Source organism: Nocardia sp. NPDC049190 (genome assembly GCF_040648115.1).
GTDB lineage: Bacteria > Actinomycetota > Actinomycetes > Mycobacteriales > Mycobacteriaceae > Nocardia.
In genome coordinates this window covers 1-57671 of sequence record NZ_JBEZDE010000030.1, presented here as the reverse complement: position 1 = coordinate 57671, position 57671 = coordinate 1, and the positions used below count along the sequence as shown (strand labels likewise).

The 57671-nt window shown below is 66.0% G+C and carries 49 protein-coding genes, 1 tRNA gene and 2 pseudogenes (1 of these 52 running past the window's edge); 25 read left to right on the top strand and 27 right to left on the bottom strand.

Annotated features, from left to right (window positions below; all coding sequences use genetic code 11):
• Together AB0B25_RS23785 and AB0B25_RS23780 are read left to right on the top strand one after the other, a co-directional pair.
• Positions 1 to 6409, top strand: the 3' portion of a protein-coding gene (locus AB0B25_RS23785; protein ID WP_357183335.1) for a beta-ketoacyl synthase N-terminal-like domain-containing protein. Its footprint begins 1325 nt before the window's first position; only the last 6409 of its 7734 coding nucleotides appear in the window; its start codon lies beyond the left edge, outside the window; it ends in the stop codon at positions 6407 to 6409.
• Between the two features lie 225 nt (positions 6410 to 6634).
• A complete protein-coding gene (locus tag AB0B25_RS23780) occupies positions 6635 to 7810 on the top strand; it encodes a cytochrome P450 (RefSeq protein ID WP_357183332.1) in 1176 nt (391 codons plus the stop codon).
• A gap of 214 nt (positions 7811 to 8024) precedes the next feature.
• On the opposite strand, the gene AB0B25_RS23775 is transcribed toward AB0B25_RS23780, so the two are convergent.
• On the bottom strand, positions 8025 to 8564 hold the full coding sequence (locus AB0B25_RS23775) for a YaeQ family protein (RefSeq protein WP_357183329.1): 540 nt from the start codon (positions 8562 to 8564) through the stop codon (positions 8025 to 8027).
• Positions 8565 to 8620: 56 nt separating this feature from the next.
• Positions 8621 to 9931: a helix-turn-helix domain-containing protein gene (locus AB0B25_RS23770; protein WP_357183326.1), complete on the bottom strand. Its 1311-nt coding sequence runs from the start codon at positions 9929 to 9931 to the stop codon at positions 8621 to 8623.
• Between the two features lie 76 nt (positions 9932 to 10007).
• Between AB0B25_RS23770 and pruA the strand changes: the two genes are divergently transcribed.
• The 5 genes from pruA (at position 10008) to AB0B25_RS23745 (ending at position 16442) form a co-directional block, all read left to right on the top strand.
• Positions 10008 to 11645, top strand: a complete 1638-nt coding sequence (gene pruA / locus AB0B25_RS23765) for an L-glutamate gamma-semialdehyde dehydrogenase (RefSeq protein WP_357183324.1) — start codon at positions 10008 to 10010, stop codon at positions 11643 to 11645.
• Positions 11645 to 12604, top strand: a complete 960-nt coding sequence (locus AB0B25_RS23760; protein WP_357183321.1) for a proline dehydrogenase family protein — start codon at positions 11645 to 11647, stop codon at positions 12602 to 12604. Before pruA ends, AB0B25_RS23760 begins: the two co-directional genes overlap by 1 nt.
• A gap of 149 nt (positions 12605 to 12753) precedes the next feature.
• Positions 12754 to 14208 carry an amino acid permease gene (locus tag AB0B25_RS23755; RefSeq protein ID WP_357183389.1) on the top strand — a complete coding sequence of 485 codons (1455 nt, stop codon included), beginning with the start codon at positions 12754 to 12756 and terminating at the stop codon, positions 14206 to 14208.
• A 220-nt stretch (positions 14209 to 14428) separates the two neighbouring features.
• Complete coding sequence (locus AB0B25_RS23750) at positions 14429 to 15841, top strand: amidase (protein WP_357183318.1); 1413 nt, start codon at positions 14429 to 14431, stop codon at positions 15839 to 15841.
• A gap of 88 nt (positions 15842 to 15929) precedes the next feature.
• On the top strand, positions 15930 to 16442 hold the full coding sequence (locus AB0B25_RS23745; RefSeq protein ID WP_357183316.1) for an Lrp/AsnC family transcriptional regulator: 513 nt from the start codon (positions 15930 to 15932) through the stop codon (positions 16440 to 16442).
• A 22-nt stretch (positions 16443 to 16464) separates the two neighbouring features.
• Here the strand turns inward: AB0B25_RS23745 and ald are convergent, their stop codons facing one another.
• Positions 16465 to 17571 (bottom strand): alanine dehydrogenase, encoded by a 1107-nt coding sequence (gene ald / locus AB0B25_RS23740; RefSeq protein ID WP_357183313.1) that lies wholly within the window; start codon positions 17569 to 17571, stop codon positions 16465 to 16467.
• Positions 17572 to 17856: 285 nt separating this feature from the next.
• On the opposite strand from ald, the pseudogene AB0B25_RS23735 reads away from it, so the two are divergent.
• Positions 17857 to 17984 (top strand): annotated as a pseudogene (locus AB0B25_RS23735) (GntR family transcriptional regulator); the annotation flags it as partial.
• 26 nt (positions 17985 to 18010) lie between these two features.
• Here AB0B25_RS23735 and AB0B25_RS23730 read toward each other — a convergent pair.
• Positions 18011 to 18442 carry a nitroreductase/quinone reductase family protein gene (locus AB0B25_RS23730; protein WP_357183311.1) on the bottom strand — a complete coding sequence of 144 codons (432 nt, stop codon included), beginning with the start codon at positions 18440 to 18442 and terminating at the stop codon, positions 18011 to 18013.
• 340 nt (positions 18443 to 18782) lie between these two features.
• Here AB0B25_RS23730 and AB0B25_RS23725 point away from each other — a divergent pair, with 340 nt between their 5' ends.
• The 3 genes from AB0B25_RS23725 (at position 18783) to AB0B25_RS23715 (ending at position 21714) form a co-directional block, all read left to right on the top strand.
• Entirely contained in the window at positions 18783 to 19508 is a 726-nt protein-coding gene (locus AB0B25_RS23725) for a hypothetical protein (RefSeq protein WP_357183308.1), read from the top strand.
• A gap of 112 nt (positions 19509 to 19620) precedes the next feature.
• On the top strand, positions 19621 to 20901 hold the full coding sequence (locus tag AB0B25_RS23720; RefSeq protein WP_357183386.1) for a GNAT family N-acetyltransferase: 1281 nt from the start codon (positions 19621 to 19623) through the stop codon (positions 20899 to 20901).
• Between the two features lie 312 nt (positions 20902 to 21213).
• Complete coding sequence (locus AB0B25_RS23715; RefSeq protein ID WP_357183383.1) at positions 21214 to 21714, top strand: CAP family protein; 501 nt, start codon at positions 21214 to 21216, stop codon at positions 21712 to 21714.
• A gap of 223 nt (positions 21715 to 21937) precedes the next feature.
• On the opposite strand, the gene AB0B25_RS23710 is transcribed toward AB0B25_RS23715, so the two are convergent.
• Positions 21938 to 22345 carry a TIGR03668 family PPOX class F420-dependent oxidoreductase gene (locus tag AB0B25_RS23710; protein ID WP_357183380.1) on the bottom strand — a complete coding sequence of 136 codons (408 nt, stop codon included), beginning with the start codon at positions 22343 to 22345 and terminating at the stop codon, positions 21938 to 21940.
• Positions 22346 to 22745: 400 nt separating this feature from the next.
• Here AB0B25_RS23710 and AB0B25_RS23705 point away from each other — a divergent pair, with 400 nt between their 5' ends.
• From AB0B25_RS23705 to AB0B25_RS23695, 3 genes are all read left to right on the top strand, one after another.
• Complete coding sequence (locus tag AB0B25_RS23705; protein WP_357183305.1) at positions 22746 to 23162, top strand: hypothetical protein; 417 nt, start codon at positions 22746 to 22748, stop codon at positions 23160 to 23162.
• A 311-nt stretch (positions 23163 to 23473) separates the two neighbouring features.
• Positions 23474 to 23872 carry an NUDIX domain-containing protein gene (locus tag AB0B25_RS23700; protein ID WP_357183302.1) on the top strand — a complete coding sequence of 133 codons (399 nt, stop codon included), beginning with the start codon at positions 23474 to 23476 and terminating at the stop codon, positions 23870 to 23872.
• A 658-nt stretch (positions 23873 to 24530) separates the two neighbouring features.
• Positions 24531 to 25085 (top strand): transglycosylase SLT domain-containing protein, encoded by a 555-nt coding sequence (locus tag AB0B25_RS23695; protein ID WP_357183299.1) that lies wholly within the window; start codon positions 24531 to 24533, stop codon positions 25083 to 25085.
• Positions 25086 to 25189: 104 nt separating this feature from the next.
• Here AB0B25_RS23695 and AB0B25_RS23690 read toward each other — a convergent pair whose 3' ends face one another.
• From AB0B25_RS23690 to AB0B25_RS23640, 11 genes are all read right to left on the bottom strand, one after another.
• Positions 25190 to 26506 (bottom strand): MFS transporter, encoded by a 1317-nt coding sequence (locus AB0B25_RS23690; protein WP_357183296.1) that lies wholly within the window; start codon positions 26504 to 26506, stop codon positions 25190 to 25192.
• Positions 26507 to 26751: 245 nt separating this feature from the next.
• The gene (locus AB0B25_RS23685) at positions 26752 to 26991 is read right to left on the bottom strand and encodes a DUF6374 family protein (RefSeq protein ID WP_357183293.1); all 240 of its coding nucleotides are present in this window, start codon (positions 26989 to 26991) and stop codon (positions 26752 to 26754) included.
• A 255-nt stretch (positions 26992 to 27246) separates the two neighbouring features.
• Positions 27247 to 28545, bottom strand: a complete 1299-nt coding sequence (locus AB0B25_RS23680) for a cytochrome P450 (protein WP_357183290.1) — start codon at positions 28543 to 28545, stop codon at positions 27247 to 27249.
• A 384-nt stretch (positions 28546 to 28929) separates the two neighbouring features.
• Positions 28930 to 30759 carry an acyl-CoA dehydrogenase family protein gene (locus AB0B25_RS23675; RefSeq protein ID WP_357183287.1) on the bottom strand — a complete coding sequence of 610 codons (1830 nt, stop codon included), beginning with the start codon at positions 30757 to 30759 and terminating at the stop codon, positions 28930 to 28932.
• A gap of 1323 nt (positions 30760 to 32082) precedes the next feature.
• On the bottom strand, positions 32083 to 33333 hold the full coding sequence (locus AB0B25_RS23670; RefSeq protein ID WP_357183284.1) for a cytochrome P450: 1251 nt from the start codon (positions 33331 to 33333) through the stop codon (positions 32083 to 32085).
• Positions 33334 to 33513: 180 nt separating this feature from the next.
• Positions 33514 to 34743: a cytochrome P450 gene (locus tag AB0B25_RS23665; RefSeq protein WP_357183281.1), complete on the bottom strand. Its 1230-nt coding sequence runs from the start codon at positions 34741 to 34743 to the stop codon at positions 33514 to 33516.
• A gap of 9 nt (positions 34744 to 34752) precedes the next feature.
• Complete coding sequence (locus AB0B25_RS23660; protein WP_357183279.1) at positions 34753 to 36027, bottom strand: cytochrome P450; 1275 nt, start codon at positions 36025 to 36027, stop codon at positions 34753 to 34755.
• Positions 36024 to 36629, bottom strand: a complete 606-nt coding sequence (locus AB0B25_RS23655) for an ATP/GTP-binding protein (protein ID WP_357183276.1) — start codon at positions 36627 to 36629, stop codon at positions 36024 to 36026. Before AB0B25_RS23655 ends, AB0B25_RS23660 begins: the two co-directional genes overlap by 4 nt.
• On the bottom strand, positions 36604 to 36948 hold the full coding sequence (locus tag AB0B25_RS23650) for a DUF742 domain-containing protein (RefSeq protein WP_357183273.1): 345 nt from the start codon (positions 36946 to 36948) through the stop codon (positions 36604 to 36606). The genes AB0B25_RS23655 and AB0B25_RS23650 overlap by 26 nt, the downstream gene beginning before the upstream one ends.
• Positions 36945 to 37370 carry a roadblock/LC7 domain-containing protein gene (locus tag AB0B25_RS23645; protein WP_357183270.1) on the bottom strand — a complete coding sequence of 142 codons (426 nt, stop codon included), beginning with the start codon at positions 37368 to 37370 and terminating at the stop codon, positions 36945 to 36947. Before AB0B25_RS23645 ends, AB0B25_RS23650 begins: the two co-directional genes overlap by 4 nt.
• The gene (locus AB0B25_RS23640; RefSeq protein ID WP_357183267.1) at positions 37370 to 38764 is read right to left on the bottom strand and encodes a sensor histidine kinase; all 1395 of its coding nucleotides are present in this window, start codon (positions 38762 to 38764) and stop codon (positions 37370 to 37372) included. The genes AB0B25_RS23645 and AB0B25_RS23640 overlap by 1 nt, the downstream gene beginning before the upstream one ends.
• Before the next feature lie 687 nt (positions 38765 to 39451).
• Here AB0B25_RS23640 and AB0B25_RS23635 point away from each other — a divergent pair.
• A complete protein-coding gene (locus tag AB0B25_RS23635) occupies positions 39452 to 39883 on the top strand; it encodes an SRPBCC family protein (RefSeq protein ID WP_357183264.1) in 432 nt (143 codons plus the stop codon).
• Positions 39884 to 40138: 255 nt separating this feature from the next.
• On the opposite strand, the gene AB0B25_RS23630 is transcribed toward AB0B25_RS23635, so the two are convergent.
• Complete coding sequence (locus AB0B25_RS23630; RefSeq protein ID WP_357183261.1) at positions 40139 to 40855, bottom strand: SDR family NAD(P)-dependent oxidoreductase; 717 nt, start codon at positions 40853 to 40855, stop codon at positions 40139 to 40141.
• An 86-nt stretch (positions 40856 to 40941) separates the two neighbouring features.
• On the opposite strand from AB0B25_RS23630, the gene AB0B25_RS23625 reads away from it, so the two are divergent.
• Positions 40942 to 41493, top strand: a complete 552-nt coding sequence (locus tag AB0B25_RS23625) for a helix-turn-helix domain-containing protein (RefSeq protein ID WP_357183258.1) — start codon at positions 40942 to 40944, stop codon at positions 41491 to 41493.
• A 22-nt stretch (positions 41494 to 41515) separates the two neighbouring features.
• Positions 41516 to 42301, top strand: coding sequence for an alpha/beta fold hydrolase (locus AB0B25_RS23620; protein WP_357183255.1), 786 nt, complete (start codon positions 41516 to 41518; stop codon positions 42299 to 42301).
• 66 nt (positions 42302 to 42367) lie between these two features.
• Here the strand turns inward: AB0B25_RS23620 and AB0B25_RS23615 are convergent, their stop codons facing one another.
• Both AB0B25_RS23615 and dapA read right to left on the bottom strand, forming a co-directional pair.
• A complete protein-coding gene (locus AB0B25_RS23615) occupies positions 42368 to 43906 on the bottom strand; it encodes a DHA2 family efflux MFS transporter permease subunit (protein WP_357183252.1) in 1539 nt (512 codons plus the stop codon).
• Entirely contained in the window at positions 43903 to 44838 is a 936-nt protein-coding gene (gene dapA, locus AB0B25_RS23610; protein ID WP_357183249.1) for a 4-hydroxy-tetrahydrodipicolinate synthase, read from the bottom strand. The genes AB0B25_RS23615 and dapA overlap by 4 nt, the downstream gene beginning before the upstream one ends.
• 71 nt (positions 44839 to 44909) lie before the next feature.
• Between dapA and AB0B25_RS23605 the strand changes: the two genes are divergently transcribed.
• A complete protein-coding gene (locus AB0B25_RS23605) occupies positions 44910 to 45776 on the top strand; it encodes a LysR family transcriptional regulator (protein ID WP_357183248.1) in 867 nt (288 codons plus the stop codon).
• A gap of 3 nt (positions 45777 to 45779) precedes the next feature.
• Here the strand turns inward: AB0B25_RS23605 and AB0B25_RS23600 are convergent, their stop codons facing one another.
• On the bottom strand, positions 45780 to 46436 hold the full coding sequence (locus AB0B25_RS23600) for a hypothetical protein (RefSeq protein WP_357183246.1): 657 nt from the start codon (positions 46434 to 46436) through the stop codon (positions 45780 to 45782).
• Between the two features lie 271 nt (positions 46437 to 46707).
• Between AB0B25_RS23600 and AB0B25_RS23595 the strand changes: the two genes are divergently transcribed.
• Positions 46708 to 46902, top strand: a complete 195-nt coding sequence (locus tag AB0B25_RS23595) for a hypothetical protein (RefSeq protein WP_357074234.1) — start codon at positions 46708 to 46710, stop codon at positions 46900 to 46902.
• Positions 46903 to 47121: 219 nt separating this feature from the next.
• Here the strand turns inward: AB0B25_RS23595 and AB0B25_RS23590 are convergent, their stop codons facing one another.
• Together AB0B25_RS23590 and AB0B25_RS23585 are read right to left on the bottom strand one after the other, a co-directional pair.
• A complete protein-coding gene (locus tag AB0B25_RS23590) occupies positions 47122 to 47379 on the bottom strand; it encodes a hypothetical protein (protein ID WP_357183243.1) in 258 nt (85 codons plus the stop codon).
• A 409-nt stretch (positions 47380 to 47788) separates the two neighbouring features.
• The gene (locus tag AB0B25_RS23585; protein ID WP_357183240.1) at positions 47789 to 48679 is read right to left on the bottom strand and encodes a LysR family transcriptional regulator; all 891 of its coding nucleotides are present in this window, start codon (positions 48677 to 48679) and stop codon (positions 47789 to 47791) included.
• Between the two features lie 127 nt (positions 48680 to 48806).
• Between AB0B25_RS23585 and kdgD the strand changes: the two genes are divergently transcribed.
• The 3 genes from kdgD to AB0B25_RS23570 are packed head-to-tail and all read left to right on the top strand — an operon-like array spanning position 48807 to position 52594.
• Positions 48807 to 49721, top strand: coding sequence for a 5-dehydro-4-deoxyglucarate dehydratase (gene kdgD / locus AB0B25_RS23580; RefSeq protein ID WP_357183237.1), 915 nt, complete (start codon positions 48807 to 48809; stop codon positions 49719 to 49721).
• 1 nt (position 49722) lies between these two features.
• Positions 49723 to 51324 (top strand): aldehyde dehydrogenase (NADP(+)), encoded by a 1602-nt coding sequence (locus tag AB0B25_RS23575; RefSeq protein WP_357183235.1) that lies wholly within the window; start codon positions 49723 to 49725, stop codon positions 51322 to 51324.
• 4 nt (positions 51325 to 51328) lie between these two features.
• Entirely contained in the window at positions 51329 to 52594 is a 1266-nt protein-coding gene (locus AB0B25_RS23570; RefSeq protein ID WP_357183233.1) for a mandelate racemase/muconate lactonizing enzyme family protein, read from the top strand.
• Positions 52595 to 52693: 99 nt separating this feature from the next.
• On the opposite strand, the gene AB0B25_RS23565 is transcribed toward AB0B25_RS23570, so the two are convergent.
• A complete protein-coding gene (locus AB0B25_RS23565) occupies positions 52694 to 53020 on the bottom strand; it encodes a GYD domain-containing protein (protein ID WP_357183230.1) in 327 nt (108 codons plus the stop codon).
• Positions 53021 to 53441: 421 nt separating this feature from the next.
• On the opposite strand from AB0B25_RS23565, the gene AB0B25_RS23560 reads away from it, so the two are divergent.
• A tRNA-Pro gene (locus AB0B25_RS23560) sits at positions 53442 to 53515 on the top strand.
• A gap of 43 nt (positions 53516 to 53558) precedes the next feature.
• Here the strand turns inward: AB0B25_RS23560 and AB0B25_RS23555 are convergent.
• Positions 53559 to 53948: a tyrosine-type recombinase/integrase gene (locus AB0B25_RS23555; RefSeq protein WP_357183227.1), complete on the bottom strand. Its 390-nt coding sequence runs from the start codon at positions 53946 to 53948 to the stop codon at positions 53559 to 53561.
• 214 nt (positions 53949 to 54162) lie between these two features.
• On the opposite strand from AB0B25_RS23555, the gene AB0B25_RS23550 reads away from it, so the two are divergent.
• Positions 54163 to 54738, top strand: a complete 576-nt coding sequence (locus AB0B25_RS23550; protein ID WP_357183224.1) for a hypothetical protein — start codon at positions 54163 to 54165, stop codon at positions 54736 to 54738.
• Positions 54739 to 55209: 471 nt separating this feature from the next.
• Here AB0B25_RS23550 and AB0B25_RS23545 read toward each other — a convergent pair whose 3' ends face one another.
• Positions 55210 to 56136, bottom strand: coding sequence for a nitrilase-related carbon-nitrogen hydrolase (locus AB0B25_RS23545; RefSeq protein ID WP_357183221.1), 927 nt, complete (start codon positions 56134 to 56136; stop codon positions 55210 to 55212).
• A gap of 341 nt (positions 56137 to 56477) precedes the next feature.
• Between AB0B25_RS23545 and AB0B25_RS23540 the strand changes: the two genes are divergently transcribed.
• Positions 56478 to 56957: an FAD-dependent oxidoreductase gene (locus AB0B25_RS23540; protein WP_357183218.1), complete on the top strand. Its 480-nt coding sequence runs from the start codon at positions 56478 to 56480 to the stop codon at positions 56955 to 56957.
• Positions 56958 to 56980: 23 nt separating this feature from the next.
• Here the strand turns inward: AB0B25_RS23540 and AB0B25_RS23535 are convergent.
• Both AB0B25_RS23535 and AB0B25_RS23530 read right to left on the bottom strand, forming a co-directional pair.
• Positions 56981 to 57118, bottom strand: a pseudogene (locus tag AB0B25_RS23535) (IS5/IS1182 family transposase); the annotation flags it as partial.
• Between the two features lie 13 nt (positions 57119 to 57131).
• The gene (locus AB0B25_RS23530) at positions 57132 to 57458 is read right to left on the bottom strand and encodes a transposase (protein ID WP_357183215.1); all 327 of its coding nucleotides are present in this window, start codon (positions 57456 to 57458) and stop codon (positions 57132 to 57134) included.
• Positions 57459 to 57671 lie beyond the last annotated feature (213 nt).

The following is a 57671-nucleotide window of genomic DNA, read 5'->3' as shown; positions in this document are numbered from 1 at the left end:
ACAGCGCCGGTCCGGCGGTGCTCGCTCGGACCGACCTGACACTGCACACGAGGTACCCGGGGCGCGGAGGGCGGTGGACGACGGAGGGGCTGCGCAGGCGGACCCGACCCCCGAGCCCGGCGAAGCGGTGGCGATCGTCGCGATCGGCGCCCGAGTCGGAACCTGTCGGAACTACGCCGAGTTTCGCGACAGTGTGCTCAGCGGCATCGCGCGGCTGGAACCGGCCACAGAGTACGACGTGGAGCTGGATGGCCTGCGCACGCCGCCAGCCGATCTGCGGGAGGCGCTCGGGCAGCAGATCGCCGTCCTCGAAGCGGCTCGGGAGGCCGCGGGTCGCGTCGTCCTGCCGCGGGAACGCACGACCGTCCTGATCGGGATGGGATGCGACGCCCAGGTCGCTCGCCATCCAGCACGCGTGCGCGTGGCGGCGCACGTGGCGGCGACCGAGGGACGCGAAGCCGTTCAGGACGCTTTCGCCGCGCCGCTGACGGCGCCCGCGGTGCTGGGCACGATGCCCAATATCGTCGCCAACCGGATCAACTCCCAGCTCGACCTCGGCGGGCCCGGCTTCACCGTCTCCGCCGAGGAAGCGTCCGGAATCGTCGCGCTGGAGCTGGGTTGCCGTGCTTTGCACGACGGCTCGGCGGACGCCGCTCTCGTGGGTGCGGTAGACCTCTCGCACGAGCCTGTCCACCGCAACGCCGCACAAGCAGTAGGTATCCATGCCGAACCGGGTGACGCGGCGGTGGTGTTCGTCCTCAAACGTGTCGCCGACGCCCGCCGCGACGGCGATACGATACTCGCCGTAGTCGGCGGCGCCGGTGACGCCGAGCTGTTGGTCGGGGACGCGGCGGTCGGCGGCACCGGGCTGGAAAGGTTCGATCCGGCAGCTCTTTTCGGTGTTCCGCACGCTGCGAAGTCGTTACTCGCCGTCGCCTGCGCCGCCGTCGCGCTGCGACACCGCGCAGTGCCTCGAGTCGGACGTGTCGCCGATCCATCGCTCGGGATCCGGCGCGCCACCGTCGCCGTCGAGACACTCGGCGCGTCCTCCGCCGTCACCGTCCTGACCGCTGCAGACGCTGCACCGTGGACTACCGAACCTCTGGTGCGCCAACACATCTACTCCGGGGTCGATGCCCCGAGCGCGCTTGCCGCCGCCCGCGCCGGAGTCGAAGCAGATCACGGTCCTGCTCGGCTGGTCGTGACCGCCGAGGACGCCGAGCAGCTGGCCACCCGCATCACTGCCGCGCAGCGGTGGCTCGATGGTCGGGGGGTGCGTCCGGAGGGCGTCGCCTTCCGGGAGCGGCCGGTCGAGGGTGAGGTCGCGTTCGTCTACACCAACGGTTCCGCGTGCTACCCGCGGATGGGGCGCGATGTGCTGCTGGCCTTCCCGGACATCGTGGATCGCCTCGAACGCCGTTGTGGTCCGCTCCGCGACTTCGCCGGTTGGGCCTACACCGGCGACGGCACGGAGGTCCCCCACGTGCTCAACCAGATCTGGGGCGCTTCCCTGCTCGCTCAGGTCCACACGGAGCTGACCCGCGGCGTCCTCGGCCTCGAACCGGCGGCGGTGTTGGGCTATTCGTCCGGCGAGACCAATTCCCTCGTCGCGATGGGTGCGTGGCGTGAGGTGCCGCAATTGGTCGCCGACGCCCAGCGGTCCGCGCTGTTCACCCGAGAAGTGGCAGGCGACCTCGAAACGGTACGCCGCGCATGGCGCGCGCACGGCATCGACGATGGTCGGTGGACCAGCTACCTCGTCAACGCCGACGCGGACACGGTGCGTGCGGCGCTGCGCGACGAGCCCACCGTTCGACTCATGGCGATCAGCGCGCCCGCAGTGTGTGTGCTGGGCGGCGAAGCCCAGGGTTGCGCCAGGGTGCTCGCCACGCTCAGCGGGGTACATGCGCTCCCGCTCGGCTACGACATCGCCGTGCATATCCCGGAGGTCGAGCAGGTCCGCGACGAGTGGTGGCGCCTGCACGACAGGCCGACCACCGAACTGTCCGGTGTCCGCTTCTATTCCTGTGCTATCGCGTCCTCCTACACCGTTTCGCGGGCGACCGCCGCGGCGGCCATCACCGAACAAGCCGCCGGCACCATCGATTTCGTTGCCACGGTGGAGAAAGCGTGGGCCGACGGCGTTCGGATCTTCGTCGAACACGGCCCGCGCGCATTGTGCACGAGCTGGATCTCGCAGATCCTCGGTAGCCGAGAGCACCTGGCCGTTGCGCTGGACTCCGCCGACGGACAGGGGCAGCGCAGCCTGATCAGAGCCGTCGCCGAGTTGAGCGCGGCCGGAATCGGTGTGCGTCACGCGGACTTGTTCGAGCGGCTCAGCGTCACCGATAACCCCACCCGGCCGACGGCGCCCGTGGTCCGCACGGTCGCGCATCCACCGCCGGTCACCGTGCCGAACTTGTACCCCGCCGCCGAGACGATGGCGCCCGCACCCGCCCTGCCGCCGGTGAGTTTCCCAGTTCTGCTCGCACCGCCTGCCACCACCGCGGCTCACGTTTCGCCACCGGCTACCGATCTCGTCCCGTTCGCGCCGTCGGCCGCTGCCCAGCCCTCGCCGCCGGTAACCTCCTCCCCCCGGGCGTTCACACTGTTCGCCGAAGTAGCACAAGTGCATCGGCGGTTTCTCGAGGACCAGGCGGCGATGCATCGGCACTATCTTGCGGTAGCCGCGCACGCGCAGGATCTCCTGCTACGCCCACCCTGCCCGCCTTCCCCCGCTGCTTCGCCTGCACCCCACCCGTCTCCGGCTGCGCCGCCTTCCCTGCCTCTGTCGACTGCCCCCGCTGTGCTGCCCTCTCCAGCGGTATCGTCTCCCCTACCTTCCTCGACAGTGCCGCATACCCTGCCTTCCCCGGCTGCACCGCCACCCCCACCAGCCCCCACTTCGCAGCGTCGACTGCCGTCGTTCGACCGGGCACAGCTGGAAGCCCTTGCTACGGGACCGATCTCAGCCGTTCTCGGCCCTTTCTTCCAAGCCCAGGACGGATTTCGCCGACAGGTGCGGATGCCCGCGCCGCCGATGCTGCTCACCGACCGGATCACGGGGATCGACGCCGAGCAGGGGCGCCTGGGCACGGGAGCGATCTACACCGAGACCGACGTCACCGCCGACAGCTGGTACCTCGACCCGGCCGGCCGCATGCCCGCAGGTTTGATGATCGAAGCCGGGCAGTCCGACCTGTTGCTCATCAGCTGGATGGGTGTCGACCTGCTCAACTGTGGCGAGCGCGTGTACCGGCTGCTCGGTTGTGAAGTCACCTTCCACGGCGCACCACCGGTCCCGGGCGAGACGTTGACCTTCGACATCCACATCGACGGCCACGGGGAACAAGGCGGCATGCGCCTGTTCTTCTTCCACTACGACTGCCATGTCGACGACGAACTCCGACTCAGTGTGCGCGGCGGTCAGGCCGGATTCTTCAGCGACGCCGAACTCGCGGCCAGTAGGGGCGTGTTGTGGGACCCGGCCTCGGACGAGCCGAACCAGGACGGGCCCTGCGATCCCCCGGTGCTGGACAGCGCCTTCAGCGCCTTCTCGGCCGAACAGGTCGCCGCGTTCGCTGACGGGCGGCCGGAGGAGTGTTTCGGCCCGGGATGGCGGCGGACCCGGGCACATGTGCGCACTCCGCGCATCGCGGACGGCGACCTGCTGTTCCTTCGTGAGATCACCGAGTTCGCACCCTGCGGCGGACCCTGGCGCCGCGGGTATCTTCGGGCCACGACTCCGGTTTCGCCGGGTGACGGGTACTTCGACGGCCATTTCAAGGACGACCCGTGTATGCCGGGCACCCTGATGCTCGAAGGCTGCCTGCAAGCGATGGCGTTCTACCTGGCAGCGCTGGGCCACACCACCGATGCCGATGGGTACCGATACGAGCCGGTCACCGACATGTCCATACCGATGCGCTGCCGCGGCCAGGTCACTCCGGACAGCCGGGAGATCGTCTACGAGGTGTTCGTCGCCGAGGTTTCCGGCGGCCCCGTGCCCACGCTGATCGCCGATGTGCTGTGCACCGTCGACGGGGTGAAGGCGTTTCATGCCCGCCGTGCCGGACTCCGTCTGGTGCCGGACTGGCCGCTCGCGCAACTCCCATCCACCGTCATCGGCACCCGGAATGCCGGTACGGTCGCGGCTGACCAGACGGCACTGCTCGCATCGGCCTTGGGCCGACCCAGCGCGGCGTTCGGATCGATGTACGCCCCGTTCGATGGCACCCGTCGTGCGGCCCGCCTCCCGGGCCCGCCGTTCCAGTTCGTCTCCCGGATCATGTCGGTGGACGCGCCGCCGGCGGCGATGCGACCGGGCACCCAAGTGGTCGCCGAGTACGACGTGCCACCAGACGCGTGGTACTGGCACGAGAACGGCTGCCCGGTGATGCCGGTGTCGGTGCTGATGGAGGTCGCGCTGCAGCCGTGCGGTTGGCTGGCCTCCTACGCGGGTTGCGCACTGTCCACCACAGAGGATCTGCTGTTCCGCAACCTCGACGGCGCCGCCACCATACTCGCCGAGGTGACGCCGTCGACTCCCGTCGTGCGTACGACAGCCACCCTCCGCGACATTTCGACACACGCCGGCATGATCATCGTCGCGTTCGACCTGGCCTGCGACGCGAATGGCGAACCCGTGCTGTCCGCCTCGACCGTCTTCGGCTTCTTCCCGCGCGACGCCTTCGCCGACCAGGTCGGCCTGCCGGCGACCGACGCGGAACGCGCGAGTCTCGTCGCCGCCGGTGATCCGATGATCGAGCCGGGCGCACCATCGTCTTCCGAACCGACGCTGCGGATGTGGGACCGGATCACCGCTTACCACCCGAACGGCGGACCCGCGGGGCTCGGCCGGATCGTGGCGGAAAAGGAGATCACCGGAGCCGAATGGTATTTCCGATCGCACTTCTTCCAGGACCCGGTGCAACCGGGCTCGCTCGGGGTCGAAGCCATGATCCGGCTGTTGCGCTTCGTCGTGAACGACAAGGAATCGATTGCCGGATCGCGTTTCGAGTCGGTCGCGCTCGACGAACGTCTGACGTGGAAGTACCGCGGCCAGGTGACCCCGGACAACAGACTCGTGACGATCGAACTGACGGTGTCGCGCATCGAGTGGACCGGCGCCGCATGCCTGGCCGTCGCCGACGCCGCACTGTGGGTCGACGGAACCAAGATCTACCAGGTTCCGGATCTGTCGGTCCGGCTCGTACCCGCGGATCCGTATCAGGCGGAGGAACTTCTGGACCCGGTCGTCGACGACTGGGTAGGCGACCACTGTCCCACCTGGACTGTGCCGGCTCTGCCCTTGATGTCGACCATGGACCGAATGTTCGCGGCGGCACGGCAGCTGGGGACCGTGTGCGCGCTGCGTGAACTCCGGATTCAGCGGTGGACCCCGGTGCCGGGCCCGACGAAGCTGCGCACCGAAGTACAGCGAACCGACCAGGGGTTCGCCGTCACGGCGTCGGTGTGGCGGGAGGCGAAGAACCCGGCCCTGTCGAGGTTCGAGCCGACCGCGATCGCCACGCTCCTGTCGTGGAACACCGAATCCCGGCCCGCCCCATGGCCGGATCCCGCCGACCTGTGCCCCGCACCGAATCCGTACACCTCGGGTGCCCTCAGCCATGGGCCGCGTTTCCAGTACCTCGTTTCGGTCCGATCCGGCCCGAATGCGGCGGTGGGCGTTCTCGACGCCGCCCGCGGCAGCGTGCCCCGGGGCGAACTACACCAAGGGCTCCTCGACGCGTGCACACATGTCATCCCGCACGCGGAACTCTGGCGCTGGTCACCGGAAATCGCCCGCGGGCAGGTCGGCTACCCGCACCGCATCACTGTGCTCAACCTGTACGAATCCCTCCCGACGCAAGGGGAACTGACCGTCAGAGCCAGGTTCGCCGGATTCGAGGCCGGCGACCACCGGCACCCTGCCTTCGACGTGCAGGTATGTCAGGCAGACCGGGTCCTGGCCGCATTCCATCTCGTCGACGCGCTCGTCCCTGCGGGCCCGTTGGCCGCGCTCGACCACGCCGAGCGTCGGGCCTTCTTGCGTGACCGGGCATTCGTCGCAGGCACCGGCCTGTCCCGGACCGAGAACGGGGTGACCCGGCTGACTCAGGCGGAGGTGGACAATCTCGACTGGCTCAGCGGAACAGTCGCCGGGATCTACGCTCTCGACCGCGGCGTGCGCGAGCATGACGCCGACGATCGAACGAACCCCGCGATGCGCCACGGCGCGGACCGGCTGGCCCAGATCGCGATGAAAGACCATATCGGTCGCAGGCTCGGCGTCCATCCCGGCGAGGTCGACGCAGACGTCGCCGCATCCCGCGCCTATCTCGGTGCCGACGTCTACCGGCTCGAGGTGACGATTCTGCCTACCTCGGTGGTGGTCCGAGACGAATAGCAGGTCCTCCTGGACCGCGGTCCCGGAGCCGGTCGGACGGGCCGCCATCCTCATTCGCGGCGAGCGTCCGTCGCGCGCGGCGCCTCGGGCGGGCTCGTCTCCGGGGAGGACGGAACACCAGATCTCCCATGGTTGGGAGGGTTGGTTCTCGGCTATGGCCGCGAGGTGTAATGCGCTTCGCAGCATCGACCTCATCGGCCGAGTCGCATCGGAAAGAGACACGTGATGAAACCATCCGACCTGCCACGGGATTCGCGCTTCTACCGCGCGGCCGAACCGTTCGAGGACCAAGGTGCACTGCACTTCACGCGTATGGCAGAGGTCGTCGAGATCTTCAGGCTCGAGAAGCGGGGAGCGTTCAGCACCGATTTCACGTACCTGCTCGAGTTCGTCGGTGGCATGGGCGTGCCCGTGCCGTCTCGTCCGCACCTCAATTTGCTCTTCCCTTGGACCCAAAGCGAGATGCGGGCGGACGGCTCACCAGGCAGGCACGCGATCCTGCATGGTTTGCTCGCCAAGCACTTCAGCCGAAGATCGGTCGCCGATCTGGAAGATACCGTCGGAGACTTGACGCGCAGGGGGCTGCGGGAGGGGACGGCTACCGGCTCGGGCGAGTTCGATCTCGTCGAGTTCGCAACCACCTTGTCGTCGCGCGTCGTCTCGTCGTTGCTGGGGTTGCCGCTGGAGGCCGCGGCGATTGTTCGCGAAGAAGTCGAAGCCTACGAGCGGCGGCCGGGGTTCGAAGCGGTCGAACCGGAGTCACCAGCGCTTCGGGCTTTCTTCCAGCAGTTGTTCGACGATGAACCGAAAGGCGGGTTGCTGGCGGAACTGTCGGGTGCGTATGCGGCGAAATCCATCGATCTGGACGAGCGCGATGCCCTTGTCTGGGGATGTTGGGCGGCCGGCCTGAGCACCACCGCCACGGCCATCTCGCTGCTCATCGGACTCATGATCGAACTCGACCTCGTGCAGGTCGCCGCCGATGCCGACGCCGACTGGTTGAACGCGGTCACGCAGGAGGCTCTCCGCTACGCGACCCCGTTCTCGGTGGTGCCGATGTTCGCCACCCGCGACATCACGCTCGCAGGTGGCGTTGCGCTGCGCGAAGGCCAACCGATCCGGCTTGTGCTCGGCGCTGCCAATCGCGATCCGGCGGTGTTCGGTATCGACGCCGACGAGTTCGTTCCGGCGCGCGCGAACGCCAACCACCACATCGCCTTCGGCCTGGGAATGCATTGGTGCCTGGGTGACAGGCTCGCACGCCTGGAGATGCGCACGGCGCTGCGAGAGTTCGCGAGGAACCTGACCGGGACCACTCTGCTCGAATGGCGCCGCGAGACAGGCCTGTTGGACCGCGTCGCGGTCGCTGGTCTCGGTTACGCCGGTCGTTCCCACCCGTGAGCGACCCAGCGCGCTCCACCGGACCGCATCGAGCCGCCTCGCCGGACAACCGATCGGCGACATGATGGGATGGTCGGCAGACGCGGTGGATTACGACGGATGCAGGACCGCAGAGTTGGTGTTGTCACACCGTCCATTTCGTGCCGGCGAACACGCCCGGTTCAGCTACGGCGTCGTGGGATCCACCTCACCGACGTCAGCGAATCCGCGAGGCTTATCCGAGCCGACGCTCTTCGACCGCCGTGCTGAAGCCGGTGCCGTTGAGGTCCAGGTACAGCAGGCGCTCGGTGATCGACAGGGTGACGGTGTTGCGGCGTTCGACAGTGGCGGCAGCGGAATCGATGAAGCCGCGATCGAAGCTGTAGAGCCCGATCGTCTCAGCGCGATGGATCCGCTTGCCGGCGAGTTGAGCCAGCACTTTGGCCGGATCGCGATGGGTGTAGACGGCAGCGCGGCCGGCCAGCTTGCTGCCTCGGTGTAAGCGTTCCGCGTCGGGTGCGCCGACTTCGATCCACGCGGTGAGTCGACCGGTGAGATCGCGCACCAGCACCGCGGGCTCGTCGGTGGCGGAAATGCCTTCGCTGAAGGCGATGCCTTCCTGATACTCGAGGCAGTAGGCCAGCAGACGCGTCAGCATGAACTCGGCGGTTTCCGAAGGGTGACGTGCCAGGCGCAGCTCCAAAGTCTGATAGACATCGCGATCTATGTCGGCCAGTCGAACGGCGAAGTTATGGAGTGTTGCGCTGATAGCCATAGGTGCACGAGCTTAGCCGCGGATGCATGTGATGCGTTGAGGCCGGGCCGGGCCGGTCAGGACGAAGCCTCGGACGGGCGCGCGCAGGCGCGGCGGTGCAGCGCGAGCTGGATCTCGAGCAGCAGGCGGTCGGCGGGGTCGCCCAAGTCCATGCCGAGGATTTCTTCCACGCGGCGCAGGCGATAACGCAGTGTGTTCGGGTGCACCTGGAGGGCGGCAGCGGCAATACGCACCTCGCCGTGGGCACGCAGATATGTCTCCGCACTCTCGCGCAGGCTCGCGGAATGCTTCCGGTCGTAGTCGAGCAGGGCACGAAGCCGCGGATCGTGCAGTTCGGCGCGGGCGCCGACCACATCGAGCAGTTCGCCGAGCAGGACGGCGGTGCGGGATTCCGCCAACGTGGTCACTCGCGCCTTCGGGTCGGTGGCGACAGCGTTGTCCAGCACGCGGTCGACCTCGCCCCGGGCGGCCGCCACCCGGTCGAGATCGTCGACCGGACAGGCGATCGCAGCCCGCAATGCCAGCGACCGCTTCGCCTCGAACTGCTCGATCAGCTGACGCGTCCACGCGGTCACTGCGGGCGCGGACCGGTAGCCGGGCAGCAGCACGTAGACGCGGTCGCCGTGCGTCGTGGTCACCGAGTCACCGCGGAACGAACTCGCGCGCAGGCGCAAAATATTGCCGAGCGCGGTGGGCTCGAGCGCGGTGGGCTGCTCGGCGGCGACGAGCGCGAACGCCACCACCGCCACCGGACCGTGCTTCGGCAGGTTGAGCGCGGTCGCCACCGCGTCTACGTCGACCGCTCCCTGCGCGATGCCGAACAGCCGCTGGATCAACAGCGCCTCGGTGGACGGTGCGTCGAGGCTACGTGAGATCAATCGACCCGCGATGGCCGAAGCGCCACGCAGAATCTCCGCCGCGTCCGGATTGAACGGCCGGTCCCCCTGCTGCAGCCAGATCGCGCCGAGCACGCGCGGCGCACGCGCCGCCGCGTCCGCGGGATGGCGGATACCGACAACCAGCCTGCGTCTGATGTTCAGTTCCTCGTGCGCGGGGATGTCGATGACCTCGTCGGTGTCGCGCAACCGGTCGAATACCCCCCATTTCCGCAGCACGGTCAGATAGTCACGCGGGCCCTCTCGACCGAGTATGGACAGCACCCGCAACTGGTCGGCGGTCTGGTCGGATGCCGAGTACGCCAGCACGTGCGAGTGCGCGTCCTCGATGGACACCATTCCGCCCGCGTTCTGGGCGACCATCTGCGCCAGACCGAACAGATCGATGTCCGCGACGGCCAACTCACTCTCCCCGGCCACTTTCCCGCCCTTCGGCCAACTCGACAACCCGATCGTCCAATCTTTGTCCAACTGGCTCATTCTCCGGGCAGGTTTCCGGTGTTGACTTCCACTTACCGCAAAATCACCTACTCGGCAGGGAGCAGCCATGGATGCCATCGTGTCCACACCCCAACCGGTCAATGAGCCGGTGGGCACCTTCGCCCCGGGCAGTGCGGAACGCGAACGGTTGCGCGAGAAGCTGGCCGACTTCGCGGCGACGCCGACCGAAGTCCATCAGGTCATCGGCGGCGACCACCGGCATGGTTCCGGCACACCGATCGCGGTGGTGCAGCCACACCGGCACACGGCGGTGCTCGGCACGCTCACCACAGCCCGGCCACGCGATGTCGAGGACGCCATCGCGGCGGCCACGGCGGCGGCGCCGGGCTGGCGGGCGCTCTCGTTCGAAGACCGTGCCGCGATCTTCCTGCGCGCCGCAGACCTGCTGGCGGGGCCGTGGCGGGAAACCATCGCCGCCGCGACGATGCTGGGGCAATCCAAGACCGCCTACCAGGCCGAGATCGACACCCCGTGCGAACTGGTCGACTTCTGGCGCTTCAACGTGCACTTCGCCCGCCGAATCCTGCAGGATCAGCCGATCTCGACGCCCGGCGTATGGAACAAGGTCGAGTACCGTCCGCTCGAGGGCTTCGTCTACGCCATCACGCCGTTCAACTTCTCGGCGATAGCGGGCAATCTGCCCACTGCGCCCGCGCTGATGGGCAACACCGTCGTGTGGAAGCCGGCCGTGACCCAGGCGGTGGCGGCGTACTGGACGATGAAGCTGCTCGAGGCGGCGGGGCTGCCGCCCGGCGTGATCAATATGGTGCACGGCGCCGGCCCCGAGGTGTCGGAGGTGACGCTCACCGATCGCCGACTCGCCGGCATCCACTTCACCGGATCGACCGCGACATTCCAGCATCTGTGGCGCATGGTCGCGGCGAACATCGCCGACTACGACAGCTATCCGCGGCTGGTCGGCGAGACCGGTGGCAAGGATTTCGTCGTGGCGCACAGCTCGGCGGATCCCGACGTGCTGACCACCGCACTGATCCGCGGCGCATTCGACTACCAGGGCCAGAAGTGCTCCGCCGCCTCGCGCGCGTTCATCCCGAAGTCCGTGTGGGCCACGATGGGCCGGGAGTTCGTCGACAAGGTCGACGAACTCAGCTACGGCGATGTCACCGACTTCAGCCACTTCGGCGGAGCGTTGATCGACAAGCGGGCCTTCGACAAGAACGCCGAGGCCATCGCGCGCGCCAAGGCGACGCCGAGCCTCACGATCGCCGCGGGCGGGCACGCCGACGACAGCGTCGGCTACTTCGTCGAGCCGACCGTCCTGCTCGGCGACGACCCCGCCGACGAGGCGTTCCGCACCGAGTACTTCGGCCCGATCCTCGCCGTGCACGTCTACGACGATTCCGCCGCCGGCTCGTTCGAGTCCACCCTCGACCTGATCGACAAGGGCGCCCGCTACGGCCTGACCGGTGCGATCATCGCCGATGACCGCACAGCGATCGCCACCGCGACCGAGCGGCTGCGGTTCGCGGCAGGAAACTTCTATGTCAACGACAAACCCACCGGCGCCGTTGTCGGGCAACAGCCATTCGGCGGGTCACGCGCGTCGGGCACCAATGACAAGGCCGGCTCGGCGCAGAATCTGCTGCGCTGGACCTCCGCGCGCACGATCAAGGAAACGTTCGTTTCCGCGACCGACCACCGCTACCCGCATCAGGAGCACTGATGGCCTTCTCCGGATTGCTCCGGCCCGCCATGCTGGCGGCGTCGCGCTCCCCACGCATGGAGCGCACGATCACACGCATGCCGACCACCAAGAAACTGGTGGACCGCTTCGTAGCAGGCGAATCGGAGCAACAGGCAGTGGCGGCGACCACCGCACTGCTCGATTCGGGACGCCGCGTGACCATCGACTATCTGGGCGAGGACACCACCGATCTCGACCAGGCCCGCGCTACCGTCGCGCACTATCTGCGGCTACTGACCGCGCTGGCCGAACTGACCGCCGCGGACACGGGAACCGTGCGATCGCTGGAGGTATCACTCAAACTGTCCGCGCTCGGCCAGTCACTCCCGCGCGACGGGCACGCGCTAGCTCGCGAGCACGCCCACCAGATCTGCACCGCGGCGGTAGTCGCGGGAGCATGGGTGACCATCGACGCCGAGGACCACACGACAACCGACTCGACGCTGGCCATCGTGCGCGAACTGCGCGCGGACTTCCCGTGGCTGGGCACGGTGCTGCAGGCTTACCTGAAACGCACCGAGAGCGACTGTCGAGAATTCTCCGGTCCCGGCTCGCGAATCCGCTTGTGCAAGGGCGCCTATCGTGAACCGTCGTCGGTGGCCTATCAGGACCGGTCCGCGGTCGACGAGTCCTATCTACGCTGCCTGCGCGTCCTGATGGACGGCGAGGGCTATCCGATGGTCGCCACGCACGACCCGGCGCTGATCGACGCGGCGCTGCGTCGAGTGACCGAAACCGGACGCGCGCACGACGATTTCGAACTCCAGATGCTGTACGGCATCCGCGACGCCGAGCAGGTGCGTCTGGTCGGCGCGGGACATGCGCTGCGCGTCTATCTGCCCTACGGCGATCAGTGGTACGGCTATTTCATGCGCAGGTTGGCCGAGCGTCCAGCCAACGTCGCCTTCTTCTTGCGGTCGTTCGGCCGCGACCGCTGAGCCGTGCCGTCCGTTCGGACGTTGCGCTGAAATTCGTTTGTCCGACGCACCGCGCGCAGCCCGGCCGTGGTCGCATTTAGGCTAGGCGCAGCTCGAAATGTGATCTGCGTTGCCGCCCTGTGGGTATCGCGGAGGACGAAAGGATGTCCATGTCCATCGCGCAGTTGCGCAGCCAGATGTTGCGCCGCAAACCCCTCGGGGACGTCGAAGACGAATCCGTCCCCGCCGATGAGCAACTGTCACGGTCGCTGGGCTTGTGGCAACTCACCGCCATCGGCGTCGGCGGCATCATCGGCGCAGGCATCTTCACGCTGGCCGGTGCGGTCGCGCATTCCGTGACCGGCCCCTCGGTGCTCATCTCGTTCCTGATCGCCGGCGTCGCGAGCGCGGCCGCCGCGCTGTGCTATGCCGAGTTCGCCGGGATGATTCCCAAGGCCGGGTCCGCCTACACCTACGGCTACGTCTCCCTGGGCGAGATCGCGGGCTGGTTCATCGGCTGGGATCTGCTGCTGGAGTACATCGCGGTCGCGGCTGTCGTCGCAATCGGCGTCTCCGGGTATTTCCGCTTTCTACTCGAGCAGGTCGACATCACACTGCCGGACTGGATGATGGGCGCCTGGGGCACCGGCGACGGCCACGTGATCGATGTGTTCGCCATGCTGTTCTGTCTCGGCACAGCGTGGCTGCTGTCGCGCGGCATCCGCAGCGTCGGCCGGTTCGAGACCGTCGCCGTCGGGATCAAAATGGCGCTGGTCGTACTGATCGTGGTGCTCGGCGTGTTCCACATCGACAGCGCCAACTACACCCCCTACTTCCCGTTCGGTGCGGGCGCGGTGTGGACCGGCGCGGCCACCGTCTTCTTCGCCGTGTTCGGCTACGACGCGATGAGCACGGCCGCCGAGGAATCCACCGAGGGCAAGAAACACCTACCCAAGGCGATCCTCTACTCGCTGGCCATCGCCATGGTGCTCTATGTGCTGGCCACCCTGGTGCTCACCGGCATGCAGAACTACCGCGAAATCAGCCCGACCAGCGGATTCTCCACCGCGTTCGAGTCGGTCGGCCAGCCTGGCGTCGCGAACATCATCGCGGTCGGCGCCATCGTCGGCATCGTCACCGTGGTGCTCACCTTCATGCTCGGCGTCACCCGCGTCTGGTTCGCCATGAGCCGCGACGGGCTGCTACCGGAATGGTTCGCCAAGACCCATCCGGTCCGCAAGGTGCCCACCCGCGTGACCTGGATCGTCGGCATCGGATCGGCGCTGATGGCGGGGCTGCTGGACATCACCGTCGTCGCCGAACTGACCAATATCGGCATCCTGATGGCCTTCATCGTCGTGTCCGTCGCGGTGATCGTGCTGCGGCGCACGCGGCCCGACGAGCCGCGGACGTTCCGGCTACCGTTCATGCCGGTCGTCCCGCTGGTCGGCATCGGATTCTCGCTCTATCTGATCTGGTCGCTGCCGTGGCAGACCTGGGTGCGCTTCCTGGTCTGGCTCGTCGTCGGGCTGATCGTCTACTTCACCTACTCGCGCACGCACTCCAAGCTCGAACGCAGCGGCTCGGTCGCGACCGCGAGTCTGCCTGACCCCGGGCAGCACTGACGCCGACTTCTCGGCCCCGGTCGGGTGGGTGAACTGTCCACCCACCCGCCACTCACGTCACACCCGATGCCCGATTCGCTCGTGGTTTGAACCGAATCGACGCACCGGGAGTACTCATTGCAAAAAGATTGCTCGACTCCATACGGTCGGGTGTGGGACCGGACGGCACGACGCGCCGGGCCACGGCGGTCGGACCGGGGCGAGAGGAGCGAGTAGCGGAATGGATCTCCAGGAGGTCGTCGCGTCAGGCGTGCTCGAACAGCGGGAGCTGTTGGGGCAGGGGGTTCTTTCGACCCAGCAGCTCGTCGCGGCGACGCTCGATGGAATCGATGCTGCCGCGGATCTCGGCGCCTTCACCCGCGTCCTGCGCGAGGAAGCCAAGGCCGAGGCGATCGCGCGGGACCAGGAACGCGCCGCCGGCGGCCCGGTGGGCCCGCTGCACGGAATCCCGATCGCGATCAAGGATGAAATCGACGTCGCGGGCGCGGTAACCACGTTCGGCACCCGGGCGAACTCGATACCCGCGGTGGCCGATGCCGAGGTGGTGCGCAGGCTGCGCGCCGCGGGCGCGGTGATCGTCGGAAAAACCACGATGCCGGAGTTCGGGCAGTGGCCGTACACCGAATCCAGCACCTTCGGGGTCACCCGCAACCCGTGGGACACCACCCGCTCCACGGGCGGATCCAGCGGCGGTTCGGCCGCGGCGGTAGCGGCCGGGCTGGTTCCGGCGGCACTCGGCGGCGACGGTGGCGGCTCGATCCGGATCCCGTCGGCATGCTGTGGATTGTTCGGTCTGAAGCCGCACCGCGGGCGGGTGTCGAACGCACCGAACGCGCACCTGTGGTGGGCGCTGGGGGTCGTGGGACCGCTGACCCGCAGCGTCCTGGATTCGGCGATCGTCTACGACGTCATCCGCGGCAGCACACCCACCGACCGGTTCCGGGCACCCGACCCGATGACGTCGTTCGAGACAGCGGCTCGCAGCGCAGCGCGACCGCTGCGGATCGGCTACAGCATGAAATCCCCCACCCCTCTGGTGAAGGCGGATCCGCTACATGTACAGGCGGTTCGCGACACCGCGATTCTTCTTGCCGAGCTGGGGCATACGGTGATCGAGATCGACCCGGACTACCCGGATCCGACGCTCGCCTTCTTCCCTCAGTTCTTCGGCGGTGTGCGCGCGGAGGCGGCCGAGGTGAACCATCCGGAACTACTGGAACGCCGCACCAAGCAGACGATGGCCCTGGGTGCGTGGGTGCGGCGACCGCTTGTCGAATGGGCGATCCGCGCGGGAGAGTCGGTGGCCCGTAAGGCCGAGCGGATCTTCACCGAGTGCGATCTGCTGCTCATACCCACCGTCGCGATTCGCCCACCCCGGCTCGGCGTCCTCGATGGAGCGAATACGATACGCGCCCAGCTCGCGGCGATCCCAATGATCGCCTACACCGCTCTGTGGAACGTCACCGGCAGTCCGGCGGCCGCCCTCCCCGCGGGCGTCGGCGATGACGGGCTTCCGCTGTCGGTCCAGTTGGTCGGGCCCGCGAACGGCGAGACGACGATCCTGACGGTGGCAGCGCAGCTGGAGCAAGCCCGGCCGCATCCTCGTCCGGGGCAGGTAGGGCACGCGTACTGAAGGACGCGGACCCGACCGCCCCCCAGTATCCCGAAGAACATTCATCGAGATCCGGTCATTTGCGAACAGAATTCGGTACCGTCAGGACATGCGCAAGACCGATTCGCCCCGGAGCCCGGTCACACCGAGCCGCCACCCGTCGGGCGTCCCGATCGACGAGACCGACCGAATCCTGCTCGACCAGCTGGCGCGGGACGGGCGCATGACGAACAACGCGCTCGCCGCCGCGGCGGGCATCGCGCCGTCGACCTGCCTCGGCCGGGTGCGGGCGCTGGTAGAGCGCGGCGTGATCCGGGGATTCCACGCCGATATCGATCCGGCGGCACTCGGCCGCAACCTGCAGGCCATGATCGCGGTGCGCCTGCACTCGAGCGCTCGCCGGCAGCTCGCCGAGTTCGGGCAGCGCATGTCGGCGCTCGACGAGGTGCTCAACGTCTATTTCATCGCGGGCGCCGACGACTACCTCGTCCACGTCGCCACCGCGAATTCCGACGAACTCCGCGTGTTCGTGCTCGAACATCTCAGCGCGCACCCAGCCGTGGCGTCGACCGAGACGATCCTCATCTTCGAGCACATGCGGCCGCGATCGGGATCCACGTAACGGGAGCACCGCGCCGCAGCGGCTACGCGGCGAGGCTTTCGGTCACGTAACCGTGCGCCTGGGCCACCGATTCCGACAGCAGCGCCCCACGATGAGTGCTCAGACCCGCGGCCAGACCAGGATCGGCGGCCACCGCATCGCGCCACCCGTGTTCGGCGAGCGAAACCACGTACGGCAGCGTGGCGTTGGTGAGTGCGACGGTCGAGGTGTTGGGCACCGCGCCGGGCATGTTGGCGACGCAGTAGAACACCGACTCGTGCACGCGATAGGTCGGCTCGGCATGCGTGGTCGGGCGCGAGTCCGCGAAGCATCCACCCTGGTCGATCGCGATATCGACGAGCACCGAGCCCGGCTTCATCTGCGCAACCAGATCGTTGGACACCAAGGTCGGCGCCTTGGCGCCGGGCACGAGCACCGCGCCGATCACCAGGTCCGCCTCCCGGACCGCGGCATCCACCTCCAGGCGGTTCGACATGACGGTCCGCACCTGGCCGCGGAACTGAGCGTCGATTTCGCGCAGGCGCGCGATGTTCAGATCCAACACGGTGACGTCGGCACGCATACCGTGCGCCACAGCGATCGCGTTGCCGCCCGCGACCCCCGCGCCGAGCACGACGACCTTGGCGGGACGGGTACCGGGCACGCCGCCCATCAGCACGCCGCGTCCACCGCCGCTGCGCATCAGGTGATAGGCGCCGGCCTGCGGAGCCAGCCGGCCGGCGACCTCGCTCATCGGCGCGAGCAGCGGAAGGGAGCCGTCGCGTCCGGTCACGGTTTCATAGGCGATCGAGGTGATGCCGGAGGCCAGCAGCGCGTCGGTGCACTCCTTCGACGCGGCCAGATGCAGGTAAGTGAACAACACCTGGTTCTCGCGCAGCCGCCCGTACTCCTCGGCCACCGGCTCCTTCACTTTGAGCACCAGATCGGCGGCGCCCCAGACCTCGTCGGCGGTATCCAGCACCCGCGCTCCGGCGACTGTGTACGTCTCGTCCCCGAAGGCCGAGCCGAGCCCCGCGCCCGTCTCCAAGTACACCTCATGTCCACGGGATACGAGTTCGTGCACGCCGGCCGGCGTGCACGCCACGCGGTATTCGTGGTTCTTGACCTCGCGGGGGATCCCGATTTTCACCTGCACTCCTGACGGTCGGTGGACGGCTGTCGACGATCCGCGTCGACACGAATCATCGCTGCCCAAGAGTATGAAGATTCTGCAAGTGTAGATCTAGTTCACTGAAGATAATTCTTACATGACCCAACTTTCGGCTCGAATAGACAGAATCTGCCCGGTTCGAGCCCGCTTACCCGCAGCATCTTCGGCGACCGTCCAGCAAACGGGCGACGACGGGTCGCGCCACCGCGACGAGCGCACAACTCGTCTGAGACGTATTCCTCGGCCGAGCAGGCCTATCGCACTGTGAAGGAGCGCATCCTCTCCGGCGCGTCGGCCGGCGGCCAGCTGATCGGCGCGGGCGAAACGCCGCCGATCCGGGCCCGTCCCGGACGCCGGTCCGCGAGGCGTTTGTGCGCCCGGAGACCGGCGGCAGCAGCCTCACCGGGGATCTCGGCCGTCAGTTCTTCCGAGTCAAAAGGACGAGTGGAATCTCCCGCTCGGTCTTCGTCTGGTACTCGCCGTAAATGGGCTGCGCTGTGGTAACCCTGGGCCACAACGTCGCTCGCTCCTGCACCGTCGCCACCCGAGCAGTCATCGGCACCTGGGGTCCGCTCTGCACGGAGACCGTCACGTCGGGGTTGTCTCGCAAGTTCAGAAACCACGCAGGATGCACCGGGTCACCGCCGCGCGACGCGACGACGACGTAGGTCTCGCCGTCGACAACCGGCGCGGTGAGCATGACCGCATGCGGCCTACCGGATTTCCGGCCGGTGGTCGTGAGCTCGATCGACGGCATGCCTTGGATCTCGTTCCCCAGCTTGCCGAAACTGATCTTCAGCAAGGCACGATGCACCATGTTCATAGCCTTCAAAGTGAAATCCGCGGGCATGTAATCCTCACATCTACTCGACTAGGTGTTTCGGGCCCAGTGGCGGACGCGCCCCCGGCGACTGGGACTGTACCGAATCGATCCGCCGCCGAGAGACCGACGATGTGCCCCACGACCCGCCGCACGGCATCGACGCGACTGGGCCGAGGCAACCACGCGAGGCGACTCGACGTATATTTCTGAAATCCGGCGCTGGATCGACACCCGGGACACCGGCTCTGACCGGCACGGAAACCACGCGCGCGACGGAGATCAACGCCTTCATCGCCTTTGAGTCGATATCGAGCACTACGAAAGACAACGACGCCAGCACGCAGATCCGACCGAAGGGAACCGTGACATGACCACGACCATCAGACGCGCCCTCGTCGCCGCCGCCGGTGCCGGACTCCTCGTTCTCTGCTCCGCCACCGCCACCGCGCGCCCCATCGGCCCTTTCGACGTCGGCGGAGCCATCGAAGTCGAATACGACCAGGCCGGCGGCCCCGCCGTCTTCGGCGACCCCACCGGCCCCGAATCGGCCGCCGGCCGCGGCGGCCGCTATCAGACCTTCGAACGCAATGCCGCGATCTACTGGCACCCCGACACCGGAGCCCACCAGATCGGCGGCGCCATCCGCACCAAATGGGACAACCTAGGCAGCGAGACCGGGACCCTCGGCTACCCGGTCGTCCGTGAACAGTCCACCCCCACCAAATTCGGCCGCTACAACCACTTCCAAGGCGGCTCCATCTACTGGTCGCTCGGCACCGACGCCCACCAGATCGGCGGCGCCATCCGCGACAAGTGGGGTAGCTACGGCTGGGAAGCCAGCCCCCTCGGCTTCCCCATCACCGACGAGTCCAACGCCCGCAAAGACAACGGAAAGTACAACCTCTTCGGCGGCGGAGCCATCTACTACTCCGCCCGCACCGGCGCCCACGTCATCTGGGGAGCGCTCCGCGACACCTGGGAAGCCGCAGGTGCCGAACATGGCCGCTACGGCTTCCCCACCAGCGACGAGTACGACTACGAAAACGGCAAGGCCCAGGACTTCCAAGGCGGCCGCATCACCTGGAAACCCTGACCGGCTCGTGACACGTCCTGGTCCGGCGGATGTAGGTATTCAGGGCACGGGAGGACTGCGGGGGTGTTTACTGACATGAACAGCAAATCTCCGGTAACCGCTCGAGGTGTGTATGCCGGTATGGCGAGTACGCGAGTTCCGTGACGATGATCTGGATCAGGCGATCCAGATCTGGGAGCAAAGCCGGGTGCCTGCGGTGGGCGATTCGGTCTTCGCCCTGGCGGAGGTGATGGCGGCCGCGCGAGCAGGACAACCGGCGGTGGTGGCCGAGGTCGGCGACGAGATGGTGGGGATGGCGGTCGCTCATATCCAAGGGGAACGAGCCTGGATCCTGCTGGTAGCGCTCGGAGCGCAGTGGCGTCGGCGCGGTATCGGCAGCGCGCTGCTCGCCGAATTGGAGCGACGGCTGCGATCGACCGGCGTTCGGCGGATCTGCGCGCTCCTCCCCGAGGATGCCACCGGTTCCGCGGCATTCGAGAATTCCGGTTACTTCCGTCGGACCGGCCTGGTCTATTACGAACTGCTCGAGCAGTTGGGTCCTGCGCAGTCCAGCCTGCTGACCGAACTGGGTGGACGTCTTCTTCCGCCGGGACTCTGGCAGTCGATGGCCGGAATGACACGGGAGAAGGACATCATCGAACGTCGGATCGTGCTGCCGTTGGCGAATCCCGATGTGGCCGAGCGCTACCGGGTTCGCCCGCCCAAGAGCGTGATCCTGTTCGGGCCGCCCGGGACCGGCAAAACAAGCTTCGCAAAGGCGGTCGCATCGCGGCTGGGTTGGCCGTTCGTGGAACTGTTCCCGTCCCGATTGGCCGCCACCGCGACCGGAGGTTTGGCGGACTCGCTGCGCGAGGTTTTCAGCGAACTGGCCGAACTCGACGAGGTACTGCTGTTCATCGACGAGGTGGAGGAGATCGCTGGCACCCGCTCGGGGACGGCGACCAGCCCGGCCCATGGTGTCACCAATGAACTGCTCAAACTGATACCGGCGTTCCGGGAAAATTACAGCCGCCTCATGATCTGCGCGACCAACTCGGTGCGATCACTGGATTCGGCATTTCTGCGCCCTGGTCGATTCGACTACGTGATACCGGTCGGGCCGCCGGACGCGGTCGCCCGGAACGCCATTTGGCGGCGGTATCTCGGTGACGCCGCCGAGTCCATCGACGTCGACCGGTTGGTGCACGCCAGTGCGCAATTCACGCCCGCGGACATCGAGCATGCCGCACGTGTGGGCGCGCAGGCCGCGTTCGAGCGCGAAATACTCCACCGCACAGGCGAGCCCGCGACCATCGAGGACTACCTGACCGCGATCACACACACCCGCCCGACCCTGACGTCCGAGACTCTGACGGCCTTCGAGCAGGACCAGGCGGATTACACACGACTGTGAGAGATCGTTCTATGCCGCGGTACCGCCGAGGGCGACCGAGACCGGTTCGCAGCACGCAATCGTGTGTCCGAGCTAGGGCATGGCGTACCCCTCACCAGGTCGCCATGTGTAGACTCCCCGCTCGACATCTGTTCCATCCCAATGACTTCCGTTGCCACGACGGCCGTTCACCCGGCGGGCACGAAGGTCGCGGTGCCGGGAAGTAACCGATGTCTTCGTCGGATCAGCTCAACTCGCGCATCATCTCGGGAGATCGCTATGCATCCTGGCCGGTTTCTTTCAGTTGGCATCGCACTGACGGTCGTGGCCGCCATGACCGGCGTCGGCACCGCCGCCGCAGAGAAGGAACAGAACTACCTCTGCACTGATGCTGCTTTTCGTAAGGAAATGCTCGACCTGCACAACACGTTCCGGGCCGATCATCGGGCACCGGCCCTCACCCTCGATCAGACCTTGAACAAGGTCGCCGAGGAATGGGCACAGCACTTGGCCGAGACGCACAGCTTCGAACACCGGCCGAACCCGAAGTACGGCGAGAACCTCTACATGATGACGAGCGGCGGTTCCGACCATGCCGGGGCCGAAGAAGCCTTCCGCGGCTGGGCGGACGAGGAGAAGGACTACGACTACCGCAAACCCGGATTCTCGATGGCAACCGGACATTTCACACAGGTGATCTGGAAGAGTACCGAACGACTCGGGGTGGCACGCGCATGCGTGCCGGACTCGTCCGAAACCTATGTCGTCGCCAACTACGACCCGCCCGGCAACTACGAGGGCAGGTATCCCGAAAACGCACTTCGGCCGAAGTAGCCGTTGCCGACGTGGTTACCCGGCTCCGGGTAACCATTCCTCGGCCCCGGAAATCGGCCCCGGAAATATCGCGGCCGACCCGACCCGAACGCTAGTACCGCACCCCTATCCGGCGGCAGCTTCGACCACCAGGGTTCACGCCGTCGGATGAGGGTCGATCTCCTCGGACCGGCGCCACACCTCGGCGGCCCGGCCGATATGCGCCGGCCCGGCGGATCGAACCTCATCGCGCCCGCCAACCCGACCACCGAGCGACATCGATGGCGATCACCGGCCCCGGCGGCGGCTCGGCGATGTAATCGGGATAGCGTCCGGCCAATCGACGTTTCGCCGTTTCCGCCTCGGCTGTCGCCGCGATCCGGGCGTCGCCGTCGGCGCGCGCCCACCACAGTTGGGTCCAGTCATCGCTGTAGAAATCGACGAGCACGCTGACTGCCGGGTTGGCGGCGATATCGGCCAGCCGTCGCAGCGACAGCGTCGTTTTCGGTTTTGCGTCGACGCTGGTATAGATCACCGCACCGACCACGACGAACACGATCGGAACCAGGCGCGGGCGAACGGCAGCCGAGACGGTCGCCAGCCGCGCGACGGGACTACCCGCGAACCGTTCCCGCGCGTCGTCGGAGCTCAGTCGCACATACCCTCCTCGCCACATCGCGCCGGTCCGTCACGCGCCGAGTCGACGATCGAATACCTACTGAATCCGAAATACGCGAAACGGATATTCTCCCACGCTAGTGACTCAGCCCGCCGAACCGGACAGGCGAGCAGGGCATCAGTCCGCGTTTCGACACACCATGGGCGTGACGGTATTGTGACCACAGACCGGCCGAGCGGGTGAAGACCGCAAACCTTCGGCGCAGCATACGATTTCAGCTGCGGCGGCCCGCAAAAAATCGGGGATGAAGTCCGTTCCGTCCCCTAGGCAACCGGACATTTGCCTGAAATCACGGAGATCGATCTTTCCCACGCTACGGTCGAGTCAATGTTCGACTCGTCAAAAGGCGATTACGCCAGAAGGTGAGGCGGTCTTGGATATCGATGTCACGGCCCGGCTGAATCTAGCGTTCGAAATGTGGGAGCGCGCGCACGGGCGCCCGCTTGCCGACGAGACGGTCGCAGCGTGGCTGACCGCAGCCGGATACCACGTCTCGCCCGGTTACCTGGCGCGGCTGCGCCGCGGAGAAGCCACCACGCTCCCGGAGCGAATCCGCACCGGACTCACCCACGTTTTCGGCCTCGACCCCGGCTATTTCGCCTGTGATCCCGACCTCGACCAAGCCGAAGACGCAGAAGTGCTCGCGCACCTGGATAATTCTTCGCTCCGCAGACTCGGCCAAGCCGTCAGCGGCGTCTCGATGCGCACCCTGCTCTACTTGGAATCCGTCGCCGACGTCCTGCGCCGCGCCGATGGCTTGCCTCCGAGCGAACAAACCGCCCAGCTCTGATCGAGCAGACAGACCCAAGGGTCTGTCAAACCTCGGGCCGACCCCACACCGGGACTACGTCGGCAAGCCCTGCTAGCGGGTTGCGCTAGACAGGAGGTCGCACTGTCGGCACGCGCCCGCGCAAGCCCCGCCGACGCCGAGGGCAACGATCCGCACCAGAGGCCGGTCCCTCGGAGAGGGAGGAACTCTCCTCCGCCGCCCCACCTCAGATGCGTCGACCGAGATCGACAGACCGTGTCGGAGTCATCCCATCCGGGCGCCTGGCCGAATTCGCTCGACCGCCGGTTCGGCCCACCCAGTACAGTGACCCGGTGATTCGCACCGCCGCGTTGGCCCACATCCGGGATCGCCGCCTACTGCAGACGCGATCGGTCGGCAAGAACGTCTTCTACATGGCGGGCGGGAAGATCGATCCCGGGGAAACACCCGAGGCGGCGTTACATCGCGAAGTACGCGAGGAACTGGGCGTAGGCATCGTATCCTTCGACGAACTCGGGGTATTTCGCGCCGAGGCGTACGGGCACGCACCCGGTACGCCGCTGCACATGACGTGCTTTACCGCCGAACTCGACGGTGAGCCTCGCCCGACCAGCGAGATCGCCGAACTGCGCTATTTCACCGTGCGCGAGTACGCCGGTATGGATCACGTCGCGCCCGGCTCGATGATGGTCTTCCGCACACTTCACGAACTCGGCGTCGTCGATTGGTGATCCGCGAAAGCGTCGCAACCCGACGTCGCGAACCTTTAGACGTCTGTTTCCAACGATTCCCCTCCGCAGACTTCCGCAACGCCTCTGCTCCGTATGGTGGCACCACAGACTCCTCGCGCCGGCGATTCAGTGACCTAATCGAGATAAAGCTGCTCGCCACCAAGAATTTCTGTGTTCTGCATCACAACAGGTTTATCGGCAAACTCCCCGCATACAGCACGGATCAAGCGAGACGACCAGCACTTTCCAAGATCGGTAGCACCCATCATTCACTACTCGTTAACCGTTAATTCACCTACCGTGATCAAGCTGATATCAGATCCGGGAATAGACCTGGAGTTCGGTTAGACCAAGGAGTAGTCCACACCCATTCGGAAAACGACCGCAGCGGAAGAATGTTCACCCGTCGTGGTCGCTGGAGAAATCAGCGCAGGAAAACCCGCGACCACATTCTCCGTACCGGACAGCGGCACCCACCGTACACCGACCCCGAGTGGCGCCCGCCGCGTCTGCCGCCAGGAATCCGAGCCCGGCCGTCACAACAAAACCCGAAAACAGCACATGGCCGATAGAGGCGAGCTCCCACCGGATGCCCGCCGTGGATCCGCGCTGCCTCGTGCAGACCGGACCACTACACGATCAAGGAACTGATTTCGCAATGCCTGACCTACGCCCTGCTTCTTTCCGTCGCCCGTCGATCCGTGACGGCGTCACCCTCGCACTGGCCGCAGCCGGCATCATCGCCATGGGCGCCTCCTCCGGGGTGGCGATCGCCGCGGCCGACGACACCGTTTCTTCTGCCGTGGTCGCCGACGCCGCGCCGATCGATGCCGCAGCACCCGCATCGGCCGGACTACTGCCCTTCCTGCCCGATCCGGCGCCCCCGGTCTACGAGGACAACCTCGACGGCTGGATCCGCCAAGCCCTCGACATCATGCACGCGCACAATATCCCCGGTAGCTACGACGGCATCTACCGCAACGTGATGCGCGAATCCAGCGGCAACCCGCACGCCATCAACCTGTCGGACTCCAATGCCGCCGCCGGCACCCCTTCCAAGGGCCTGCTCCAGGTCATCGACCCGACCTTCAATGCGTACCACGTCGACGGCACCCCCTTCGACATCTGGGACCCGGTCGCGAACATCACCGCGGCCTGCAATTACGCAGCCAACCGCTATGGCTCGATGGACAACGTCAACTCGGCTTACTGAGTTCTCGACCGCACCTGGACCAACGCCTCCTCGTCTACCGACGAGGAGGCGTTGGCGTCTTTCGGTTCGACGCCGACCTCCGATCCCGCCGACCCATCGGTCGTCTACCGGCGCACGAGGACAGCGCGGGTACGACGCCGCAGGGTGAGTACACCGACCGCTGATGCGGTCATACCCAGCCCGACCATCCATAGCCCGGCACGCTGGCTGCCGGTCACATCCTTCAGACCCCCGGTGACGTACGGCGCCACGAAACCGCTGATGTTGCCGACCGAATTGATCAGCGCGATGCCGCCCGCCGCGGCGGCGCCGGACAGGAATGTGCTCGGCAGCGCCCAGAACGTCGGTAGCGCCGCGAGCACCCCGACCGCGCAGACCGTCACCGCGACCATCGCGGCGAGCGGATCACCGAGCGAGAGAGCGATCGGAATGGCGAGTCCGCCGACCAGCGCCGGTACAGCGACATGCCAAATCCGCTCGCCAGTCCGGTCGGCGTGGCGGCTCCACCACACCATGACCACAGCGCCGACCAGGTAGGGCACGGCGTTGATGAGTCCGCGCTGCACCACCGAATAATTCGTGCCGTACTGCTGCTGGAAACCGTTGATGATCGTCGGCAGGAAGAAGCCCAGCGCGTACAGGCCGTAGACGATGCCGCCGTAGATCAGCGCTAGTCCGAGCACCCTCGGATGGGTGAGCGCCTTGCCCACGGTCCAGTGCTCGGCGCGCTCCACCGCGGCCTGCTCCTCGGCGAGTTCCTCGGCCAACCACTCCCGTTCGGCCGGGGCCAGCCACCGCGCCTGCGCGGGACGGTCGGTCAGATAGAACCAGGTCACCACGGACAGCGCAATGGCGGGCAGACCCTCGACCAAAAACATGAACCGCCATCCGCTGAGCCCGAAGACCCCATCGCCGTACTGGATGACCAGACTGGAGACCGTCGCGCCCACCGCGGTCGATATGGGCACGGCGGTCATGAAAAGCGCGACGATCCGCGCGCGCTGCGCCTGCGGGAACCAGTAGGTCAGATAGAGCAGGATGCCGGGGAAAAATCCCGCCTCGACCACGCCCAACGTGAATCGCAGGAAAGACAACACGGTCGCGTCGGGTACAAAGGCCATCGCGGTGGCGACCACCCCCCAGCTGGCCATGATGCGAGCGATCCAGCGCCGTGCACCGAACCGATGCAGCGCCAGATTGCTCGGCACCTCGAGCAAGAGATACCCGACGAAGAAGATTCCAGAGGCGAAACCGAACGCGGTTTCGGTGAGCCCGAGGTCGGCCTTCATTCCGTTCGGCCCGGCGAACCCGATGTTGACCCGGTCGAGGTAATTGACGAAATAGAGCAGTCCGAGGTAGGGCACCAGGCGAATCGTGACCTTGCGCAACGTCGCCGCGCCCGGCGCGGTGGTGGAAACCATCAGCGCACTCTCGGCCCGAGAGCACCCCGTCGTCAAGTTCCTCGTTGCTCGGAAGCGCCGTCCGCGCATCTCGGTTACCCGGCCGGACAGGTGGCGGACATCCTCGGCGGGATCTGACCAGCGCATGGTGATCGCGTCGTCGACGATCCAGATGCTCTCACCGATGGCAAGGCAGTTGCCATCGGTATGTCGGGTAAGCGCGGCCCACCTGCACGATGCCGAACGGCTTCGCCGACACCACGATGTCAACCCCCTGATCGACGTAGATCAGCCCGGCACACCGATCCTCCGCACCCTCCGCACGGAGTAACACCGGGATTCTGGGTCGCCTCGATATAAAGCCGCAGCCCCTCGGCAACCTTGCGCGCAAGGCTTTCCAGCTGATCCGGGGTGAGTTGCTCGCCGAACGCGGCCGCGGCGAGCAGACGCTCACGCGCCTGCTCCAGGTTCATCCTGGCGGACGGGATGGGCGCGAGATCGGACATGCGCAGACCATACCTCGAGTCGAACATACATTCGACACATGCCGCGCGGTCGATCCGGCAACGGTCGCCGACGCGCAAGCCGTCCGCCACCAGACCGATCCGGACCCGGCGCGTGCTGTTCGTCGAGAGGCGAACGCGTCAGCCCAGCTCCGGAGAATCGGCGGCCGAGGCCACCTTCACGAAGCGCTGGACAGATCGGGCCTACGACCTCCGCCGCCGGACAGTGCGCCCGCTCTCCGTGTCCATCGGATCGGACTACGGCGTGGTCAGTCCACCCGGATTGCCCGAAAAGACGTTCAGCGGAGGGGATTCCGGGAACGCGACCGGCAGGGCGGTGAGCGCCCGGTGGAACGGACCGGGTCGCCAGACCAACTCCTGCGGCGCGACAGCGAGCCGCATCTCGGGCAGGGCGTCGAGCAACTGATCGATGGCATCTTGGGCGATCAGGTACGACACGGACTTGGCCGGACAGGCGTGCGGCCCGAGACTCCACGCGAGATGCGCTCGGTTGTCGATGTAAGTACCCGAATTGATCGCGGGGTCGTTGTTGCAACCGGACATGCTGATGATCACCGGCTGGTGTGCGGGAAGCCAGACACCGTCGATCAGGATCGGCTGCTTCGGGAAGGAGACGCAGTAGTTCGACAGCGGCGGGTCGGTGTACAACACCTCGTCCAATGCGTCACGCGTCGACAGGCTTCCGCCGAGAATGCCGCTCCCGAACCGGTCGTCGGTGAGCATCAGCCGCAGCGTGTTGACGATCAGGTTCTGCTGCGGTTCGATGCCCGCGCCGTACAGGCACAGGACCTGGTGTGCCATCTCGCCGTCGTCGAGGCCGGCCGGGTGCTGGCACAGCCCCGAGACGATGTCGCTGCCCGGCTCGGCACGTTTCAGTTTCACCAGGTCGAACATGGCTCCGGTGAACATCGCGTGGCCCTTGTCGGCGTCCACGCCCTCGAACATCGCGGCCATTCCCATCGCGGCCCGCTGTCCGATCTCGGGCGGGCAGCCGAGCATGGCATTGACCACCGCGAAGGACAGCGGAAATGCGTACTGGTGGATCAGATCGGCCGAACCGTCCTGGCAGAAGGTGTTGATCAGCGGAACCGCTATCTGCTCCACCGTGGTGTGCAGCGCGAACATGTCGATCTCATCGATACCCGCGACAATGGCCTGCCGGTAGCGGGCATGCACCGCGCCATCGTTGCGGATCATGGCGGGGCGCCACTCCAGCATCGGCCGAACCGGGCAGTCGCTGGGGATATCCTGTTGCCAGGTGCGCGAATCGGCCGGGAAGTGCTCGGGGTCGTTCAGGATCCGAAGCGCGGCGTGGTAGCCGATCACCAGGGTCGCCGGTACACCAGGCGCCAATTCCACCGGCGCCAGCGAACCATATCGGCGACGCATCTCACGGTAGGCGCGTTGCGGGTCCGCCGCGTACTCCTCCGAATACAGCGCGACCCGGGGGCCGTCGGTAGCGATGGGCGATCCATGCTGGACCGGGGATGCGTGCACGGGGGTCGAGCTGTGCGGCGGGAACTGTGACGTGGTCAAAGACGAAACTCCATACGAGGAACAGATATTCGGCGGGCGGTGGTCAGCGGGCACAAACACATGCCTCGGTGAACGAGTGGCGTACGTGCGCATAGGCGTACCAGTTTCGACCGAGAGGCCGCGCGTACCTCGAGCAGGGACCGCGCGGCGCCTCGAACCGAACCCAAACGCATACCGTACGCGAACCGCCGACACCGGGCCGAGTTTGTGCGAGTATCTCGATCGCCCCGTCGATCCACCACGGCGAATCAGCGCTCTACCCTGCAGAACAAGACGCTGATTCGCCGTATCCGCTTAGGAGGGTGCGGGTTTGGCGAATGATCTCCCCGAGCGGTGAAGAACGAGCGCCGTCACGCCGCGTCGCCCCGCGCTTGCGAATCGGCCCTACTCGGCCTTCACCGGCAGCTGATCCCAGTCGGCGAAGTCAAGCCATGCTTGCTGATAGTCGTCCGCGGCGATCGGCGCCGCCAGCGGCGGGATATCGAAAGCGCTCACCAGTATGTCCAGGTGATCTGCGAGTTCGCGACGGCAGGCGGTGAGTTCCATCCCGAGCCGAGCCGCTCGCTCCGCGGTCAGCAGCCCCTGCGAGGTGTACCAGAGGGCGTGTTCTTGCAGACGTTCCAATCCATACGCCGTCGCCAAGACGCCGAGCAGGCCGCGAGCGCGCCGGTCCCAACTGTGTTCCGCCGCGGCCAAAACACAGTCGGCGGCCAGTCGCTCGGCGATCGCGGTGGACAGCTCGATCGCCGCGGAGTCGGCTCCCATGACGTCTGGACCGGTGTCGCCTGCCTCGGCCGCCGAGGCCAACACGCGCTCTCGTTCGGTGAGCAGTCGCTGCCACCACGGGGTGTTGACCGGCGAATTCGTGACGCTCAGCCCCGTGACGTCCAGGTGGCTGGGCCCACGTCCTTGGGCGACCTGCCACGCCATCTTTCCGGTCGTCACCTGTAGAACCTGGTTCTCGCCCTCCGCGGTGATGATTCCTTCCACGTTCCCGGCCCAGTCGGTGATGTAGTTGGCGCGCAAGGCACCCTGGGCCGCACAGCGTTGCCGGCATACCGATAGAACCGTCAATGCGGTATTGGACAGGATCGGCTTGGCCAACATCGCCCGGACGGATCGGGTGAGGTCGGCATCGTCCGCGAAGCGTTCGCGGACGTCCTTGGCAAGCAAGGTCATCGCGTAGACCTGCGCGACAGACGACGTGAGGTCACGCAGAAACGCGTCACGTTCGCTCAAGGCCGGTCCGCTGCCTGCGCGGCGCTGTTTTGCGTAGTGCCAGGTAATCGCGGTCCCCGCACGGGCGCCGGCCACCGCCGCACTGGCCAGCGTAATCCGCCCGGTCTGCAAGGGGCTGATCGCGCGGTGGAAGCGCGCACCGCGTGACAGCTCGCAGATCAACCGGCCGTCGGCGAAGTGGGCCCAGTCTCCGCCGAGCAGTCCCTCGGCGGGCACCACCGCGTCCTGGAACATGATCATCGCGTTGTCCATCGGCGCCCATGCCTTTTCCGGCAGCGGCGCGACATGGACGCCGGCCGCAAGTCCCGTGTCCGTTCGTAGTCGTAGGAGAAACGGAAACACTCCTTCGTCGACGCCGTCGACCATGAGTCGGGCAGTCACGATCACCGTCTTGGGGACATTGTCCGCGGCGACGTTGGGCATGAACTTCACAGCACCCGCATTCGGGGTGCGCAGCAGGAAGGTTCCGTCGGGCTGGTGAATCGCCAGCGTCTGCATATCGGTGGCGTTGGTGCCCGCGAGTTCGGTGAGCATCAGCACGCCGATCGCCTCCGCACGGTCCAGTTCGTCCAGGCACTGCTGCTGATAGCGCGAACCGTTGCCCAACTCGTCGATTCCGCCGACGACGAGGCGGAAATGCCCCGACATTATCGGCAGCAGCCGAGGCGCGGCGATCGACGCCCAGTCGAACACCGCGCCGAGCAGCGCCGTGTCGGCAGCGATGCGACGCGACGACCCACCCAGATCACGGATGAGATTGCGCAGCATCTCGTAGCTACGCTGCACTTCGACGTCGTGCGTGTCACCCCGGGCATAACGATCATCGAGCGCGACCATCGCCTTCTGCACCCGAGTGTGCAGCTGGTCGTCGTCGCCGAACAGGGCAGCCCGCAAGGCCAAGGTTGTGGTGTCGACATGCTGCGGCACATCGGGCAGCGATGACACGAGCGTGGCGGGCGGGTCGGTGATGGTCATGATGTCCCCTAAGTCAGTTGGTGTCTGGGGTAGGCGTCCTGAGTCCCCGGGTGGCGCGGTACAGCCGACGAAAATTCCGCAGGATTGTGCGGTGCGCAAGGGCCGGTCACCCTTTCGCGTCGGTGGCTCCCGTCGCGAGAGCCGGTGCGGATCCTCGCTACTCAGGGATCTACCAAAGGTTGCCCACGAGGCAAGTGTGTGACGACTGGGCACCGAAAGTGACTGTGCACCAACAGTTCTAAGTCGGAACCGTAGTCGACGGCCCCTGTTTCGCGAAGCTGAGCCGCGTTTGGCTCCACGCTTGTCCACCGGAGTAGTTCATCGAGTCTCTGCCCGGTATGAATCGCGGCGCCGGCACCGAATTGCCAGCTGCTTACCTCGCCACGATCGGCATCACACGAGAGAGAGCCTGCCACGCCGGGATGGCGCCCATCCTTCACATCTCCGGCCGCACCACCGGCAACCGCCATCGACCGAGACACTCGCACCGGCGCATGCGCCGGAAGTCCTCCGTGGCCGGACGGTCCCGGCTCACCATCGAAGCGGCTTACCGGCAGCTCACCGAACGAAAATGCACTGAGCGGCATGTCCATACCCAGGCCGGCCCTAGCACTGGCCTGCAGACTCGTCGGCGCGCCGTGCGCAGTGCCGTGCGATAGAGACAATGCCTGTGGCACAGTCAGTTTCGTCGCCGTTGAAAATCGGCACAATCACTCGGAGTCCTTCCTTGCGGGGGCACGACGATGATCACCGGGCGCGCGCGGTGGCGGCCATCGGTGGCACACATGATCAGATTGCCGAAGCGGCGTTCAGGGGTAGCGAAGAGGGAATGAAGCCTGTGTTACGTAACAGATCACAGCTCCATCCCATGGGTGACCGCATCCGCTCCGATGGGACCGGCCCCACTTAGTGAACTCTCACAGCATTGCCATCAGCAAATCATACACGTATACAACGGATTTCAGGCACCGAACCGCTAGCTGACCTTTAACCCGACCTGCGCGTGGCGAGGTCCATACCGGCCACCAAGGCCCCGGCCCCGCGACCAGCGCCCACGCCGCCTATCCGCGCGGGCACCCCGAAGAGGCATCCGCTCACCACCCCCGCAGCAGCACCGGAACTTTCGACACAAGGTCGACAGCTCTGCGCCCTCGGAAGAACCAACACCCGCACCCGCAAATGGTCGAAGCCCTTGGTTGTGAGATCCGCTCTGTAGCAGACGGATTACTCAACCAAGGGCTTCGCTTCGAGATCGATGGGAGGACTGGACCGAACCCGATGCCCGAAGGAGCACTGGGACTCGGTCACTCACCGTGGGTCTCCTTAAAACACCTTCAGCGGTGGCGATTCGGGAAAAACCACCGGCATGGAGACGAGCGCCCGATGGAAAGGCCCTGGCCGCCACGACAATTGATCCGCCGGACAGGCGAGCCGAAGGTCAGGGAGAGCATCGAGCAGCTGATCGATGGCATTCTGCGCGACCAGGTACGCCACGGACTTTGCGGGGCAGGCATGCGGCCCGGCGCCCCACGCCAGGTGCGAGTTGTTGTCGGTGTACTCCCCGTCGTGGATCGCGGGGTCGTTGTTGCAACCCGCCATGCTGATGATTACGGGCTGATGCGCGGGCAGCCAGACACCATCGATCAGAATCGGCTGCCTCGGGTAAGTGATGCTGAAGTTCGCCAGCGGCGGATCGGTGAACAGCAGCTCATTGAGCGCATCCCGAGTCGAAGGGCCTACCCCGGCGAACCGATCGTCGGTGAGCATCAGCAGCAGCGTGTTGACGATCAGGTTCTGCAGCGGCTCGATCCCCGCGCCATACAAAGTGACCAGTTGATTGATCAACTCCGCGTCGTCGAGCTGGTTCTGATGGGCCAGCAGCCGCGAGGTGATGTCGTCGCCAGGTTCGGCCCGCTTCCGGGTGAGCAGGTCGAACAACGCGTTGGTCAACGTCGTGTTGATCTTGTCGGCGTCCACCCCCTCGAACATCGCGGCCAACGCCTTGGCGACCTGTTGCCCGATGTCCGGAGGGCAGCCGAGCATGGAGTTGAGCACGGCGAAAGTGAGCGGGAAGGCGTACTGGCTGATCAGGTCGGCCGTGCCACGCTCACAGAACGAGTTGATCAGCGGAACGGCCACCTGCTCGACGGCACTGTGCAGCGAGAACAGATCAATTTCATCGATGGCGACCGTGTTGGCCTGCCGGTAGCGCGTGTGTTCGAGTCCCGCACTGCGCAACGCGTTCGGGCGCCATTCCAGCATCGGCAGGATCGGGCAGTCACTGGGCACGTTCTTCTGCCAGCTGCGCGGGTCAGACGGAAAATGCTCCGGATCGTTGAGAATCTGCACGGCGGTGTGGTAGCCGATCACCAGCGTGGCGGGAACGTCCGGCGCCAGGTCCACCGGCACCAGAGAACCGTACCGGCGGCGCATCTCCCGGTAGGCGCGATGCGGATCTGCGGCGAATTCCTCAGTGTACAGCGCAACTCGGGTGACACCGGTCTCGACCGGTGATGCGTGCGGAACGGGGCAGGCGTGCGCCTGGGTGCTGTGCTGTGGCGTGGTCAATGACATGACTCCAGGTATAGAACAGGAATACGACGGGCGTTCCGAGTGGTCTCGGGCATGGGTCCCCTTGTGTCGGAGAGCATTGTCAGGGCGGGGCGGCCCGCCGGGGCAGGGTCTTGATCATGGCGAGGTGCGGCGCCGAGCCACTACTTCTCGACTCGGCGCGTTGAACGAATCGACCCGCGGCTACTCCTCGCCGGCGAGGTAGACCGGTAACGTCCGGTGCCCGTTCGACACGAAACTGACCACGGGCTCGAGCTCCGACGGAGCCACGGCCAACCGCAGGTTCGGAAATCGCCGGAAGACAGCCGGGAGAGCGACGGCGGCCTCCAGCCGCGCCAACGGGGCGCCCAGGCAGTGGTGGGCGCCATAACCGAAGGCCACGTGCTGGTCCTTGGTCGGACGGGTGACATCGAATTCGTCGGCGGTCGCGCCGTGCACCTTCGGGTCGCGATTGGCCGCCACATAGGAGGCCAGGATCGCCTCTCCCTTGCGGATCCGGATCCCGCCGATCTCGAGATCGTCGACGGCATAGCGCAACGGCAGGTGGGCGACCGGCGGCTCGAAACGCAGTGTTTCCTCCACCAGATCCGACCACGGCACCCGGCCCTCGACGACCTCGGCACGCAGTTGCGGACGGGTCAACAGCGTGAAGATCGCCTGATCGAGCAGGTTGACCGTGGTCTCGTGCCCGGCATTGATGACCAGCATCAGGGTGTCGACGAGTTCCTTCTCGCTCAGCTGCGAACCGTCCTCGTCCTGGGTGGCAATCAACACACTGGCGACATCGTCGCCGGGAGTTTCGCGCCGGTAGGCGACCAGTTCACTGATGAGCCGGTACATCTCGAGATAGTTCGCTTGGGCTTGTTCGGGCGTGAACGTGCCGTCGAAGAACCCGTCGACACAGGTGTGGATGGCGGGGCCCAGATGTTGCGGCACGCCCATCAGCTCACTGATGACCTGGATCGGGACCGGATAGGCGAATCGCGCACGGAGGTCGACCGACTCGCCCCTCGGCATCACCGACAGGTGGTCCAACAGCCTGTCGGTGATCGCCTCGATCCGAGGACGCAGTGCCGTGGTACGACGATGGGTGAAGGCCGGCGCGACCAATTTTCGCAGGCGGCGGTGCCCGGCACCGTACGCGGTGAACATATTGTCCGCAGTCACCCAGGCATACAGTGGCCAGTCCTCGGTGATCTCACCGTTCATGAAGGCAGCCCAGTGCTGCCGCGGGTCCTTCGACACTTGCGGGCCGGCCAGCAGGCTTTTGAGCACGGTCGCGTCGGTCACCGACCACGCGAGCACACCGCCGGGCAATTCCACCAGGCTGGCCGGGCCCCGTGCACGGATCCGCGCCGACTCACCCTGGATGTCGGTACCGGTGGTATCCAGAGCTATCGGTTCATGCTGCATCGACTCTCCTTACGGCATGCTCAACGGCGGGCACTTGGGGAAGACGACCGGCAACGCGGCCATGGCACGGCTGAACGGGCCCGATCGCCAGACCAACTCCTCCGTCGGCACGGCCAGTTGCATCTCGGGGAGTGCGTCGAGCAACTGGTCGATGGCGTCCTGTACCACCAGGTACGCGACCGACCTGGCCGGGCAGGCGTGCGGCCCGGCACCCCAGGCCAGATGCGAGCGATTGCCGGTGTAGTCGCCGCCACGGATCGCCGGATCGTTGTTACAGCCGGCCATACTGATGACGACTGGTTGATGAGCGGGCAGCCAGGTGTTCTCGATCAGGATCGGCTGTCGCGGATAGGACATGCAGTAGTTCGCCATCGGCGGGTCATCGAACAACACCTCATCCAGCGCGTCGCGCGTCGACAGGCTCCCACCGAGGACATCGCCACCGAACCGCTTGTCGGTGAGCATCAGCAGCAGAGTATTGGTGATGAGATTCTGCTGTGGCTCGATACCCGCGCCGTAGAAGCTGATCAGCTGGGAGAGCATCTCCGTGTCGTCGAGATTGGCCGGGTGATGCGCCAGCCGTGAGGTGACATCGTCACCGGGCTGGGCACGACGGAGCTGGATCAGTTCCATCAGCGCCTCGCTGAGCGTCTGCATGCCCCACGCGGCGTTGACCGTGTCGAAGAGTGCGGCCATACCGGTCGCGACCCGCTGACCGAGCTCCGCCGAGCAGCCGACCAATTGGTTGATGATCTCGAAGGCGAGCGGAAGCGCGTATTGGCTCACCAAGTCCGCCGAACCGTCCGCACAGAAGCTGTTGATCAGCGGAATGGCGATCTTCTCGACCGTGGCATGGAGCCCGTGCAAATCGATGGCGTCAATGCCCGCCGCGTATGCCTGTCGATAGCGCGTATGCGCTAAGCCGGTGTTACGCAGCGCATTCGGATACCACTCCATCATCGGCTTGATGGGTGAGTCGTCGGGAATGCTCTGCTGCCATATCCGCGGATCGGCCGGGAAGTGCTCGGGATCGTTGAGGATCCGTAGTGCGGTGTTATAGCCGATCACCAACGTTGCGGGTACTCCCGGCACCAACTCCATCGGAACCAGCGAACCGTACTCGCTACGCATCTCACGATAGGCACGATGCGGGTCGGCGGCGAACTCCGGGGTGTTCAACAGAACTCGGGGGCCAGCGTTGTCGATCGGCGAGCCGTGCGCGACGGGACACGTTCCGGGCGTGGCGACGTCGGGCACGAAGCTCTCCGAATGTGACGCGGTCAAAGGCGGGACTCCAGACGCTGGAACAGGAATTCGACGAGGGTGATCAATGAGCGCAGACACGTCCCACGGTCACGGGCGTCGAGCGACGTCAGTGGCGTGCCCGGTTCCAGGTCGAGCGCGTCGCGGACTTCGTCCAGTGAGTAACGCTTGGCGCCCTCGAACTGGTTGACAGCAACGGAATACGGCACGCCGCGTTGTTCCAGCACCGAGAGGACCTCGTCGGACTTCTCGATACGACGGGTATCGACCAGCACCAATGCACCGAGCGCGCCGCGCGCCAACTCCTCCCACAACGGCACGAAGCGCTTCTGCCCCGGCGTGCCGAACAGGTAGAGCGCCAGTTGCGGGCTCAGCGTGATGCGGCCGAAGTCCATGGCGACGGTCGTCTGCGATTTGCCGGGCAGACCCGCCATATCGTCGATGCCGACGCTGGCCTCGGTGATGGTCTCCTCGGTGCGCAGCGGCCTGATCTCCGAGACGCTGTTGACGAAAGTGGTCTTTCCGACACCGAAGTTGCCTGCAACAAGCAGCTTCACCGACCGGATCACCGTGTCGGGCACGTAGTCGATAGCGTCTTCAGACCGCGAGAGCACGGAGCCCATTGAGTACCTCCTCCAGCAGGGCGATCTCCGGCAGGGTTTCCTCCGGGGTTGGGATGACCATATGGTCGCTGTCGAGGAGGTCGGCCACGACGATCTTCACGACGGACGGCGGTAGGTCGAGATAGGCAGCGATCTCGGCGATCGACAGGGCACTCCGGCACAGCGTCAGGACCCGGCGCGCGTCGGGGCTCGCACCGGGCGCCGGATCCTTGGCGGCGACGGCCAAGGTGACCAGGTCCAGTTCACGAGTGGGACGCGAACGTCCACTGGTGCGCACGTAGGCGCGCACCAGATCGGGATCACGCCGGGACCTCGTCATGGTGTTTCGCTACCGTCGGGCCTCCTGCGGGGCTGGCTGCCGAGCTCGCGCCCGACCCGCGAGGCAAGCTCGTTCATCCGGTGCGCGACGAGACCGACATCGATATCGGTCGTGGTCGAGACACCCAGTAAGGCACCCTCGCCCGCCGCAGTGATGAGGATCATCCCCTGGTCGTACTCGGTCATGTTCTGCCGCACACCGTTGTCGGCGCCGCCGCAGAACTCACCGAGTGCCTTGCCGAGCGACCGCAGCCCCGAGGCCGCTGCGGCGAACCGCTCGGCGTCGTCTTTGGAAACGCCGTTGGAGTGGGCGATCCGCAGACCGTCCTCCGACAGCAGAACGGAGAACCGGACGCCGGGAATGCTGAGATCCTCCAGTAGCCAACCGAGTTTATTGCTGCTGTCGGTCACCGGTGTACTCATCAGGATGTCATCCCTTCGGTGTGATCGGGTGCGGCGGCACGGCCGCTCTGGGAGCCGCTCTGCCACGCGGCTGCGATGTCAGGGCGGGCGAGTCCGGTTTCGGTGCGCGGGCCTCCCGACGTCGGTTCGGGCACCGATGTCACCGCTCGGCGCCGGCGCTTGGGTAAGCCGCCGCTGGTTATCTCGTGCACGGTGGATCCCTCATCCTCCCTCGGCCGCTCGTTCACTCCGGCTAGTACCGGTACCGGCACAGGCACCGATTCCGGCTCGGGCTGCGCGAGTTCGGTGATTTCGGCGGACTGTTCGATATTCTGCGGGGCAACCAGCAGGGGTTCGGGGACGTACACCATCGCGCGCATGCCGCCGTATACGTTGGGGCCGTCGATGTATACGGTGAAGCCGTAACGGCGGGCCAGCGCGGCGATACCGGGGAAACCAACCTTGGGTGCGGGCCCGAGCTGGTGGATGTCGACCGGGCGCTCGTTCGCGAGCACCTGCCGGGCCTCTTCCATCTGCTCGGCGTTCATCCGCACGCCCGCGTCATCGATGATGACCGTGACGCCGTGGTGGCCCTCCTGGAAGCTGACATCCACGAAAGACATCGGCGGGGAATAACGTAGCGCGTTGTCGAGCAAGGTGGCCAGCGTGTGTACGAGCGGTTCCACGGCCCGGCTGATGACCACCCGGTCCAGTTGGCCGGAGCGCACGCGTAGGTAGTCGCGGACACGACCGGTAGCGCCGCCGACCACGTCGGTGAGCGACTGCTGCGGCCAGCGCCGACCAGGAAGACCACCACACACAATGACGAACGACTGTGCCTGGCGGATCATCTGCTGGATGGTGTGGTCGATTCGGGTGAGCGTCGCGTAGACCTCGTCGTCCCGGTGCTGGCGCAGCGCGGCGCTCACCACCTGGCCGACGTCGGCGCCGAGGCTGACGACGGAGGTGCCGAACGAGCGGACCGCGGCGCTGGTCGCCTGACGCGACGCCGCGGACACCTCGGCACGCGCGACTTCCTCGGCGGCCTTGACCGCCTGCTGCACTTCGTTGTTGGTCTGCTCCCTGGTCTCCGAACGCATCAGGCTCAGATCGTCGGCGTACCGCTCGGAGATCCACCGCAGGCACTGCGCGAGCCGCGAATTCTCCATGCCCGCCTGCACCTCGACCGGAGGAACCTGCGACTCGAACCGACGGATCGATTCGGCCACCGCGGGAAGCGTGGTGGCGGCGAACCGTTCCAGCGTGTCTTCTGTCGCGCGCTGTTCTCTGGTCAGAGCCTGGACCTTGGCCTGCTGAGCCTTGGCATATTGCACTGCATACAACGCCCCCGCTACGGCAATCACCAGAGCGGCGGCGAGGATCCATGAAAGCACCACGGCGATATCTTGATTCATCAGTTCTTTCGTCGTTGACTGGTCTCGGGGAATCGGCCCTCAGCCATCCTGCTTCGCTCGCCTTCCCTCGCCTGCCGACCATTGACGGACCGGTCGGTTGGGTCCGCGTCGGAGATCCGGAGCCCCGCGACGACACCGAGACTCACCGGTGTCTACTACCTCACTGTGCCCGCAGGACAGGCGATTACATGATGAATCGCCGACCGCACGGGATATGTCCGCACGGTCACCAGAACCCGACCACCGCACATTAGCAGCATTCCATCGAAGTCTCTCGAGATGTACCGACACTTTTCAGTTTCCCGAAGCTGGGACGAAAGGCACTGCCGCGCAGGCGATTGGTGCGTAATAATGTTGGGCTGCTGTGTACCCGCGCGACCGTTCACATCGAGTCCGGGCGCGGCGCAGCGGCCCGCTGACAATTGATGTCGCCGCCACCGACACACGACAATGTCCTTACGCTGGGAATATGCCGGCGAGAATGGGTATTCACTGATGTATCAATCACCGTGTCGGCAGTACCGGGATTCGACTACTCGGCCGGTCCCGCGCGACGACACCGACTGTGTATCGGCACCGTCGCGCCCCATGGACAACAGACGCGAACGCCCCCGCCGCGCCGAGCTGACCGCGATCCCACCGACCGCCTGACATCGGCGAACCGCCGGTACCGGATACCATGCGCCCATGGCAAAGCTGAGGGTCTCCGTCGACGTCCCGATTTCCCCCGAGGACGCCTGGTCACACACCTCCGACCTCGCCCAACTCGACAAATGGCTGACCATGCACGAAGCCTGGCGCGGGACCGTTCCCGCCGAGCTGACCGTCGGCACCCAACTGGTCGGCATCGCCTCGGTGAAGGGCCTACGCAACCGAGTGACCTGGACCGTTCAGGCGGCCGAACCGCCCCGCCGGCTGCGACTGACCGGCGCGGGCAAAGGCGGGACCATACTGGGTCTGCAACTACTCGTCGCCCCGAAGAGCTCGGGTTCGGAAGTCACTATCGACATCGAACTCGGCGGCAAGCCGCTGTTCGGCCCGATCGGTTCCGGCGTCGCCCGCGCGATCAGAGGCGACATCGAACGCTCCCTCGACCGCTTCGTCGCGCTCTACGCCTGAACTCCTGCGTTGAGATCCCCTGTGGTGAGTCGAGACTCGACTCGTCGGGTCGATCGACGAGATACCACGTCCAACCGCTACGCACCGGGACGTCCGTCTCCAGCATGCTCGGCGGTCGATCGCACCATCGCGTAAACGGTCGCACTCCGCCACCACACCCGACGTTTCGCTCGTGATCGATCCAGCGGCCGCGCCATAATGACGCAGCGAGGCGCCACATCCGGAACCCGTGTCACGCTCGCCCCGCCCCGGCGGTCAGCCGCCGAACGCATCGAAGACTTCTTCAGCGCGGTCGCGGGCGCGATACATATCCCAAGCGGCGTCCGCCAAGCGGTCGGGGTCGAGGGTGTGACCCACCGGGCCGCCGAAGCGGGCCGGGTCGGCGGTGACCATGGCGTGGATGTCGCCGCGTTCGACCAGGCCGCCGATGGTGAGGGTGCCGGCGTAGACGTGGCGCTCGACCAGTGCCGCGTTGAGCGTGAGGGCGTAATTGCGGAGCGCGGCGGCCGCGAGGGCGAGGTGCCCGACCATCGGCATCGGTCGGATGCTGGACAAGCCGCCGGCAAAAAGCAGTGCACCATCGCCGCGATCCAGCATGTCGGGCAGCACGGCGCGCACCATCTCGACCGCCGGCCAGATCCCGTCGAACGCGGATTGCGCCGCGGCTATGTCGATTTCGGTGATCGGAACCGGCACGCGAGCCAGACCGGGGCCGTAGTAGGCCACCGCGACTTCACTGTCGCGCCGGATCTCGTCGAGCACCGAACTCAGCGTTGTCCGGTCCGTGACATCGGCGACATGGGCGGTGGCCTCGATGCCGCGCGTCGCGAGATCCGCCAGGTACGCGCCGTGCCTGGCAGCACTACGCGAGACGACCGCGATGCGTAGACCTTCACGGCCGAAGCGCCGGGCCATCGACATCCCGAGACCGGGGCCGACGCCGATGATCAGGGCTGTTCTGCTGTTCGACATACCGTCTCCCTAGAATTTGAGGGGTCCCTCGACTTTTGACCGTAGCACGAAATCGAGGAGCCCCTCAGATTTTGTAGACTGTCCGCATGACCAAGCCGCTACGCCGGGACGCGGCCCGCAATCGCGAGAAACTGCTGCACGAAGCGGCCCGCGTGTTCACCGAGCAGGGCCTCGACGGCTCACTGGAGGAGATCGCGCGCCGCTCGGGGGTCAGCATCGGGACGCTGTACAACCACTTTCCGACCCGCGACGCACTGATCGACGCGCTGATCCCACCGCGGGTCGCGGCATTGGACGAGGTGGCGGCGCGAGCGGCGGCCGAGCCGGACGCGTGGACAGCGTTCACCGGATTCGCCGGGGACCTGCTCGACCGGTTGACCACCGATCGTGGATTGCTCGACGCATTCACCGGTGACCATCCCGCGGCAGCCCAGCTGGTGGCGGCGTGCCACCAGGGGATGTCGCAGCTGTCATCGGTTCTCGACCGCGCACGAGAAGCGGGGGCGATACGTTCCGACGCGAGCGACGAGGACGTCGTCCACCTGCTGTGGGCGCTGTCGCTGCTCGGCGAAGCCACCGGGACCATCGCATGGCGCCGATGCCTGGGTCTCGTACTCGACGGCCTCCGAGCCCACTGACCGCGCGAAGGATTGTGCACCCATGCCCTACGCCGAAGCCGCCGACGGCGTTCGCCTCGCCTATCAGATCGCGGGCGCAGGCGATCCGCTGGTTCTGCTCGCCGGACAGGCCAACAACCACCACTGGTGGGACGACGTCCGCACGGACTTCCAGGCCGCGCACCGCACGATCACGCTCGACTGGCGCGGTACCGGAGACAGCGACAAACCCGACGAAGTCTACAGCACAGCGGGATTCGCCGACGACGTCGTCGCGGTGCTCGATGACCTCGGCATCCAGCGGGCTGCCGTCTATGGAACGTCGATGGGCGGTCGGGTAGCGCAGTGGCTGGCGGCCCGACACCCGGATCGGGTGCACACCTTGGTGCTCGGCTGCACCTCCCCCGGCGGCCGGAACAGCGTCGAGCGCGGTCCCGCAATCAGGAAGTCGCTGGCCCAACCAAACAAGGCGGCCGCGAGACAGGCACTGCTGGAATTGATGTACACCCCGGCATGGCTGGCGAGCACATCCGGCCCATACAACACGCTCGGCGACCCCACGATGCCTGCCTACGCGAAGCGCAGGCATCTGTACGCCAGCAACAAACACGACGCGTGGGATGCGCTGGCGGACATCCACATTCCCACCCTCGTGCTGCACGGCAGCGACGATCGCTTCAACCCCGCCGCGAACGCCGACCTGCTGGCCGAGCGCATCGCCGGGGCTCGCGTACAGCTGATTCCCGGCGCCCGGCACGCCTACTTCGACGAATTCCGCACTGTCGCGAGTCCGCTCGTCCGGGAATTCCTCGACGGGGTGCGTCCGTAGCCGACACACCCGCACGGCGACGTCCCGAGATCACCATGGAGACAGCCGATCTCGGGACGCAATGGACTACACGTGCATCACCGATGCCACGTCCGCGACCTCCGGATTCTTCTGCTTGGTCCGGGGCAGGAAGAACGCCGGGATCACGGTGAGGACGATCAGCACCAACGCCACCACGTAGGTGTGGCTGAAGGCCTCCGCGGCCCGCTGCAGACCCGTTTCCACCACGCCCGGCGGGAGCTTGCTCGCCAGTGTGGGGTCGAAGTTCGCGGCGATCGCCGGACGGGCGAGCGGCTCGTTGTTCAACAGGTTGGTCAGCACGACCGACATCGTCGCGGTGCCGATCGAACCCGCGGTCTGGTTGACGATATTCATCAGTGTCGAACCACGCGCGACCTGCTGATGGGTCAGGGTCTGGATCGCCGCGGTCATGATCGGCATCATCGTGCAGCCCATGCCGAGCCCCATCACGAACAGGGCCGCGATCATGGTGACATACGAGCTGTCCGCGTCGAGTTGGACGAAGTAGGCCGTACCCAGCGAGATCAGTGCGATACCGACGATCACGATCTTGCCGGGACCGATCTTGTCGACCAGACGTCCGGCGATCGGCATGGTGAGCATCGCGCCGAGACCCTGCGGCGCGATCAGGAGACCGGCCTGCAGCGCCGATTCACCACGGACCTGTTGCAGGTAGGTCGGCAGTAGCAGACCGGCCCCGAAGAAGGCGATCGCGAACAGCACCATGGTGAGCACCGAGAAGGTCAATGAGCGGTTGCGGAACAGGTGCAGATCGATCAACGGGTGCTCGGTGCGCAGCGCGTGGAACACGAACGTGATCATCAGGGCCACCCCGATGATCACGGGAATCAGCACCTTCGCCGCCATGACCGTCCCCTCCCCAGGGATGGACGAGACGCCGAACAGGAATAGCGCGAGACCGGGTGAGGCAAGCAGCATGCCGAGGAAATCGAACGACTCCGACGGCTCCGGTTTGTCGCCGGGGAACACGATGACGGCGAGCACCAGCGCGAGCACCCCGATGGGCAGGTTGATCAGGAAGATCCAGTGCCAGCTGAAGTTCTCGATCAACCAGCCGCCCAGGATCGGACCGCCGATCGGGCCGAGCAGCATCGGCACGCCGAGCACCGCCATCACCCGGCCGACCCGCTGGGGACCTGCCGCATGCGTCATGATCGTCATTCCGAGTGGCATCAGCATGCCGCCACCGATGCCCTGGATCACCCGAAACGCGATCAGCGACTCGATGTTCCAGGCCGTGCTGCACAGTACCGAGCCGAGCACGAAGAAGGTCAGCGCCATGATGTACAGCCGTTTGGTGCCGAAGCGGTCCGCGGCCCATCCGGTCAGCGGGATCACGCTCGCCAGCGCGAGTGTGTACCCGGTCATGGTCCACGCCGCGACCGCATAGCTGGTATCGAACTCCCGCTGGAAGGTGGGGATCGCGACGCTGACGACGGTGATGTCGAGGATCGACATGATCGCGCCGAGCACGACCACGCCAGCGACCTTGAAAACGGCCGCATCCAGCTTGTCGGCCGACGGGTCGAGTCCAGCCGCGTGAGTATCCGGAGGTTGTGTCACCGCTTCAGCGTTGCACTTCCGCGGTCTTCGCACCAGGGCTTTACGGTTCCGCGTGTCGCGAAGTCGTCGAACGCGGCCAAGGCAGCCTCGGTCACGGCGTCGCTCGCGGGCAGCAGAGGCAGCCGGACCGCAGGACTGGGAATGCGCCCCTGCGCCGCGAGGACCGCCTTGATGACCACCGGATTGGGTTCGGCGAACAACGTGGCCGACAGTGCCGCGAGCCGGTGACCGAGCAGACGCGCGGGGTCGATCGGACCATCGCGCCAGGCACGGACGAGGGCGGCGAATGATGCGGTGTGCACCGCCGCGGACGCGGCGATCGCGCCGGACGCACCAAGAGCGAGCAGCGGCGACATGTACTGGTCGTCGCCGGCCAGCACCGCGAAGTCGGCGCGGCGCGCGCTCATCAGCGCGATGGTGGCGTCGTCGATGGCGCCGACGGCATGTTTGACGCCGATCACGTTCGGCAGGTCGGCCAACGCGAGCAAGGTGTCGGGGCCGAGCGTCCGACCGGTTCGGTACGGGATGTTGTAGACGATCAGCGGCACCGGGCTGGACGCCGCAAGGTGGCGGAAGTGCTCGAGCACCCCGGCCTCGGTCGGACGCGTGTAGTACGGGACCACGGCGAGCGCGGCGGTACTGTACGCATCCAGCCCCGCGAGAGCTTCGACCGAACCCGCGGTGGAGTTCGATCCCGCGCCGACGATCAACGGGACATCGCGTTCCCGGCAGACCCGCGCGCAGATATCGAGGATCAGCGCACGCTCCGCGGCGGTCGGCGTCGCGGGTTCCCCGGTGGTGCCCAGCGCGACGATTCCGGTGGCGCCCTCGTCGAGGACCTCGTTGGCGAGCCGCTCCAGGGCTTCGGCGGCCAGCGCGCCGCCGACGGCGAAGGGTGTGACCAGCGGAACGAACAGACCTGCGAGCGTCATACCGACCAGCCTCTCCGGGCTGAAGATTCAGGTCGAGTTCACATTTCTACCGCGGAACATAAGGTGACCTTATGCTCGATGTACGCAAACTGCGCTTACTACGTGAACTGGCTCATCACGAGACCATCGCGGCGGTGGCGCAGGCTCTCGTCTACACGCCGTCGGCGGTGTCGCAACAACTGGCCGCCCTGGAGCGCGAGGCAGGCGTGCCGTTGCTGGAACGGACCGGACGCCGGGTCACGCTGACACCGGCGGCGCTCGCGCTCGTGGAGCGCACCGAGACCATCCTCGCAGTGCTCGAGCAGGCCACCGCCGACCTGGCCGCGATTCGGACCGAGTTGACCGGGACACTGCGCATCGGCGCGTTCCCCACGGCCGTCCGGACCATCCTCTCTCCCGCACTCGTCGCGCTGAGCAGCGCATATCCACACCTGGAACTGCGGGTGACCGAACTGGATCCGGCGCTGGCGCCCGACGCGCTGCGCGCTGAGCGGCTGGATGTCGCCCTGGTGCAGGACTACGACTACGTCCCGATCTCCACCGACCCCGGCCTGGAAACCGAGCCGCTGGCGGAGGAAACCGTCTTCCTCGCCGCGCAGTTCGCGGCCCCGCTTTCGTCACATCGCGAAAGCCGTTGGATTGCAAGCACTCCCGGCACGCTATGTCACACGATGACGCTACGAGCATGCGAGGCGGCCGGATTCACGCCGCGCATTCGTCATCACGCCGACGACTTCGGTACCGTGCTCGCGCTCGTTGCCGCCGAACAAGGGGTCGCTCTCGTCCCGGAACTCGGTGCGCTCGAATGCCCGTCCGGAGTCATCCTCAACCCACTGCCGACTCGACGCCGGACCCGCCTGGCCTATCGGCGCGGCACCGGGAACCATCCCGCGGTCCGAGCCGCCCGGCACGCACTGTTGCGGGCGGCGGGGCGCTGATCGTCAGCGCAGCCGATATCGACTGGTAGGCACCAGATCCAGATTTCGATCGCCGCCGAAAGTGGCGACGCTTGTCATCAACTTGCCGATCCGGCGCGCGAGGTCCGCGTCGTCACCGCCACTGCCGTAGAAGGCGTGCGGATCGGTGAGCGCTTCGATCGGGAACAACTCTTCCACGATGCCCGCGATCACGGGCGCGTCGGGTGTGGCCGGTCCGGTCACAAGATTCTGCACATAGCCGAACGTCGCCTGGGTCTCGATGGCGATCGGGGTGTGGTGGACGCGCCAACGGTCCAGCCACTCGGCGTGCGACAGATCACCCGGTTTGCGCAGGAACGCGAGGTTGGCCAGCCCCGGCGACCGCTCCAGCGGGACGGCGACCGGCGGGACGATCGGCGTCAACTCCTCGACGTGCCAGCCCACCACCTGCTCGGCGACCGAGCTGAGCACCTCCGCCGCTATCGCCGGAGCCAGCTGCTGTGTCCACCAGATGCCGACGACCGCCTGCACCGGCGCATCGAACGTCGTGATTCGCAGCATCGCGTTCGCCACATCCGCGTCGGAAATATTGACCTGCACCGCATCGGCCCCGATCAGCCGCCGTGCAAGATCAGCCGTCACGAGATCGCCGGCGCCCCACAGCGCGAAGATCGACTTCATCACGGCCACCTTCTATAACACGTTCCACTTCGCAGAGTAGCTCACCCCCGCGGTGGCGCGCCGTGGCTTCAGGTAACCGGCCTCCACGCCGTCATCGACTCCGGACCGGCACCCTGGCCGGGGCCCGCTGTCGGACAGCCCCAGTCCACGCGAGACCGCGACCAGCCCGGGTATTCGCCTGCCGTATTACCTGTTCAAGCGCCCGTTTGACCCACAGGGGACCGGGTAATAGCGCCGGGTACCACCCCCTACACAGGAGAGGTTCCACATCATGAGGATTACGCGCGGTGCGAAGCTCATCCGTCTCGACGACAACCAAGTGGCGGTACAAGTCAAGGTGATCCGCCGCAGCCCGGTGGCCTACGCGGAGATCGAGCCTCGCGGTGGCGGACATCGCCGCGCGATCCTGTTACAGGAACTCGAACGGGACTATCGACTCGAGCCAGGCCTGGCAATGGATCAATAGCATTCACTGATCCGGACCCAGCACCGATCCGGACCCCAGCACCGCTTACCTCGTACGCGCCCGTGCGCGCCCCGGGTCGAACTCGGATATGCCCAGTACCATCCGACCGCGATCGCACAGCCGGATACCTGGGGCGAGTCGGCGGGCCAGTGGAACCATGCGAAACCCCGACGCTCGCCACGCGAGCGCCGGGGTTGGTTCAGGTTCGGCGACGAGATGCTACTTCGGCTGCGGGAGACCGGCTTCTGCTTCCATGTCCGCCAGATGGAGGCGCTTGATCGGCCCGACGACGAACACGTAGGAGACCACCGCCGCAAGAGCGCAGCCGCCGACGAAGACGAGCGCCCAGTCGTAGGAACCGGTGGAGTCGACGAGGTAGCCGATGATGATCGGCGTGGTGATCGCCGCGACCGCGCCGAAGGTGTTGAAGACGCCGCCGCCGAGTCCAGAGATTTCTTTGGGCGAGGCATCGGACATGACGGCCCACCCGAGAGCGCCGAATCCCTTGCGAAGAACGACAGCGACATCAGCGCGACAACCATCCAGGAAGCCTCGACGTAATTGCACAGAATGATCGAACTGGCCAGCAGTAGCCCGGCGATGATCGGGATCTTGCGGGCGGCGGTCTGCGACAGGCCGCGGCGCAACAGGATCGTGTATCGCACCTTGCCCGTCTTCCTTGTCGAGACGATGGTCGACTCGGCGACCGTCGGGGCGGTAGTCATGGGGACTGGTCTCCTCGGAGCATTTGTGGCGCCGCATCACGAAGTGCTTCAAGTCACATCGGCGGGTAAAAGTGACTGTACGTACGACGACATATGCGAGCCCAAGCCCGATTTCGGATCATACGATACCTAATGGGAATTGATGAACCGAGGCCCCTTGGTTATGGCAGAGCATGCTCCAGCGCAGGCAGCAGTCTGGCCAGGACGGGGTTCTCGTCGTTGATGCGCCACACCAGATCGAGTTCGACCTGCGCGGGGCGCGTCAACGCCAGCGGGCGATACACGACGTTCTCATAGCGCATCTTGCTTGCGGATTCCGGCACGACGGCGATGCCCCACCCGAGGTGCACCAAGCCCAGAATGCTGTGAATCTGACTGAGGTGCTGGACCACCACCGGCGCAACCGAGGCATCGTGGAACACCGAGGACAACAGTTCGAAGAAGTAGCGCGACTCGATCGGGTTGTACATCAGGAAATCGACCCCGTGCAGGTCGGCGATCTCGATCGGGTGCCCCAGGTGCGCCAACGGATGATTATCCGGCAATGCCGCGATCAGCGGTTCTCGAATGAAAGCGCGCGAAGCGAGGTCCGGCCTGGCGAACGGGGGCCGGACCATGCCGATATCGAGGGAACCGTCGGTCAGGGCCTCGACCTGAGTCCTGGTGACCATCTCGCGAAGCTCGAGTTCGACGTCCGGGATCGTCGACCGCGCCGCGGCAAGTACCGCCGCCAGCCCCGAGTGCACGCTGCCGCCGGTGAACCCGACGCGCAGCACACCCGATCGACCGGCGGAAGCCTTGCGTACCGACAAGGCCGCACGCTCGGACTGTTGCAACAGCCGCCGGGCGTCGGCGAGAAAAGCCTTGCCCGCCGGAGTGAGCTTCACCGCGCGACTCGACCGGTCGAACAGCAGTACCGCGAGGTCCTTTTCCAACAGCTGGATCTGCCTGCTCAGCGGTGGTTGGGTCATGTTGAGACGCTCGGCCGCCCGTCCGAAGTGCAGTTCTTCGGCGACCGCGACGAACTGGGTGAGCTGCGCCAACGAAAACATCCAATACCTTTCAAGCATCAATTGATCCAGATGAAGTGTTGGACTTGAATAATAGCCAGTCCTAGCCTGGGGCTACAGCGCATAACGGACTGTGCGGTTGACCTCGACCAAGGAGACCCGAATCGCCATGACGACCGCCTCCCCCCAGGACATCGCCCACCACCTCGGCTCTGGTCTGCTGTCATTTCCCGTCACTCACCTGCGGCCGGACCATTCCTTCGACGAGGTGGCCTACCGCGACAACATCGGGTGGCTCGGCCAATTCGGCGCCGCTGGACTGTTCGCCGCGGGCGGCACCGGCGAATTCTTCTCGCTCGACGCGAGCGAAGTAGAACGCGTCGTGGCGGCCGCGGTCCAAGAGGCGCCCGCCGAGGTGCCGGTGATCGCGCCGGCCGGTTACGGCACCGCGACGGCCGTTCAGATGGCGAAGTCCGCTCAACGCGTCGGCGCACAAGGGATTCTGCTGTTTCCGCCTTATCTGACCGAGGCGAGCCAAGGAGGCCTCGTCGCCCATGTGAAGGCGGTCTGCGCGGCCACCGATCTCGGTGTCACCATCTACAGCCGCGCGAATGCGGTGTACACCGAAACGGCCATCGCCGAACTCGTGGACAGCTGCCCGAACCTGGTCGGCTTCAAGGACGGCGTCGGCAACGTCGAACAGATGACGCGAATCTACGCCGCCATCGGCGATCGCCTGACCTACATCGGCGGCCTCCCCACCGCGGAAATGTTCGCCCTTACGTACCTCGCTTTGGGTGTCACCACCTATTCTTCGGCGATCTTCAACTTCGTTCCCCAATTCGCGCTCGACTTCTACTCCGCGCTCCGGCGCGGCGACAGCGCCTTCGTGATCAACGCGCTCAACGAGTTCGTGATCCCGTACTGCAACCTGCGCAACCGCAAAGAGGGCTACGCGGTCAGCATCATCAAGGGCGGCATGAAAGTCATCGGCCGCGACGCCGGTCCGGTCCGAACCCCCCTGACCGATCTCGACGATGTCGAACTCGCCGAGCTGGCCGACCTGGTCAAGAAAGTGAGCTGAGATGACCACCGCACCTACAGTCACACTCACCGGTGTCAACCTCATCGGCAACGACGACGTCGCGGCCACCGGCACCGCATTCCGCGCGACCGATCCGGCGAGCGGGGCTGCCCTCGAACCTGTCTACCACCAGGCGTCCGCGTCTGACATCGACCGTGTCACGACACTCGCCTGGGAAGCATTCGCCACCTTCCGGCAGACCACGTTCGCACAGCGGGCGGCGTTCCTCGAGTCCATCGCCGACGAGATCGAGGCGCTCGGATCGACGTTGACCGAACGAGTCCATGCCGAGACCGGCATCCCCACCGCCCGCATTCTGGGCGAAACCGCCCGCACGACAGGACAGTTGCGCATGTTCGCCGATGTGGTCCGCGAGGGTAGTTGGACGCACGCGCGCCTGGACGCCGCCGATCCCGACCGCGCCCCCCTGCCGAAGCCCGACCTGCGCCAACGTGAGGTGCCGGTGGGACCGGTGGCGGTATTCGCGGCAAGCAATTTCCCGCTGGCATTCTCTGTAGCGGGCGGCGACACGGCCGCTGCCCTGGCGGCCGGAGCGCCTGTGATCGTCAAAGCGCATCCCGCCCACCCAGGAACCTCCGAGTTGGTCGGGCGCGCAGTGCGCAACGCAGTTCGCACCCATGGACTGCCCGAAGGAACATTCGGGCTGATCCACGGGCCCGGACACGAAGTCGGCAGCGCGCTTGCCACCGATCCCCGGATCCGCGCCATCGGCTTCACCGGCTCTCGACAGGGTGGGCTGGCGTTGATATCGGCCGCGGCGGCCCGGCCGGTGCCGATTCCGGTTTACGCGGAGATGTCGAGCGTCAACCCGGTCTTCGTGTTGCCAGGAGCGCTCGCTGAGCGGGGCAGCGAACTCGGCGCGGCCTACATCGCGTCGATGAACGTCGGCGTCGGTCAGTTGTGTACCAGTCCAGGACTGCTGTTTCTTGTCGACGGGCCCGGAGCCGACGACTTCGTCCAGTCCGCCACCGACGCCGTTTCGGCCACCGTGGCCGCTCCGATGCTCTCGCCCGCTCTCGCCGCGGCGTTCGCCCAGGGCGTCAGCCGCGTCACCGACAACACGCACGTCGCAGTTGCCGCCCGCGGAACCGAAGACAGTCGCCTCGCCTGCCCAGCTATCGCGCAGCTTTTCGTGACCACCGCCGAACAGTTCCTCGCCGATCACCTGCAGGACGAAATATTCGGACCCGCTTCGGTGATCGTGCGGATCGGTGACGCCGGCTTGCTCACGCGAATCGTCGAGGCCTTGGAAGGTCAGCTGACAGCGACCGTGCACGCGGCTCCCTCCGACTACGAGATGGCGCGACCACTGCTCGACCACCTCGAATTGCTCGCGGGCCGAGTGCTGTTCAACGGTTGGCCCACCGGTGTCGAAGTCGGCCATGCCATGATCCATGGCGGCCCGTTCCCCGCGACATCAGCGCCCGCGACCACTTCGGTGGGAAGTCGCGCCATCGAACGCTTCCTGCGGCCGGTCGCCTATCAGAACGTCCCCGAAGAACTGCTGCCCACCGAACTACGCACCGACAACCCGCTCGGAATTCCGCGCCGGATCGACGGCACGCTGCGCAGCACCGACTAACCCCATGGCCACCGACTCGCGCCACCTCCCGGCAACGACGCCACACCACCAGGAGCACATCCTGCCCACCTCGGCCATCTCGACGAAGCCGGCCAGCGCGCTGTCGGCTCCCGACGCCGCGCGGACAGCGTTCACCCCGGGCGCGGCAACTCTCGACCGGATCGCTCAGGTAAAACTGTCCTCGATCGTGCTCCCGCTCTCGAACCCGATCAGTGATGCGAAAGTACTGACCGGCCGCCAGCGACCGATGACCGAGGTGGTCTTCCTCTTCGCCGAGGTCCGCACCGACGGCGGCCATGAAGGTATCGGATTCAGCTACTCCAAGCGCGCGGGCGGCCCGGCGCAGTTCGCCCACGCCGAGGAGGTCGCGCCCGCCCTGATCGGCGAGGATCCCAGCGATATCGCCAAGATCTGGACCAAGCTGCAGTGGGCAGGCGCCTCTGTCGGCCGCAGCGGTGTCGCCACCCAAGCCATCGCCGCCATCGATATCGCCCTGTGGGACCTCAAAGCCAAACGGGCCGGCCTGCCGATGGCGAAATTGCTCGGGTCACATCGTGATTCGGTCAAGACCTACAACACCTCCGGTGGATTCCTGCACACCCCCATCGAGCAGGTCATCGATAACGCGACCCGCTCGCTCGCCGAGGGAATCGGCGGCATCAAGCTCAAAGTCGGTCAGCCCGACTGGAAGCTCGATGTCGCCCGCGTGACCGCGGTCCGCGAACACCTCGACGACGACGTACCACTGATGATCGACGCCAACCAGCAATGGGATCGGCCCACCGCACAACGCATGGGCCGGATCTTCGAGGAATTCAACCTCGTCTGGATCGAAGAACCCCTCGACGCCTACGACGCCGAAGGACATGCTCAACTCGCCCGCAACCTCGACACCTCGATCGCGACCGGCGAAATGCTCGCGAGCGTAGGCGAACACGTCCGCCTCATCGAAGCAGGTTCGGTCGACATCATCCAGCCCGACGCACCCCGCATCGGCGGCTTCACGCAATTCCTGAAACTCGGCGCGCTGGCCGAACACAACCACCTCCAGCTCGCGCCGCACTTCGCCATGGAAATCCACCTGCATCTGGCCGCCGCCTACCCCCTGGACGCGTGGGTCGAGCACTTCGACTGGCTCGACCCGCTGTTCAACGAGCACCTCGAGATCCGCGACGGCCGCATGCACCTGTCCAACCGTCCAGGACTCGGGTTCACCCTCAGCGACCAAGCTCGCGCCTGGACCGTGGCTACTGCCGAATTCCACAGTTAGAGATCGGTTTCGCGCCCTCACTGCTCCGATCACTCCGTCCCACCGGAGTAATCGGAGCAGCGGATAGGCGGCTACCGCGTGGCGCTCGGTGCGTTATGACTACCGCGCAGCGCTCGGTGGCCGATACGTGATATTGCGTGCGGTGGCCTCGTCGATCTGTTCCGGAGTGAGCAGAGCAACGGTGTGCGAGACCGCAGCTCCGGACGCGGCCGTGCGGACAGCCAGTGCCGCGGCGGCCATCTCGTCCGGCGCGTCGCCGATCACGAACAGATCGTCCGCACCTAAAGCGAAATAACAGGCGTCCACATAGCCGCCCACACTTTCGACCATCTCGGTGATGGCTGCCCTACGGGCGCTACCGCCCTGTTCGAGCAGTCCGCGTGCCCCCTCAGGGGAATAGCTGACCCGCCAGAGATACTTCGGCATCGCGCCTCCTGCTCGCAGCTGTCGGTGGTACCGAGTCCGGTCCCGGCCGTGCGGCGCGACCGGCGAGACCTGAGATTACGGACTCACGGGCGATCAACATCGCCACCATGGCAATTTTGCAGCAAATGATGCTGCGTTGTAACCCAGGCGCTGCCCACAAACCATCCGCGAATGCGTCGACCGCATTGGGTAGCAACCGATCCTGCGATTGGTCGACACGAGCCCGAATACCGCAAGGTGCGGAGAATCGGCCAGCATCCCCGGAGATAGCCGCCAGATCGACCTGGTGCGGGTTAGCAGCGCTGCCACAGCCGGCGTAACAATGCCGACCGCGACCCGCCAACCCCGCTCTGACCAGTCGATTAGCCCCCTCACCGGGTCGTGCGGTAATCTCTTCGAGCGCCCGCAAGGCGGACGCGGACGGGCTGTGGCGCAGTTTGGTAGCGCACTTGACTGGGGGTCAAGTGGTCGCAGGTTCAAATCCTGTCAGCCCGACAGCGAAAAACCCCTTCCGACCTGGTCCGGAAGGGGTTTTCTGTTATCGAGCGATCTGGAGAGTTGGGACCGATTTGGGACCATCGCCACTCTGCAGGTGCTGAGACAGCTTTTGACCGTCGTCGCGGAGGGTCTCGATATCGGGGTGTAGGTATCGCTGGGTGATCCGGGGATCGGTATGGCCGGCGATTCGTTGCAACCGGTGCAGTGGCACCCCCGCGTCGGCGAGCCAGGTGAGCCCCGTATGCCGCAGATCGTGCCGCCGTAGATGCTCGTAGCCCAGCTGCGCGACCACCTCATCCCAATGCGTTGCCTTCCGCAGAACACCGGTCGCGATCCGACCGCCTCGCGGCCCGACGAACAACCGGGCGCTTATGAACGCATCTCGCTGGTCGTCGTCACTCGCATCCCGCAGAGCAGGGTCAGACTTCACGCGGGTGCGAGCGGCACTGATCCGGCGAACCCGGGCCGAACGCCGGCAAACCCGTTGGCTGGCGAGTTGATAAGGGGCATCCGTTGCAGGGCCTTCAAGTCGGTTGGCGAGGACCGCGGCTGGCAAAGCAATGATGGGGTACGCCGATGTTCTCGGCTCGGTGTACGTGTACGACAGCGGTGTCGGCAACCATTTGAAGGTGGCTGTCGGTGACGTGATCGTGGTCTACGGTCGAGAGGTCGTGCACGGGGTATCGCTGATCGACCACATCGACTCTCGCCCAGGGCAAAAACTGCGGCGGGTGTGCCCTAACTGCGGGCGGACCGGCATCGATCGGCGTGTCAACAAGCAGCCGACGTACTTGTGCGGCAAGTGTCGAAGCGAGTTCGACGTTCCGGAAGACCGCCAGGAGCCGGTAACCCTCTACACCGCCAGCTATGGAGCGCACTGGCAGTTGATCGACGGTGCGCTAACGGCCGATGACCTTGAGGCAGCGGTGCAAACACGCGATCGGCAGAGCGCGATCCGGCTTTGCGATCTCGGCGAGCTCGCCAGGCTTCTCGACCGTATTCATGCTCGGGTGCCGGAGCACAGGGGCGCGTGGGCTGCTACTCCCTTCGGCGGGCACCGCGTGAGGGCGGTGGCGGTGCGGCTCAACCAAGACAAGTTCCGTCGGATGTTGTTGCGCAACTGTATCGTGCCGCGCAGCGAGGACTGTGTCCCTGGCGGAACCTGCGAGGACGGTGCCACCAACCTGGCAGCGGATGCGACTGTAGCGGCGGCGTGGTGATCGCCGACAAGGCGTACTCCTCGGCCGCCAACCGCGCCTTGCTGCGCGAGCGGGCAGGCCGATATCGATCTCGGTGGTATGCCGCCACGTCGCTGCGGCATCCGGATCGGAGACACAGGCGGTCACACAGTCTTCGAGCATCCGCTCGGCATCCTCGGGCAAGCCTTGCATCAAACACCTCCACCACGGCCGGGAACTCTACGAAGAGGTCTATGACAGAGTCGCGGCCGGGTGCGATGTCCAGAGACGAAGCTCTCGATGTGATCAGCGAGTTCGCGGGCATGGAAACCATGCCTGGGGACCTTCTCGCGCCCAGGTCCACCGGACCAACATCTACGACATGGAATCTAGCTGGCGTCAGCACGGTGACAACATCTGACCACCGTCGAGGCATCAGGCGAAGGTTTACGCGAGAGATGATTACGCGTAGTCACCAGTGCCACACCTCCATCACGAGGGCAGATACAGGTGTCATGGACGGCCGGTGCGCGGCGTTTCGTCGACTTGCAAGGTGAAGACATCGGGGCGGGCGTAGTGGCCGGTGGGGTCGAAGTCGAAGCGCGAGCGGGCAAGGTCGGCCAAGTCCAGCGTGGCGGTGAGAATGCCCTCGCTGTCACGCAATGGGCCGGCAAGGACCTCGCCGAGCGGGGAGATGATCGTACTGCCGCCTCCGATGAGTAGGGTGTTCGGTGCGTCGCCTTGGACTGGGTGTACGTCGACGGGCAGGTCGGAACGAAGCAGGTACTGGTTGGCGCTGAGCACAAAGCAGCGGCCCTCCAGGGCGATGTGCCGCATGGTGGCCTGCCAGTTGTCGCGATCGTCCACGGTGGGCGCGCACCAGACGTCGACGCCTTTGCCGTACATCGCGGTACGGAAAAGCGGCATGTAGTTCTCCCAGCAGATCGCGGCGCCCACGGTCGCCGGCCCCACCTGCACTACTGGCATGGTAGAGCCGTCGCCGCAGCCCCAGATCGAACGCTCGGCTGCGGTGGGCATCAGCTTGCGGTGCTTGCCGAGGTAGCCCTGAGGTCCGCAGTACAGGGCAGTGCAGTACAGCGTGCCGCCAGCGCGCTCGATGGCGCCGACCACCGTGTACACGCCCAACTCGCGTGTGAGGTCGGACAGATGTTGCACTTCGGGGCCAGAGATGTCGATCGCCGAGTCGAAGTAACGGCGGAACAACTCCCGGCCCTCGGTGGTGCGGCTGCCGACCGTGACACCGAAGTCCATGCCTTTGGGATAGCCGCCGAGAAACGCCTCCGGCAGGACGACCAGCTCGGCACTACCGGAGGCAGCCTCAAGGATCAGCTCTTGCGCCTTCGCGAGGTTGGCGGGTGTGTCGAACAGGCGTGCGCCAGCCTGGGCAACGGAGGCGGTCAGGGTATGAATAGGCCGCATGGGGGTGCACTCTACGGGCCACGAACTGCCTGTGCGAAACATCGCGCTCGGGCTGCTACCCAGTTCGGCTTCCAGTTCTGGCCGAAGCCGAACAACCTGAGGTGTGACCCGAATACGCCGGAATAGGGGCAATAGCTGTCCGTAGGCGCTCGTATTGGGTGTTCGGTCACGGTGGCGGGCCGGTCGTTTAGATGCTCTCTCGCGCAACGTCAGTCAAGTATCCGATCTGCGATGTCCCTGGTGGAACCGAAACACCTCGTCGGCGGCCGGGCGTCCCAAACATATTCCACGCTAATGGAATTGGCTGAGGAACCTGAGTCTGGGTAATGATCCGTAATGTTGTGAAGCTGATTGGCGGACCCACCGAAGACCCTTGGTGGGCCGAATTGCTGCCGTCGTTCCGCCGGCTCGCAGCCCCGGAGCGATACGGTCCCTATGTCGATGGTTATGTGTTCCCGGCGCCCGTGGCGGAGATGCCCATCTACCTGAAGTATGTCCGCTCGCGTTTCCTCACGATGGGCGGCAAGATCGTGCAGCGCCATGTTGACGACATCAGCGAGACCTTCCCCGGGCACTCCCTCGTGGTCAACTGTTCCGGGCTCGGCGCGGTGGACCTTATGGCCGATAGTTTGACGAAGCCTGTGCGGGGACAAGTGGTCAGGACCTCTCTGGTGGGCCTCGATGAAGTTGTCATCGACTTCGGAAACCCTGCCAGCCCAACCTATATCGTGCTGCGCAGCGAGGACAGTGTCCTTGGCGGAACCTGCGAGGACGGCGCCACCAACCTGGCAGCGGATGCGACTGTAGCGGAGGCGTGGTGATCGCCGTCGAGGCGGGGCACCACGACCGCCTCCAATAACGGCGCGAGCATCGGTGCATCGCAGGCCTGGCCGGGTGTGAGCAGCACCGCCAGGCCACGGCCATGACCATCGGCGACCAGATGGACCTTGGTCGTCGAACCACCGCGTGAACGCCCTATCGCGTGATCAGCAGGTTCATAACCCCGACACCGAGTCGTGCCTGTCGCCCGCGCCATGCTGGTGCACCCGCACGATCGTGGAGTCGATCGAGGCCACCCAATCCAGATCACCAGTGGTGTCGGCCAACGCCAGCAGCGCGGTCAGCACCCGATCCCATGTGCCGTCCGCGGCATAGCGCCGATGCCGCTTCCATACCGTCTGCCACGGCCCGAACTCCCACGGCAGGTCCCGCCACGGCGAACTCGTCCGCAACCGATACAGCATCCCCTCCACCACCAGCCGGCTGTTGGCGAAATTACGACCTACCCGCCCTTCGGATTTCGGCAACAGCAGCTCCAGCAACTCCCACTGCTTTATCCGTCAACACCTGATACCGATCAACCACCAACCTCGACACAGCGGACATGATGCACCACCGACGCATTCCGAACACCCTGTTCGGTCGATTGGGAGACGCAACCTAGTGTGTCGCGCCTGAAATCAGGCAAGTAAGTTGTTGATTAGTTTGGGGGTGTTGTCGGGTTGATTTTGGCGAGGTAGTCGGCGAGGGATTTC

What these genes read in the sequence shown, in the direction of transcription:
- AB0B25_RS23650 (WP_357183273.1), bottom strand. Translation starts at nt 36,948, where the DNA reads ATGACGAGGTCCCGGCGTGATCCCGATCTGGTGCGCGCCTACGTGCGC.
- AB0B25_RS23590 (WP_357183243.1), bottom strand. Translation starts at nt 47,379, where the DNA reads ATGTCCGATGCCTCGCCCAAAGAAATCTCTGGACTCGGCGGCGGCGTC.
- dapA (WP_357183249.1), bottom strand. Translation starts at nt 44,838, where the DNA reads ATGACGCTCGCAGGTCTGTTCGTTCCGCTGGTCACACCCTTCGCCGTC.
- AB0B25_RS23600 (WP_357183246.1), bottom strand. Translation starts at nt 46,436, where the DNA reads ATGAAGTCGATCTTCGCGCTGTGGGGCGCCGGCGATCTCGTGACGGCT.
- AB0B25_RS23755 (WP_357183389.1), top strand. Translation starts at nt 12,754, where the DNA reads ATGTCCATCGCGCAGTTGCGCAGCCAGATGTTGCGCCGCAAACCCCTC.
- AB0B25_RS23630 (WP_357183261.1), bottom strand. Translation starts at nt 40,855, where the DNA reads ATGTCGAACAGCAGAACAGCCCTGATCATCGGCGTCGGCCCCGGTCTC.
- AB0B25_RS23575 (WP_357183235.1), top strand. Translation starts at nt 49,723, where the DNA reads ATGACCACCGCACCTACAGTCACACTCACCGGTGTCAACCTCATCGGC.
- AB0B25_RS23595 (WP_357074234.1), top strand. Translation starts at nt 46,708, where the DNA reads ATGAGGATTACGCGCGGTGCGAAGCTCATCCGTCTCGACGACAACCAA.
- AB0B25_RS23635 (WP_357183264.1), top strand. Translation starts at nt 39,452, where the DNA reads ATGGCAAAGCTGAGGGTCTCCGTCGACGTCCCGATTTCCCCCGAGGAC.
- AB0B25_RS23695 (WP_357183299.1), top strand. Translation starts at nt 24,531, where the DNA reads ATGCCTGACCTACGCCCTGCTTCTTTCCGTCGCCCGTCGATCCGTGAC.
- AB0B25_RS23750 (WP_357183318.1), top strand. Translation starts at nt 14,429, where the DNA reads ATGGATCTCCAGGAGGTCGTCGCGTCAGGCGTGCTCGAACAGCGGGAG.
- AB0B25_RS23605 (WP_357183248.1), top strand. Translation starts at nt 44,910, where the DNA reads ATGCTCGATGTACGCAAACTGCGCTTACTACGTGAACTGGCTCATCAC.
- AB0B25_RS23730 (WP_357183311.1), bottom strand. Translation starts at nt 18,442, where the DNA reads ATGCCCGCGGATTTCACTTTGAAGGCTATGAACATGGTGCATCGTGCC.
- AB0B25_RS23620 (WP_357183255.1), top strand. Translation starts at nt 41,516, where the DNA reads ATGCCCTACGCCGAAGCCGCCGACGGCGTTCGCCTCGCCTATCAGATC.
- AB0B25_RS23690 (WP_357183296.1), bottom strand. Translation starts at nt 26,506, where the DNA reads ATGGTTTCCACCACCGCGCCGGGCGCGGCGACGTTGCGCAAGGTCACG.
- AB0B25_RS23625 (WP_357183258.1), top strand. Translation starts at nt 40,942, where the DNA reads ATGACCAAGCCGCTACGCCGGGACGCGGCCCGCAATCGCGAGAAACTG.
- AB0B25_RS23670 (WP_357183284.1), bottom strand. Translation starts at nt 33,333, where the DNA reads ATGTCATTGACCACGCCACAGCACAGCACCCAGGCGCACGCCTGCCCC.
- AB0B25_RS23645 (WP_357183270.1), bottom strand. Translation starts at nt 37,370, where the DNA reads ATGAGTACACCGGTGACCGACAGCAGCAATAAACTCGGTTGGCTACTG.
- AB0B25_RS23545 (WP_357183221.1), bottom strand. Translation starts at nt 56,136, where the DNA reads ATGCGGCCTATTCATACCCTGACCGCCTCCGTTGCCCAGGCTGGCGCA.
- AB0B25_RS23655 (WP_357183276.1), bottom strand. Translation starts at nt 36,629, where the DNA reads ATGGGCTCCGTGCTCTCGCGGTCTGAAGACGCTATCGACTACGTGCCC.
- AB0B25_RS23760 (WP_357183321.1), top strand. Translation starts at nt 11,645, where the DNA reads ATGGCCTTCTCCGGATTGCTCCGGCCCGCCATGCTGGCGGCGTCGCGC.
- pruA (WP_357183324.1), top strand. Translation starts at nt 10,008, where the DNA reads ATGGATGCCATCGTGTCCACACCCCAACCGGTCAATGAGCCGGTGGGC.
- kdgD (WP_357183237.1), top strand. Translation starts at nt 48,807, where the DNA reads ATGACGACCGCCTCCCCCCAGGACATCGCCCACCACCTCGGCTCTGGT.
- AB0B25_RS23570 (WP_357183233.1), top strand. Translation starts at nt 51,329, where the DNA reads ATGGCCACCGACTCGCGCCACCTCCCGGCAACGACGCCACACCACCAG.
- AB0B25_RS23640 (WP_357183267.1), bottom strand. Translation starts at nt 38,764, where the DNA reads ATGAATCAAGATATCGCCGTGGTGCTTTCATGGATCCTCGCCGCCGCT.
- AB0B25_RS23775 (WP_357183329.1), bottom strand. Translation starts at nt 8,564, where the DNA reads ATGGCTATCAGCGCAACACTCCATAACTTCGCCGTTCGACTGGCCGAC.
- AB0B25_RS23565 (WP_357183230.1), bottom strand. Translation starts at nt 53,020, where the DNA reads ATGCCGAAGTATCTCTGGCGGGTCAGCTATTCCCCTGAGGGGGCACGC.
- AB0B25_RS23675 (WP_357183287.1), bottom strand. Translation starts at nt 30,759, where the DNA reads ATGACCATCACCGACCCGCCCGCCACGCTCGTGTCATCGCTGCCCGAT.
- AB0B25_RS23665 (WP_357183281.1), bottom strand. Translation starts at nt 34,743, where the DNA reads ATGCAGCATGAACCGATAGCTCTGGATACCACCGGTACCGACATCCAG.
- AB0B25_RS23585 (WP_357183240.1), bottom strand. Translation starts at nt 48,679, where the DNA reads ATGTTTTCGTTGGCGCAGCTCACCCAGTTCGTCGCGGTCGCCGAAGAA.
- AB0B25_RS23745 (WP_357183316.1), top strand. Translation starts at nt 15,930, where the DNA reads ATGCGCAAGACCGATTCGCCCCGGAGCCCGGTCACACCGAGCCGCCAC.
- AB0B25_RS23685 (WP_357183293.1), bottom strand. Translation starts at nt 26,991, where the DNA reads ATGTCCGATCTCGCGCCCATCCCGTCCGCCAGGATGAACCTGGAGCAG.
- AB0B25_RS23720 (WP_357183386.1), top strand. Translation starts at nt 19,621, where the DNA reads ATGCCGGTATGGCGAGTACGCGAGTTCCGTGACGATGATCTGGATCAG.
- AB0B25_RS23725 (WP_357183308.1), top strand. Translation starts at nt 18,783, where the DNA reads ATGACCACGACCATCAGACGCGCCCTCGTCGCCGCCGCCGGTGCCGGA.
- AB0B25_RS23715 (WP_357183383.1), top strand. Translation starts at nt 21,214, where the DNA reads ATGACCGGCGTCGGCACCGCCGCCGCAGAGAAGGAACAGAACTACCTC.
- AB0B25_RS23780 (WP_357183332.1), top strand. Translation starts at nt 6,635, where the DNA reads ATGAAACCATCCGACCTGCCACGGGATTCGCGCTTCTACCGCGCGGCC.